Origin of the sequence: Pseudoduganella aquatica (assembly GCF_020865585.1) — a bacterium.
Lineage (GTDB): Bacteria > Pseudomonadota > Gammaproteobacteria > Burkholderiales > Burkholderiaceae_D > Rugamonas > Rugamonas aquatica_A.
Genome location: NZ_CP086370.1, coordinates 5642819 through 5699202, shown reverse-complemented (window position 1 = coordinate 5699202; position 56384 = coordinate 5642819). Strand labels below are relative to the sequence as shown.

The following is a 56384-nucleotide window of genomic DNA, read 5'->3' as shown; positions in this document are numbered from 1 at the left end:
CAACGCAACAAACCCGATTTTACGGCTTTAATTTTTTAAGTCAAGCGATTTTTGTGCGTTGCACAAAGGAACTCACTCCGCGCCGTTTGCCCTATACCTTAGGGCGGAAACTCCGTTTTGATCTAGAGCAACTTTGCTGCACTTGCGGCGGCGCCGGACCCGAAAATCCGCTCCGTGCTAGACTCTATATCTTCCGTGCAACATCCACTGTCTGGTTGGGCGCGTCCGATACTTTTGGTAGCCACCATGCCCAAAACCGCTTCTTTTTTGTCACCCATCCCGCTGTTCTTCGTATTCCTGTGGAGCACCGGCTTTATCGTGGCCAAGTTCGGCCTGCCGTATGCGCCGCCGCTGAGCTTCCTGCTGCTGCGCTTCCTGGGCGTGCTGGCCATTTTGCTGCCGCTGGTGCTGCTGATGCGCGCTCCCTGGCCGACAGGCAAGATCAAACAAGTGGCGCTGGCCGGGCTGCTGATGCAGGCGGGCTACCTGGCCGGCGTGTGGTGCGCCATCAAGCTGGGCATGCCGGCCGGGCTGACCGCGCTGATGGTGGGCATGCAGCCCATCCTGACGGCAATGGCGGCGCCGCTGATCGGCGAGAAGGTGCGCCCGCGCCAGTGGCTGGGGCTGCTGTTCGGCCTGGGCGGGGTGGCGCTGGTGGTGTACGCCAAGATCACGCTGGTGGGCCTGTCGTGGCAGGCCATTGCGCTGTGCCTGTTCGCGCTGCTGTCCATTACGGCCGGCACCATGTACCAGCGCCGCTACTGCCCGCAGTTCGATTTGCGCACCGGCACCGTGATCCAGTTCGCGGCGTCGTTTGTGGTGATTTTGCCATTTGCGCTGTATTTTGAAAGCTTTACTGACATACAATGGACTGTGCGCTTTGTCGGCGCGCTGGCCTGGTCTGTGCTGGCGCTGTCGATCGGCGCGATTTTCCTGCTGTTCGCGCTGATACGCCGCAGCGACGCCACCCAGGTGACCAGCTTGCTGTACCTGACGCCGCCCACCACTGCCATCATGGCCTGGCTGATGTTCGGCGAAGCGTTCAGCCTGCTGGGCGCGGCCGGGATGGCGCTGGCGGTGCTGGGCGTGGTGTTCGTAGTGAAGCAACCCCGGTGAAGCAACCCAGGTGAATGATGATCAATACTCCAGACCAGCAGGCGGTGGACGCCGCCATCACGTCGCGCCGCTCCATCCGCGCCTTCCTGCCCACGCCGCTGGCGCGCGAGGATATCGAACAGCTGCTGCAGGTGGCGGCGCGCGCGCCGTCCGGCACCAATACTCAGCCGTGGAAGGTGTACGTGCTCACCGGCGAGAAAAAACAGCGCTTGTCTGAGCGTATTCTGGCCGCACATAATAATCCTGAGGAAGCCAGCCGGCACACCGAGGAATATCCGTATTACCCGCGCGAGTGGGTGTCGCCCTATGTGGACCGGCGCCGCAAGGTGGGCTGGGATTTGTACAAGCTGCTGGGCCTGACGCGCGACAACAAGGCCGGCATGGCCGCTCAGCATGGCCGCAACTATGCTTTCTTCGGCGCCCCCGTGGGGCTGATGTTCACCATAGACCGGGTGATGGAGCAGGGTTCCTGGCTGGACTACGGCATGTTCCTGCAAAACATCATGGTGGCGGCGCGCGGGCGCGGGCTGGACACTTGCCCGCAGGCAGCCTTCACGCAGTACCACAAGATTATCCGCGCCGAGCTGGAATTGCCGGATAATGAAATGGTGGTGTGCGGGATGTCGCTGGGCTATGCGGACCCTGGCCGGATCGAGAACACCTTGATCACGGAGCGCGAGCCGGCTGCTCACTTTGTTAAATTTGTAGAGTGAGCAAGCTGTGGTTTTACGGTGCGCTGCGGGATGGATACTGCTTGCGCCACCGCGAGGTTTTGCTACACTGCAACAAGAATAGTCTCACTGCATTGGGGAACGAAAATGGTTAAATTGACCTTGGGCGCGATACTCGCCTTGCTGTGCGTCTCGCTGCCCGCCTCGGCGGCCCATGCGGGGGAGAGCGCGCGCAAGCCCACTGTAAAGAAAAGCAAGGCCACGCCGCGCCGCCAGTCCATGGTGCTGCAGCCGATGGCGTCCGCCGCGCCGCGCGAGCGCACCGTGCGCCGCGTGATGGTGGTGAACGGCAAGCGCAAGGTGGTGTACCAGAAGGTGAGCAATGTGTCCGAGGGCCTGGCCCGTCCGACCATGGGCGACCTGGCCGGCCTGCATCTGACGCGCGATCCGCTGGACCTGAAATCGAATGTGGCTTTCGTGCTGGACCAGGCCAATTCGGAAATCCTGTTTGAAAAGAATGCCGGCGTGGCGCTGCCCATCGCCTCCATCACCAAGATGATGACCGGCCTGGTGGTGGTGGAAGCCGGCCAGGACATGGACGAAGTGCTGACCGTGACCGAGGAAGACGTCGACCACGAGAAATTCAGCAGCTCGCGCCTGCGCGTGGGCTCGCAGCTGACGCGCGCCAATATGCTGCATATCGCGCTGATGAGTTCGGAAAACCGTGCCGCGTCCGCGCTGGGCCGCCACTATCCGGGCGGCCTGCCGGCCTTCGTGGACGCCATGAACGCCAAGGCGCAGTCGCTGGGCATGACGGACACCCGCTATGTCGATTCCAGCGGCCTGTCGAAAATGAATGTGGCCAGCGCGCGCGATCTGGCCAAGCTGGCCATGGCGGCCTACCAGCACCCGGTGCTGCGCGAATATTCCACCGACGCGAAAGCCGTGGTGGAAGCGAATGGCCGTCCGATGCAGTTCGGCACCACCAACCGCCTGATCGCCACGCCGGGCTGGGAAATCGGCCTGCAGAAAACCGGCTTTATCAATGAGGCTGGCCGCTGCATGCTGATGCAGGCGGTGATACAGGGCCGCGCCGTCATCATGGTGCTGCTCGACGCCAAGGGTTCGGCTGCGCGCGCCGCGGACGCGGGCCGCATGCGCAAGTGGCTGGAAGCGCTGAAGCCGGCCGGCATGTCGACCGGCATATCAACTGGCATATCAGCCGGCGCGCTGGGCGGCGGACTGACCGGCGCCGCCGGCACCGTCTCGCCCGCTTACTCCACCGGCATGTAGCCGAGCGTGGCCGAGATCTGGTTGGCGGTGCTGACCAGGTCTTCCAGCCACTCATCCTGCAGGCGGTCGGCCGGCGCCGAGATGGACAGGCCGGCGATCAGCTTGCCGCTGTCGTCCCGTATGCCTGCCGCCATGCAGCGCACGCCCAGTTCCAGTTCCTCGTTGTCGCGCGCATAGCCGCGCGCCCGCACCAGGCTCAGTTCGCGCTCCAGCTTGGCCAGATCCGTGATCGAATTCTTGTTGTGCCCGGCCAGGCCGGTGCGCGTGGCGTAGGCGCGGATGGCTTTCGGCTCGTCCACCGACAGGAAGAGCTTGCCGGTCGAAGTCAGGTGCAGCGGGCCGCGTCCGCCGATGGCGCGCACCACCTGCATGCCGGAGCGCTCGGAGAAGGCGCGGTCGATATACACGATTTCGTCGCCCTGGCGCACCGACAGGTTGATGGTCTGCTGGGTTTTCTTGTGCAGCGAGCGCATGAAGTCCAGCGCCGCTTCGCGCACCGACAGGCGGCTTTTCACCACATTGCCCAGTTCCAGCAGGCGCATGCCGAGGCGGTAGGTGCCCGGTTCAATGCGGTCCACAAAACGCGTCAGCACCATGTCGTTCAGAATGCGGTGCGCCGTGGACGGGTGCAGGCCGGACACCTTGGACAGTTCCTTCAGGCTCACCGGGTCCGGATACCTGGCCAGCGCGTCGAGCAGCGCAACCATGCGTTCTATCACCTGGATGGTGGTTTTTTGCTCAGGGACGGTTTCAATTTTCATGATGTGGTTGGTGCAGTGCGGTATTTGTCCTCTACTTTATACCATGATGTGAAAAAAAGGGGAATTCCGGCGCGCGCTTCTCCTATGGCGGAGGCATAATGACGCACCGTATCAATACTGGACAGCCATATGGAACAACCTGTTAGCGAATTTAAAAGCAAGAGCGGCCTCAAGCGCATCTATTCGGCGCTGTTGTATTCCTTCGACGGTCTGAAGGCCGCCTGGCGCCACGAGCACGCTTTCCGCCAGGAATTGATGCTGTTTGCCGTAGGCGCCGTGACGGCGCTGCTGCTGCCGGTGTCGGCCTTCCAGAAGCTGGTGCTGATCGCGCCTCTGGTGCTGATGCTGATCGTGGAGTTGATCAATTCGGCCATCGAGGCGGTGGTGGACCGCATTTCGCTGGAGCGCCATCCGCTGTCCAAAAACGCCAAGGACTTCGGCAGCGCCGCCGTGCTGCTGTGCGGCTTGCTGGCCGCGCTGACGTGGACGGTGGTGCTGGTGCAGCGCTTCTACTAAGAAGACATATGCATTCGCGGTATATGGAATCTCTAAATACTTCGTTCTCAAATATATAGGCCGGCGATAAGCTACAGTTTCTGAGGTCCTAACTACAACGGGGTATTCTGATGCTGTCCAAAAAAATTATCGCTGCAACCGTCTTCGCTGCAACCGCCATCGCGCCTGCGCTGGCCGCCGAGTTCAGCCTGCTGAACGTTTCCTATGACCCAACCCGCGAGCTGTACGCGGACGTCAACACCGCCTTCGCCAAGGACTACAAGGCCAAGACCGGCGACACCGTCAAGATCAAGCAGTCGCACGGCGGCTCGGGCAAGCAGGGCCGCGCCGTGATCGACGGCCTGGAGGCGGACGTGGTGACGCTGGCGCTGGCCTACGACATCGACGCCATCGCCGAGCGCAGCCTGCTGAACAAGGACTGGCAGAAACGCCTGGGCCACAACAGCACTCCGTACAGCTCGACCATCGTGTTCCTGGTGCGCAAGGGTAATCCTAAAGGCATCAAGGACTGGAGCGACCTGGTGAAACCGGGCGTGGCCGTCATCACGCCGAATCCGAAAACCTCGGGCGGCGCGCGCTGGAACCACCTGGCCGCCTACGGCTACGCACTGCGCCAGCAAGGCGGCAGCGACGCCAGCGCCAAGGACTTCCTGAAGAAGCTGTACAAAAACGTGCCGGTGCTGGACTCCGGCGCGCGCGGCGCCACCACCACCTTCGTCGAACGCGGCATCGGCGACGTGCTGATCGCCTGGGAAAACGAAGCGCTGCTGGCCATCAAGGAACTGGGGCCGAACAAGGTTGAAATCGTGGCGCCGTCGGTCAGCATCCTGGCCGAGCCGCCGGTGGCCGTGGTCGACAAAGTGGTGGACAAGCGCGGCACCCGCAAAGTGGCGGAGGCCTACCTGAACTTCCTGTACACGGACGAGGCGCAGGAACTGATCGCCAAGAACTACTACCGTCCTACCGTGGAGAAGGAAGCCAAGAAATACGCAGCCCAGTTCCCCAACGTGAAACTGTTCACGCTGGCGCAAGTGGCGGGCGACTGGACCACGGCGCAGAAGGTGCACTTCGCCGACGGCGGCGTGTTTGACCAGATCTACACCCCGGGCAAATAAGCCCCGGCGGCTTCCGCCGCCTCCGACTTTGCTTGCAAAGCAGGGGGCGGCGGGTGCACAATGATTAGATCGTCAATATTTTCGAGGAGTTATTATGACCTTACGCCTGGGCGACGTCGCCCCCGATTTCGAGCAGCAATCTTCCATCGGCCCTATCAAGTTCCACGAGTGGGCTGGCAACTCCTGGGTGGTGCTGTTCTCGCACCCAGCCGACTTCACCCCGGTGTGCACCACCGAACTGGGCCTGACCGCCAAGCTGAAGCCGGAATTCGACAAGCGCAATGTGAAAGCCATCGCGCTGTCGGTGGACCCGGTTGAGTCGCACGCCGCCTGGATCAAGGACATCGAGGAAACGCAGAAAACCGTGGTGGGCTTCCCCATCATCGCCGACGCGGACAAGAAGGTCGCCAACCTGTACGACATGATCCACCCGGAGCAATCCGCCACGGCCACCGTGCGCACGCTGTTCGTGATCGATCCGAACAAGAAAATCCGCCTGTCCATCACCTATCCGATGAGCACCGGCCGCAACTTCGACGAAGTGCTGCGCGTCATCGACGCCCTGCAGCTGACCGACGGCTACACCGTGGCCACGCCGGGCAACTGGAAAGATGGCGACGATGTCATTATTCCGCTGACCGTGCAGGACCCGGAAGTGCTGAAGCAGAAGTATCCGAAAGGCTTCAAAGCCGAGCGGCCTTACCTGCGCGTGACCCCTCAGCCGAACAAGTAAACATCCGGGGTCAGTCCCGCCGGGACTGACCCCAGCAGTGAACTCGGCCGCTGTACGCATAAGCAAATAGGATTTCCGTTGTTTGGATTTCCCGCAACTCTGGTTACCCTTGCGGCTCTTATTGGAGAGTTCGCATGGATTTGTCGTTTATTGCATCAGGTTTCGGCGTAGGCCTGCTGGTCGGCATGACTGGCGTGGGCGGCGGTTCGCTGATGACACCTATCCTGACGCTGCTGTTCGGCGTCTCTCCTTCGGTTGCCGTGGGCACCGACCTGGCCTTCGCGGCCGTCACCAAATCCGCTGGTACTTTCACGCACCGCCTGCGCGGCACCGTGCGCTGGGATATCGTGCGCCTGCTGTGCCTGGGCGCAGTCCCGGCCGCCATCGTGGCCGCCATCGGCCTCAAGCAGTTCGGCGCGCTGGACAAGGAAATCGGCCAGCTGATACGCTATTCCATCGCCGGCTCCGTCCTGCTGACGGTGGTCGCCATCCTGTTCCGCAGCAAGATGCTGGCCTGGATCAACGCCCATCCCGAACGCCAGCTGCAGGGCCGCGCGCTGAGCACCGCCACCGTGGTGTCCGGCGCCGTGCTGGGCACGCTGGTCACCATTTCCTCCATCGGCGCCGGCGCCATCGGCGCCACCCTGCTGGTGATGCTGTATCCGCGCCTGAGCGCCGCCGAAGTGGCGGGCACCGATATCGCCTATGCGGTGCCGCTGACGGCCGTGGCGGCCGTCGGCCACTGGTGGCTGGGTTCCATCGACTGGATGCTGCTGCTGACCCTGCTGGTGGGCTCCGTGCCCGGCATCACCATCGGTTCCTGGTTTGCGCGCGCCGTGCCCGAGCGCGTGCTGCGCGGCCTGCTGGCCGCAACGCTGACGGCGGTGGCGGCCAAGCTGCTGGCATAAGGCGCTGACAACACTGGCAAATTCATATCTAAGCAAATGACAATTGCGTCGTTTGCTTCATAACTCCTCTATGCGATTATCCGGGCCTAAACTCGGAATTGTAATAAGAGGAGTGTTCATGTCTGCAGTCGCCATCCCGGCCGCCCCGCCGGTGACATACCAACCCAGGAGCGCCCCATTCAGGGTGATGCCGGGCTTTAAGCTGTCGCTGGGCTTCACGATCTTCTATCTGTCGCTGATCGTGCTGATCCCCTTGTCGGCGGTGTTCCTGAAAACGTTCACCATGACCTGGGAGCAGTTCTGGACCGCCGTCACGTCCGAACGCGTGATGGCGTCCTACCGCCTGACCTTTGGCGCTTCGCTGATCGGCGCCTTCATCAACGCCATCTTCGGCTTCATCGTGGCCTGGGTGCTGGTGCGCTACCAGTTCCCCGGCAAGCGCATCGTGGACGCGCTGGTGGACCTGCCGTTCGCGCTGCCCACCGCCGTGGCCGGCATCACGCTGACGGCGCTGTATTCCTCCAACGGCTGGTTCGGTTCCTTCCTGGAAGGCACGCTGGGCCTGAAGGTGGCGTTCACGCCGCTGGGCGTGGTGGTGGCGCTGACCTTTATCGGCCTGCCTTTCGTGGTGCGCACCGTGCAGCCCGTGCTGGAGGACGCCGAGCGCGAACTGGAAGAGGCCGCCGCCAGCCTGGGCGCCAGCGCCTTCCAGACCTTTGTGCGCGTGGTCTTCCCCACCGTGCTGCCTTCGCTGATGACCGGCTTCGCGCTGGCCTTCGCGCGCGCCACCGGCGAATACGGCTCGGTGATTTTCATCGCCGGCAATATGCCCATGGTGTCCGAGATTACGCCGCTGTTCATCATCACCAAGCTGGAGCAGTACGACTACGCGGGCGCCACGGCGATCGCCGTGGTGATGCTGCTGATCTCCTTCGTGCTGCTGCTGTCCATCAATCTGCTGCAAGCCTGGGCTCGCGGAAAGTCGGGTAAATAATGAGCGCTCCAACTCCTGTCGTGCCACGCCGCGGCGAACTGGCGTCCGCGCCGAATATCCTGGAGCCGCTGTGGGTGCGCGGCATGCTGATCGCTGTCGCTTTGGCCTTTTTGACGCTGTTCCTGTTCGTGCCGTTGGTGGCCGTGTTTGCCGAGGCGCTGAAAAAAGGCTGGGACGTGTACGCCTCCGCCATCGTCGAGGACGACGCCATCTCCGCCATCAAGCTCACGCTGATCACGGCCGCCATCGCCGTGCCGCTGAACCTGGTGTTCGGCGTGGCCGCTTCCTGGTGCATCGCCAAGTTCGAGTTTCGCGGCAAGAGCTTTTTGCTGACGCTGATCGACCTGCCGTTCTCGGTGTCGCCGGTGATCTCCGGCCTGATCTACGTGCTGCTGTTCGGCGCGCAGGGCTGGTTCGGCCCGTGGCTGTCCGCGCACGACATCAAGATCCTGTTCGCGGTGCCGGGCATCGTGCTGGCCACCATCTTCGTGACCTTCCCCTTCGTGGCGCGCGAACTGATCCCGCTGATGCAGGCGCAGGGCAGCGAGGAAGAAGAGGCGGCCCTGGTGCTGGGCGCGTCCGGCTGGCAGACCTTCTTCCGCGTGACGCTGCCGAACATCAAATGGGGCCTGCTGTACGGCGTCATCCTGTGCAACGCCCGCGCCATGGGCGAGTTCGGTGCGGTGTCGGTGGTGTCCGGCCATATCCGTGGCGAGACCAACACGGTGCCGCTGCAGGTGGAAATCCTCTACAACGAATACAACTTCGCGGCCGCTTTCGCCGTGGCCTCGCTGCTGGCACTGCTGGCGCTGGTCACGCTGGCCTTGAAATCCTTTATCGCCTGGCGTCTGCATGAAGACTACGCCGGTCAAACTTCGGAGCACTGAGCCATGACGATCGCAGTCAAAAACATCAACAAGCGTTTCGGCGAATTTACCGCCCTGAACAATGTGTCGCTGGACTTTCCCACGGGCGAACTGACCGCGCTGCTGGGACCGTCCGGCTGCGGCAAGACCACGCTGCTGCGCTGCATCGCCGGCCTGGAGCATCCGGACTCGGGCCAGGTCCTGCTGGACGGCAAGGACGCCTCCGACCGCCATGTGCGCGAGCGCCAGGTGGGCTTTGTGTTCCAGCATTACGCGCTGTTCAAGCACATGACCGTGTTCGAGAACGTGGCCTTCGGCCTGCGCGTGAAATCGCGCGCCGAGCGTCCGTCCGAGTCGCAGATCAAGAAGAAGGTCATGGACCTGCTGGGCCTGGTGCAGCTGGACTGGCTGGCCGACCGCTATCCGCCGCAGCTGTCCGGCGGACAGCGCCAGCGCATCGCCCTGGCGCGTGCGCTGGCGGTGGAGCCGCGCGTGCTGCTGCTGGACGAACCGTTCGGCGCGCTGGACGCCAAGGTGCGCAAGGAGCTGCGCCGCTGGCTGCGCCGCCTGCACGACGAGCTGCACGTGACCAGCATCTTCGTCACGCACGACCAGGAGGAAGCGCTGGAAGTGGCAGACCAGGTGGTGCTGATGAACAAGGGCAATGTCGAACAGATAGGCGCGCCGGACCAGGTGTACAACCATCCCGCGTCGCCCTTCGTGTACGGCTTCCTGGGCAATGTGAACATGTTCCACGGCCGCGTGCATGAAGGCGTGATCACCACCGGCGGCGTGGCGCTGGACCTGGCCTCGCACGGCGAGACGCAGGACAGCAAGGGCATCGCCTATGTGCGTCCGCACGACCTGGACGTGGACCGCTACACGCAGGGCGCCGAGGGCATCGTGGTCAAGCTGCGCCGCGCGCACGCCATCGGCCCGCTGGCCCAGCTGGACCTGGAGCGCGCCGACAACGCCGAGATCATCGAAGCGGTGATACCGAACGAGCGCTACAGCCATCTGGGCCTGAAGGAAGGCGAGACCCTGGTGGTGCGTCCGAAACGCCTGCATGTGTTTGTTGATGAAGGAAGCGCGATATGAATTTCCAGCAACTGCGTTCCATACGCGAAGCGGCCCGCCGCAACTTCAACCTGACCGAAGTGGCCAATGCGCTGTTCACGTCGCAGCCCGGCGTGAGCCGCCAGATCCGCGAGCTGGAAGACGAGCTGGGCGTGGTCATCTTCGAGCGCAACGGCAAGCGCCTGACCGGTTTGACCGACCCCGGCAAGGGCATCCTGAAGATTATCGACCGCTTGCTGGTGGAGGCCGAGAATCTGCAGCAGGCCAGCCAGGAATACACCGGCCAGAACAGCGGCACCCTGACCATCGCCGCCACCCACACGCAGGCGCGCTACGCGCTGCCGAAAGTGGTGCAGAGCTTCCGCGCCGCCTTCCCCGACGTGCGCATCGCCCTGCAGCAAAGCTCGCCCGAGCATATTGCGGAATGGGTGCTGTCGGGCAAGGCGGACATCGGCATCGCCACCGAGGGCCTGAGCCAGTTCCCGGACCTGGTATCCTTCCCGTGCTATCGCTGGAGCCACTTGATCGTGGTGCCGGACGGCCATCCGCTGCTGGGCCGCACCAATATCCGCCTGGAGGACCTGGCCGAGTTCCCGCTGATTACCTACGACGTGGGCTTTACCGGGCGCGGCCACCTGGACGACGCGTTCGCGCGCGCCGGCGTGCGTCCGGACATCGTGCTGACGGCCATGGATTCGGACGTCATCAAGCAGTATGTGTCGCTGGGCTTGGGCGTGGGCATCGTGGCCTCGATGGCCTTCGACCACGGGCGCGACAAGGGCCTGCGCGCGGTGGAAGCGTCGCACCTGTTCGCGGCGAACACCACGCGCCTGGCGGTGCGGCGCGGCGCCTACCTGCGCACCTATGCGCAGGAGTTCATCCTGCAGTTCGCGCCCGAGCTGCGCCGCAGCGATATCGAAGTAGCCCTTGCCGGGCCTGAGGCCGCGTAAAGCGCATGGGGTGTTGCGGTGGGAAAACAGACTATCTATTTTCCTGCCAGCCATTGTCATAAAGCCATATACTGATTTCAGTTCTAAGCCGCACAGCACCCCATTTTTGAAACATTGTTTTAAAGTTCAGGGAGCGTCATATGGGCATCGGTAACTGGAAAATAGGGACGCGCCTCGCCGGCGGGCTGGGATTGTCGCTGGTCTTCATGGTGGGCATGTCGGTGGTCGGCATCGGCAATCTCGGCAAGCTGAACAGCGGTACCGACGACCTGGCCGCCGACAAGGTGCCCAAGGTGATCGAGGCCTATGAAGCGGTGGGCGGCGTCAACGACATTGCCCGCGCCATGCGCAACGCCATGCTGTCCACCGACCCGGAAACCGTGCGCAAGGAACTCAAGCGGGTGGATGACAGGAAGGTGGAAATCGCCGCCCGCCTGGACAAGCTCACTGCCCTGATTTCCGACGACGAAGATGCGGAAAGCAAGGCCAAGCTCAAGGCCGTGATGGAGGCGCGCCAGCGCTACGAGGTGGTGCAGAGCGCCTTCGTGGGCAAGTCCGCCGACGTGGGCAAGCGCGACGAGAACGTGGTCTACCTGCTGACCACGGTGCGCAAGGAGCAGACCGCTTATCTCAACTCCCTGACCGACCTGGTCAAATATCAAACCGAAGCCGTCAACAAAGCCGCCACGGACGCGCACGCGGCCTATCTGGGCGCGCGCACCATGATGATAGCGCTGACGGTGATCGCATCCGTGCTGGCGGCCGTGGTGGTGTACTGGATTACGCGCAGCATCACCAGTCCGCTGAACCGTGCCGTGGGCGTGGCCGAGGCGGTGGCCGGCGGCGACCTGACCCAGCATATAGAATGCGACAGCGCCGACGAAACCGGCCAGCTGCTGCGCGCGCTGAAGAATATGAACGAGAGCCTGGCGCGCACCGTGGGCAGGGTGCGGTCCGGATCGGACACCATTTCCACCGCCTCCAGCGAGATCGCCAGCGGCAACCTGGACTTGTCCTCGCGCACCGAGCAGCAGGCTTCCAGCCTGGAGGAAACCGCTTCCTCGATGGAGGAGCTGACCTCGACCGTCACGCAGAATGCGGAGAACGCGCGGCAGGCCACGTCGCTGGTGGTGTCGGCCTCCGAGTTCGCCACCAAGGGCGGCAAAGTGGTGGGCGAGGTGGTGAGCACCATGGGCGCCATCAAGGAAAGCTCGAACAAGATCGTGGACATTATCGGCGTGATTGACGGCATCGCTTTCCAGACCAATATCCTGGCCCTGAACGCGGCGGTGGAAGCGGCGCGCGCGGGCGAGCAGGGCAGGGGCTTTGCCGTGGTGGCGAGCGAGGTGCGCAACCTGGCTCAGCGTTCGGCGGCGGCGGCGAAGGAGATCAAGGCGCTGATAGGCCAGTCGGTGGAAACCGTGGACACCGGCGCGCGCCTGGTGGACGAAGCTGGCGCGACGATGGAAGGCATCGTCAAGGCGGTGCGGCAGGTGGCCGACATCATGACCGAGATCAGCGCGGCCAGCCAGGAGCAGAGTTCCGGCATCGCGCAGGTGAACCAGGCCATTGTGTCGATAGACGATGTGACGCAGCAGAATGCGGCATTGGTGGAAGAAGCGGCCGCCGCCGCGCAGTCGATGCGCGACCAGGCCGAGCTGCTGGCGGAAGCGGTGAGCGTGTTCCGGCTGGCGGAGCAGCAGTACCAGGCGCAACCGGCACGGCGCGCGTTGCCGGGGCCGGCGCAGCGTGCCGCCAGGGAGGGCGTTTGGGTTGAGTCTTAGCGCGCTGTGGCGGGTTACGATGCTGCGCATCTAACCCGCCCTACGGTCGCTCACAGTTCATCGTAGGGCGGGTTAGGCGCAGCGCGCCGTAACCCGCCATCCCTGCTTACCAGCTATAGCCAGCCTTGGCGTAGTAGTAGCGCCCGTTGAACCCATTCGGCGCAAAGCCGCTATACGGGTTGATGCCGTTGTTATTAAGATTGTTCAACGACGTCACCTGGTCCGGATACTTGTCGGTCAGGTTATCCACGCCCGCGCTCAGCTTCCAGTTCTTGCCCAGCTTCACACTGCCGGACACGTCCAGCACCCACTGCGGGCTGTACACCTGGTCCTGCGCCGCCACGTTCTGCGGCACGGTAAAGCTGCCGTAGCGCGTGACCAGGCCGCGCGCCGTCCAGATGCCCGCCGTGTAGTCGGCCGCCAGGCTGAACTTGTCCTTGGGCGAACCCACCGTGGCGCGGTTAACCGTCTGGCGGTCGATCAGCAGCAGCTTGTTCGCGGTCAGCACAGCCGGGTTGTCGGCGATGCGCACGATCTCGTTCTTGTTGCGGTTGTAGGCCAGCGTGAAGTCCAGCCTGTCCTTGTTGGCCAGGTCCACGCGGTAGGTGCTCACCAGGTCGACGCCCTTGGTGCGCGTGTCCACCGCGTTGGTGAAGTAGCGCGCCGCGCCCACCAGCGCGCCTTGCGCGGCCAGCGTGGCTTTCAGCGCGTCCGGCAGGATCAGGTTGGCCGAGAACAGGATGCGGTCGTCGATGTCGATGCGGTAGGCGTCCACTGTGGTGCTGAAGTTGCGGAAGGGCTGCAGCTGCAGGCCCAGGCTCAAATTCTTGGCCTTCTCCGGTTTCAGCGGCTGCGCGCCCAGCGCCAGCGCGGCGGTGCTGTTGACGGCGAAGGTGCCGGTCTCGATCGGCGTGTTGACGCCGTTGATGATGGAGAAGTTGGTGGTGGTGATGGTGTAGAACTGCTGCGCCAGCGACGGCGCGCGGAAGCCGCTGGAGGCGGTGCCGCGCAGCGAGACCGCGTCGCTGAAGGCGTAGCGCGCCGAAGCCTTGGCCGAGGTGGTGGTGCCGAAGTCGCTGTAGTCTTCGTGGCGGGCCGCCAGCGCGCCGGAGAACTGCCTGGTGAACGGCGCTTCCAGGTTCAGGTAGATGGACTTGTTGTTGCGGCTGTTCTTGCCCGCGTTGACCGGACGGAAGCCGCTGAAGCCCTGCGAGCCGCTGCCGCTGTAGGAGGCCGCGTCGCCCGCTTCGATTTCATAGCTCTCGCGGCGCGCTTCCACGCCGGCGGCGGCGGTCAGCGGTCCGCTCAGGCCGGGCACGGCGAACTCGCGCGCCAGGTCGAAGTTGAACACGGACTGGGTGTTGGTCAGTTTGCCCAGGTGGAAGCTGGTGGGGCTCTTTTCCTTCAGGTCCTGGTTGACGGTGTTATGGATGTTCAGGTCGAAGCGGTTGCTGCCGTAGTCCAGGCTGGCGTCCCAGCGCCAGGCGCCGGCCGCGCCGCGCAGGCCGGCGGTCAGCGATTCGTCGATGGAGGTGCTGTCCTGCAGCGGCAGGAAGCCTTCCGGGAACAGCGGCGTGCGCTGGGCGGTGCCGTTCAGCGCGGTGCGCCAGGTGGCGGCGGCCTCGGTCTTGCGCTGGCCGAAATTGCCGAAGGCGTAGAAGTCGATGTCGTCGTTCACGCGCAGCTGGCTGTTGAAGAACAGGTTGCGCGGCTTGGTGTCCGGGTCGCCGAAGCGCTGGTTGACTTTGCCGTAACGCGGCTCGGCCGGATTGCGCAGGTCGGGGCCGGCGCGGTTGGTGGGGTTGCGGTCGGCCGCTTCCGCCGCCAGGCGCAGCCAGCCGCCGTTGCCCAGGTCGAAGCCGCCGGTGGCGCGCAGCGTGACGCTCTCGCCGTCGCCTTCCTTGTACTGGCCGTAGCCGATTTCCGCTTCGCCGCCCTTGGCGCCTTTTTTCAGGATGATGTTGATCACGCCGGCGATGGCGTCCGAGCCGTACTGGGCGGCCGCGCCGTCGCGCAGCACTTCAATGTGGTCGATGGCGGCGATGGGAATGGCGTTCAGGTCCACCGGCGCGGAGCCGCGTCCCAGCGTGCCGTTCACGTTCACCACGGCGGAGGCATGGCGGCGCTTGCCGTTCACCAGCACCAGCACCTGGTCCGGCGACAGGCCGCGCAGCTGCGCGGGGCGCACGGCGTCGCTGGCGTCGGCGCCGGAGGGGCGCGGGAAGTTCACCGAGGGCAGCACGCGGCCCAGCACCGTGGCCAGCTCGCTGGAACCGGAGGCCTGCAGCTCGCGCGCGCCGATGATGTCGACCGGGGATTCGGAGTCGCTGGTGCGGCGGTTCTTGGCGTAGGTGCCGGTGACGAGCACGGTCTGCACGTCGCCGGACGGCAGCTCCTGGGCTGCGGCAGGCAGGCCGAGCGAGGCGACCAGGCTGAAGGCCAGCAGTGCGCGGCCGGGATGTGCTTGGGTATGGCGGAAACTCATGGCTGACTCTCTTGCTTGTGTAAAGCCGGGAGCTTACCGATGCGTTGTCAAAGAGGGAACGAATGCTTATTGCTAAGCTTATGTCCCCTCGATATATGCAGCCTTGAGTTACTGGCCGGGGTCGGGCAGGCTGGCGTGGATGGCGTCGATCCGGGCCACCAGTTCCGGGGACAGCACGGTGCCCAGCGCGTCGATATCTTCCTTCAGCTGCGCCAGCGTGGTGGCGCCGATGATGGTGGAGGCGACGAACCAGCGCGTGTAGCACCAGGCCAGCGCCATCTGCGCCGGCGTCATGCCGTTGGCGCGCGCCAGGGCCGCGTACTGCGCCACCGCCGACAGCACGGATGGACGCAGGTAGCGCGGGCTCCAGCTGGCCGGGAAGATGGTCAGGCGGCCGTGCGCTTTCGGGTTGTCCAGGTACTTGGCCGTGAGCTGGCCGAACGCCAGCGGGCTGTAGGCCAGCAGGCTGACTTGCTCGCGGTAGCAGGTCTCGTTCAGCAGGCTGGTTTCGTAGTGGCGCGCGGTGAGGTTGTACAGGTTCTGGATGGTGGCGATGCGCGGCAGGCCTTTCATCTCGGCCTGCTTGATGAATTCATTCACGCCCCAGCACGATTCGTTGGACACGCCGATGTGGTGGATCTTGCCTTCCCGCTGCAGCTGGCCCAGCACGGCCAGCGTGTCCTCGATCGCCACGCACTCGCGCTCCTTGGACGGATCGAACACGGAGGCGCCGAAGATGGGCACGTTGCGGCTCGGCCAGTGCAATTGGTATAAATCGATATAGTCCGTTTGCAGGCGCTGCAGGCTGGTGTCCACTGCGGAGCGGATATTGGCGGCGTCCAGGTTGTTTTGGCCCTTGCGCACCCAGTGCATATTCGGGTTCGGGCCGGCCACCTTGGTGGCCAGTACCACGTCCGCGCGCTTGCCGCTTTTCTTCAGCCAGGAGCCGATGTAGCGCTCGGTGGAGCCTTGCGTTTCGGCGCGCGGCATGACCGGGTACATTTCGGCGGTGTCGATGAAGTTGATGCCGCGTTCCAGTGCGTAATCGAGCTGGCTGTGCGCGTCCGCTTCGGTGTTCTGCTCGCCGAAGGTCATGCTGCCCAGGCAGATCTTGCTGACTTTCAGGCCGCTGGCGCCGAGGGTGGTGTATTCCATGGTGTCTCCTTGATTAACGGCGGACCGCGTCGGCGCAGTCGCGTATCAGCGCGGGACCGGCGTAGATCAAGCCGCTGTACAGCTGGACCAGCTGCGCGCCGGCGTCCATTTTCACCTTGGCGTCCGCGCCGCGCATGATGCCGCCCACGCCGATGATGGGCAGGGCGTCGCCCAGTTCGGCCTTGAGCAGGCGGATCACCTGGTTGGACAGTTCGAACACCGGCGCGCCGGACAGGCCGCCCGCTTCGGCGCCGTGCTGCATGCCTTCCACGGCGGTGCGGCTCAGCGTGGTGTTGGTGGCGATCACACCGTCGATCTTGTGGCGCAGCAGGGCGTCCGCGATGTTCTTCACCTGGTCGCCGTCCATGTCCGGCGCGATCTTCAGGGCCAGCGGCACGTAGCGCTTGTGCTGGTCGGCCAGGCGCTGCTGCGCGTCCTTGAGCTGGGCCAGCAGGCCGTCCAGCTCGGAGCCGCCTTGCAGCTGGCGCAGGTTCTTGGTGTTGGGCGAGGAGATGTTCACCGTGACATAGCTGGCGTAAGGGTAGACCTTCTGCAGGCAGTGCAGGTAGTCGTCGGCGGCGCGCTCGATCGGCGTGTCGGCGTTCTTGCCGATGTTCAGGCCCAGCACGCCTTCCTTGTTCTGGTAGAAGCGCGAGGACTGCACATTGGCCACGAAGGCGTCCACGCCGCCGTTGTTGAAGCCCATGCGGTTGATGATGCCGTGCGCGGCCGGCAGGCGGAACATGCGCGGCTTGGGATTGCCCGGCTGCGCGCGCGGCGTGACGGTGCCCACTTCGATGGAGCCGAAGCCCAGGTCGGCCAGCGCGTCGATGTAGGCGCCGTCCTTGTCCAGGCCTGCCGCCAGGCCGACGGGATTCTTGAACAGGATGCCCATCACGGTGCGCGGGTCCGGCTTGGGCGCGCGCGCGAAGGCGCGGGTCACGCCCAGTTTGGAGGCTTTCTTGAGCGCGGGCAGCGTGAAGTGGTGGGCGGCTTCCGCGTCCATGGAGAACAGCATGGGGCGGGCGAGGGAGTACAGGAATTTGTCGGACATGGCGGGGGCTGGCTAAAAAGTAGCCCGTATTCTACCGCGCCATGACGCTCCATTGGCCCTTGATGCGCGCTTCCAGCGGCTGGAAATTGATCTTGTAGGACATCTTCGGACTGTCCGCGATCCAGTAGCCGAGGTAGACGTAGGGCAGGCCCAGCTCATGCGCCTGGGTGATCTGCCAGACAATGTTGTAGGTGCCGTAGGAGGCGCCTTCCACTTCGGGGTCGAAGAAGGTGTAGACCGAGGACAGGCCGTCCGACAGCACGTCGATGATGCTGACCATGCGCAGCGTGCCGTCCGGTTCGCGGAACTCCACCAGGCGGGTGTTGACGCGGCTCTGCAGCAGGAACTGCGCGTACTGGTCGCGGCTGTCCTGGTCCATGCCGCCGCCGGCGTGGCGCGTGCTCTGGTAGCGCAGGTAGAGGTCGTAGTGCTCGTCCGAGAAGGACAGCGTGGCCACGCCCGCGGTCAGGTTGCCGTGCCGGGTCCAGGCGCGGCGCTGGCCGCGCGTGGGGCGGAAGCCGGCCGCCGCCACCCGCACCGGCACGCAGGCCTGGCAGCCGTCGCAATACGGGCGGTAGGTGAAGATGCCGCTACGGCGGAAGCCGTTGCGCACCAGCTCGGAATACACGTCGGCGTTGATCAGGTGCGAAGGGGTGGCCACTTGCGAGCGCGCCTGGCGCTCGTCCAGGTAGCTGCAAGGATAGGGCGCTGTCGTGTAGAACTGCAGCGTTGCGAAGGGCAGGTCGTTCAGGTGCGTCATGCGCGTCCCGGGGCAGAAATGGTGTCCGTGTGCATATCATAGCGCAGAAAGCGGCGAACTCTGCACGCTAATCGGCGGCGCTGGGGTATGGCTGCAACGGTGCCCAGCCGCTGATGGCGGGCAGGCCGATATTGGCGCCCAGGTGCCGCAGGAACTCGGCGCGCGGGATGGGGGCGGCGCCCAGCGAGGCCAGGTGGCCGGTCTCCTGCTGGCAGTCGATCATGGCCACGCCCTGGGATTTGAGGAAATGCACCAGGTAGGCCAGCGCGATCTTGGAGCCGTCCGTCACGCGCGCGAACATGGATTCGCCGTAGAACATGCGGCCTATGCACACGCCGTAGGCGCCGCCCACCAGTTCGCCGTCCAGCCACAGCTCGGACGAGTGGGCGTAGCCCAGCTGGTGCAGGCCGGTGTAGCCGGCGATGATGTCGTCGGAGATCCAGGTGCCGGGGCCGTCGCGGCGCGGCGCGGCGCAGGCGCGCATCACGTCTTCGAAGGCGGAGTCGAAGCGCACCTGCCAGCGGCCGCCGCTTTCTGCGCTGCGCTGCACTTTCTTGATGGCTTTTTTCAGGCTGTCGGAGACGCGGAAGCGCTCCGTCATCAGCACCATGCGCGGGTCGGTGCTCCACCACAGGATGGGCTGGCCTTCGGAGAACCAGGGGAAGATGCCGCGCTGGTAGGCGGCCAGCAGGCGGGCGGGCGACAGGTCGGCGCCGGCGGCCAGCAGGCCGGGCGCGTCGGTGGTGAGCGCCTGGGATACGTCGGGGAAGGGCGAGTGCGCGTCCAGCCAGGGGATCATACGTCGCTGCGCATGGGTTTCGTGATGTCCTGGGTGTGGAAGCCGTGGCTGCCGCCGCTGGCGCGCATGCGGGCGCGGTCGGCGAAGAACAGTTCCAGCGTGGTGCGGATGGTGGGGAAGGCCAGGTCGTCCCAGGGGATCTCGTCTTCGGTGAACATCTGCACTTCCAGGCTTTCCTCGCCGGGGGCGAAGTCCAGGTCGCGCAGCGTGGCCAGGTAGAACATATGCACCTGGTGCACGCGCGCCACGTTCATCAGCGTGAACAGCGGGCCGAGTTCGATATTGGCGCCGGCTTCCTCCACGGTTTCGCGCACCGCCGCCTCGGCCGTGGTTTCATTGTTCTCCATGAAGCCGGCGGGCAGGGTCCAGTAGCCGTAGCGCGGCTCGATGGCGCGCTTGCACAGCAGCACCTGCAGCTTGCCGTCTCGCTCCCACACGGGGACGGAGCCGAGCACCATCTTGGGATTCTGATAATGGATCGCGGTGCAATGGGGGCAGACGTAGCGCGGGCGGTTGTCGCCGGCGGGTATGGTCAGCTCGACCGGGTGGGCGCATTCGGAACAGAATTTCATGGGAGGCGGTTGGGGTCAGCGGTGTTTTTTGGCGTAGTGCTTACTTTACACCGATTGCGGGCTGTGCGCGTAGCGCGAGCGCTGGCTATGCGGCGGCGTGGCTGGATAAATTGGCGCTATCATCGATGATCTCGAGATTGATATTGCCTAAAGTCTCCAGTTGCCCTATAATACGTTCATACAGACGCGGGGTGGAGCAGTCTGGCAGCTCGTCGGGCTCATAACCCGAAGGTCACAGGTTCAAATCCTGTCCCCGCAACCAGATACTGAAAGCCGTTGAATTCGAAAGAGTTCAACGGCTTTTCCGTTTGGGCGCTTATTTGTTCAGGAAGACTATTGCGTACAGCATAATGAGATTGAAGGCGATACCGCCCACAATCATGAAGATTCCTAGCCGTATGGTCAGCTTGCGGCGGTTTTCCGCGCTGTCCATGTAGTCGGCAAACCGCTTGATCATATCTCCCTCCTGCATCAGTTGGCAGCTAGCCAGCCAAGTAGTGCGTCAAAGAATAGCTGACTGCCGTTATCACGGAGACTGCAATCGATATTAGCACCACCGGCGAGAGTGTGTTTTCATGTTGCTCTGGGCGAGCCAGTGTTGCATCTGTTGTGCTAACTGTAACGAGAACGGATGAGGCAACAATGAGAAGGACGTGCCAGCCGATGGCGAACCAAGCCAGAACTGGACTGCGGGCGTCTGCTTTGTTTGCAAAGACGCTTGCAGCTTCGTAACAAGCTGCCGCGCACATTGCAATGACTGGCCAATACAGCTGTCCATCACGAATTGCCCACTTGATCAAGAGCTTGACTTGACCGCGATGTTGGCGGCCAGCACCTAGCAAGGGAAGCAGGATGATAGGGGCGAGCAGAGGCGCACATACATTCAGCATGAACCAGCCCAGGAAGTTAATGAGTTCCATATTTGCACCTCGGCGAGGGATGACGCGAGCATAGCCGACAGGAACGTTGCTGGTCTTGGCCGGGATCAAGCGGCGGGCAAGGCGGCGAGGGCGGTGCGCAGGTAGGTGAGGAGGGCGGGCGTCATCCAGGTGCCGGAGAGTAGGGTGGGGTGGGCTTCGTGGGCGCGGCGGATTTTTTCGCGGGTGGCGGGATCGGCGCCGGCGTGGCGCTGGAATAGGGCGAGCCATCGCCGTGCAAGTTCTTGCGTGCGGCTGTCGTGCGGCGCGGCGCCTGCCGCCATCTGGGCTTGCACGGCGCTGATCAGCGCGAGCCACTCGCCGGTTTGCGTGCCGCTTTGCGCGCGCATGCGGGCCAGTTCTTCCGCGTCGAGATAGTTGGCGTACAGCGAGAGCTTGAAGGCGCTGAAGGCTTGCGTGACGTACTGCTTCATCTCCGGCGTGATACCGCTGTGCTGGCGCGCGGCGGGACGCTCGGCCATCATGGCGTTCAGGCGGCGCGCGAAGTCGGGATTGGCGGCGGTGTCGCGCTCCAGCATGGACATCCATTGCTTTGCCAGCGTTTGCGCGGGCTCGCTGTCTGCCGCCCCGCCTTGTTCCATCAGCCTGCGCACCGACGCCACCAGCGCGGCCCACTCGCGCTGCGCTGTGGCGCCGGCCAGCGGCAGCGCCGCCAGCTCCTCCTTGTTGAAGTATTGTTCATACGCCGCCATGCGCTCCAGCGCCGACAGCCAGTCACCCAGCCCGGGTTCTTCGCCGCTGTGCAGTTGCTGCTGAAGCTGCGCGAGTTGCGCGCGCAGGGTGGCGGCTTGCGCTATCTGACGGTCCAGCGCGGCGATCTGCTGGCCGACGAGGTCCGCCAGCGGCGCATCCGGCTGCGCAAGGAAGCCGGCGATTTCGGCCAGCGGCATGCCGAAGCGGCGCAGTGCCTGGATCTGGTGCAGGCGCGCCACGTCTGCTGCGCTGTACAGGCGGTAGCCCGATTCGGCGCGCGCGGACGGCTTGAGCAGGCCCAGGCTGTCGTAGTGGTGCAGCGCGCGCACCGTCAGCCCTGCGCGCCTGGCCAGTTCGCCGACCCGTATCATGGCGCCGCTGCTTTGTTTGCGCGGACCGCCGCGCCATCGTCCGCCTGCGTTGGCTCTGCTGCGGCATCGGCGCCCAGCGTGGCGCGGATGATGCCGGTGCTGCCGCCGAGGCGCAGATTGTCACTGCGGCCGCGCAGATGGCGCTGCGTCAGTTCCTCCCGTCCGTAGTGCTCGATACGGCTGTAGCCCATGCTTCGCAGCAGCGCCTCCAGTTCGGCGGGTGCGAAATTGCTCTTCCAAGGCTCGCCACCTGTGGCCAGGCTGGCTGATATCGCTTCCATGGCGGCGCGCTCCCTCGGCTCCAGCAGCGCGGGCGAGATGACGAAATCGAACACCACGCTGCTGCCCTGCGCGCAGGAGGCGATATAGCGCAGTGTGTGCGCCACGTCCTCCGGCGCCAGGTAGAGCGTTACGCCCAGCCAGGTGAAGCAGGCCGGCGCGCTGTGGTCGAAGCCCGCTTGCGCCAAGCCGTCCGCCAGCGTGGTGGTGCCGAAGTCGACGGCCGCGTAGCGCACGGTGTCCGGCGCCGCGATGCCGGCGGCGGCCAGGCGCTCGCGCTTCCACTGCTGCGTGGCGGGCAGGTCCACTTCGAACACGCGCACCCCCGCAGGGAGCTTGCCGCGATAGGCCGAGGTGTCCAGTCCCGCGCCAAGGATCACGTGCTGCATTACGCCGCGCTGCTGCGCCTCGCGCCAGGTGTCTTCCGCCAGCCGGCTGCGGATCACGATGGTGGTGCGCAGTGCCGTTGCGAGCGGGTCGTGGAAGCGCTCCGGGTTGGCGCGCACTTCGGCTTCCCGTTCCGCGCCCAGGATGGGCAGGGCCAGCGGGTCGTCCAGTATCAGCGGCGCGTCCAGCAACTGGTGCGCGCCGCGCAGGACGGCGACCATCATGGCGCTGGGCTTGGGGCTATCGTGCTGCATGCTGTTCCTTTCGTGGTGAGGGAAAGGATAGCCTAAAGCCTGACGCTGCGTGAGGGTCAAGCGCCGGCTGTACGCATGCGGTGGCGGCTTTCCATTATGATGCTGGCTATGCAACGCCTACTCATCTTCCTGCTCGCATGCCTGGCCTGCTCGGCGCTGCGTGCGGACGGCCATGCCGGACGCCCGGCGCACCCGGCCCTGGCGCAGCTTCCTGCGCGCATGCTGTGGGCGTGGGAGCGGCCGGAGGATTTGCGCTGGCTGCCTGCCGACACCGGCGTGGCCTATGTGGCGTCCACCATGCTGCTGCGCGGCGAGGAGGCGCTGGTCCATCCGCGCACCGCGCCGCTGCTGCTGCGCGAAGGCGCTGCGCTGGTGCCTGTGCTGCATGTGGACGCCTCCTGGCGCGTGCCGCCGGCGCTGAGCGCGCAGCAGTCTGCGCGCATCGTGCAGGAACTGCTGCGCGTGGCGCAGCGCGGCAACCGCAGCGTGGTGCAGCTCGATTTTGAAGTGCGCCGCTCGCAGCGGCCTTTCCTGGCGCAGACCATGGCCGAGATCCGCCGCCAGCTGGATCCGCGCATCGCGCTGTCGGTGACGGCGCTGGCCTCGTGGTGCATGGACGACGCGTGGCTGCCGGCCGGCGTGGCCGACGAGGTGGTGCCGATGGCTTTCCGCATGGGGCCGGGCCAGGACGCCTTGCGCCAGCGCCTGCACCGCCAGGGCTTTACCCAGCCGGTGTGCCGCGCCGCCGCAGGCTACGCGAGCGACGAGCCCCCGCTGCGCAGCGTGGCCGCGCGCGGCTATTATTTTTCTCCCCGTCCGTGGACCGCTGCAAGCTGGCGGGCCATGCAATCCGAACCCTACTCGTCCATCCCATGAAACGACACCGCATCCTTTCTTCCATCGCCGCAGCCGCGCTGTTCGCGGCGCTGCCCCAGCCTGCGCTGTCCAGCGGCGGCGACGGTTTCAGCGCCAACCGCTTCGCATCCGAATACCAGGTTGCGCCCGGCGTGCTGGCCCAGTTCGCGGGCGGCAACCTGGGCGTGCTGCCAGGGACGTACTGGCGCGTCTACCACTACCTGGCTTACCAGGCCGCGAAGGGCCGCGCGCTCACGCCGCAGCAGCTCGCCGCGCTGGAACTGGATCGCTGGCATGTGGGCAAAACCAGCGGCTGGGACTACAGTTACGAAGCGGAGAAGAACGGCTCCGGCGCCTGGCTGAAGGAGCGCGCAGTCTACGCCAAGCAATGGGGCCTGGCGGATGTGAAGCTGGACGTGATGGGGGACGTGGAACACGCCAGCTACGTCAACTGCCATGAGGATGCGTTCAAGCAGGCGGCGCTGACGATGAAGGCGCGTGCGCAGCTCGGCGCTGGCGGCAAGGCGGACCAGTGGCACAAGGCCTGGCTGCAAGGACAGGACGCGGTGTTCGCCAACTGCGAGGAGCCGCCCTACCAGTATGGCTCGCCGCAGCCGAAGCGGGTGGTGCAGCTGCCTTCCGCCGTGCCCGCGAACGCGCCGGACTGGCTCAAGGCCGACCAGGCATACCAGACCGCCGCCGCGCATTTTTACGCCCGCAATTTCGAGCTGGCGCGCAAGCAGTTCTTGGCCGTCGCGCAGGATGCCAAGTCGCCCTGGCGCACGCTGGGCAGCTACCTGGCGGCGCGCAGCCTGATACGCAGCGCCACGCTGGAGCAGGGCGGCAAGGCGCCGGACCGCGCGGCCAAGCTGGCGCTGGCGCGCAAGGAGCTGGATGCACTGGCGCCGTCGTATGCGCCTGCAAAACAAATGATCTCGCTGGTGGACGCGCGCCTGGACCCGGTGGCGCGCATCGCCGTGCTGGCGCGCCGCCTGGAGCAGGAGCCCTTCAGCGCCGAGACGCCAAGGCTGCTGAGCGACTATCTGGTGCTGCTGGACCAGCAGCCGCGCAGCGCGATGATCGCGGCGCAGGAACCGCTGACGGCCTGGATAGGCAGCATGCAGGCCGAGGCGCCGCTGGACGTATTTGAAAGCGCAAACAGCAAGGAGGTGCAGCAGGCGCGGGCGCAGGCCTTGCAGGATCTGCGCGCGCGCTGGCTGAAGCAAAAGGACGACGGCGCGCTGTGGCTGGCGCCGCTGCTGACGCTGGCCCACGCCGGCGAGCTGACGGAGGCCGAGAAGAAAGCCGCCGCCGCAGTGCCAGCCAGGCATCCGCTGTATCTCACGCTGCAGTACAACCTGGCGCGGCTCGCCATCGCCGAGAAGCAGGCGGCGCAGGCCGACAAGGACATAGACCGCCTGATGGCCAGCCACGGCAAGGCCATGTCGGTCGCCACCACCAACCGCTACCTGGCCTTGAAGCTGTTTTCCGCCGGGACGCTGGATGACTTCCTGAAGGCCGCGCCGCGCAAACCAGACCCTGTGGAAGCAGGCGAGGCGATCGATGCCGCGCCGGCCGAAGGCGAGACCGACGAGGACTTCGGCCGCAGCGTGTACCGTTACTTCCCAACCGCCGAGCTGCGCGCGCTGCTGGCGCATCCGCGCCTGCCCAAGCAGTGGCGCAAGCCGCTGGAGGAAACCATGCTGGCGCGCGCGCTGATCTTCAACGACGAGGCAACGGCGCTGGCGCTGCTGGACAAGGTGGCGCAAGGCCGCAAGACCACCGAGCATCTCTACGCGCGCTACCGCAAGGCGGCCAGCGGCGCGGAACGGCAGCTGGCCGGTGCGCTGATACTGGTGAACACGCCGGAACTGAATCCGTCCGTGATCGATGCGCAGGGCCTCAGCCGCAACTGGGGCTGCCGCTCGGGCGGAATGGAGGAATCCCAGGCCATGCCCCAGCAGCCGCCGCGCCACCTGGGTCCGGAGCAGCTGGCGGATGCTGGCAAGGAGCAGCAGGTGCTGCTGAAGCTTCCGCTGCGCACGGAGTTCATCGCGCCGGCCTTGCTGGCGTGGGCCAAGCTGAAGCCGAACGACGACGAGGCGCCGAAGGCCTTGCATTTCCTGGTGGCGTCCACGCGCATGGAGTGCCCGTATGGGACGGACAAGGAAGAGAAGGACCAGCTGCGCGCGCAGTATTCGAAGGAGGCCTTCAACCTGCTGAAGAAGAACTACCCGAACAGCAAGTGGGCGCAGCAGACCAAGTACTTCTTCTAGTCGGCGGCGCGCGGATGCAGGCTGGCCCACAAATGGGCCGCCGCCATGGTGCGGTGGGGCGCGTAGCGCTTGAGTATTTCTTCGGTGCGGGCCATGTCCGGCTTGCTGTCCTCGCCCAGCAGCGCTTGCAGCGCGGCGCGGATGGCGACGTCGCCGTGCAGTGAGCAGTCGGGATAGCCGTAGCCGCGCAGCAGGCCGTAGTTGACGGTCCACGGGCCTATGCCTTTCACCGCCAGCAACGCCTTGCCGATGTCGTCGATGCTGTTGCCGGGACCGGGCACGAGATCGAGTTCGCCGCTGGCCACCAGCGCGGCAAAGCGCAGCAGGGTTTCCGCCTTGGCGCGCGAGAATTTGCGGCTGGTGAGGTCGTCCACCTGCAGGCGCGAGGCGCCGGCGGCGTCCGGGTAGCACCACAGGCCGCTGCTGTGCTCAACGCCGGCCTGCAGGATGAAGGTGCGGCGCAGCGAGATGGCGAAGGGCAGATTGATCTGCTGGCCGATGATGGCCCAGGTCAGCGCCTCGAACACGGTGGCCGACTGCACGATGCGCAGGCCGGGCTGGCGGCGCGACAGTTCGCCCAGCAGTGAATCGTTTGCCGCGAAGTCCAGGAAGGGCTGCGGGTCGATGCGCAGGCCCAGCACATTCAGCACGGCGTTGTGCGCCTGTTCGGCCAGCGCGGGTGGCAGCGCCACGCCGGCGTGCACCGCGTATTCGGCTTGCGCTGCGTCTGCGCCGCCCAGCGCGATATCGATCACCATCGGCACGCCGTCCATCACCACGCCTTTGCGCAGCCGTTCGGGGCTGATCCGCTCCGCCACGCTTTCCGCGTCCCGGCTGTGGAAGGCGAGCACGTCGTGCAGGCGGTAGCCCTGCGGCAGCGCGATACTGTGCTTCATGCGGAGGCCGATTTGCGCAGCCAGCCGAAGCCGGGCTTGAAGCCGGTGACCAGCGCGGTGCCGACGATGACGATGGCCGAACCCAGTATGGTGTACCAGCCCACCACTTCGTTCAGGAACAGGGTGCCGAGCAGGATGCCGAACAGGGGGCTGAGGAAGGTGACGGTCAGCGCCGACGTCGGTCCCACGTCGCGTATCAGGCGGTAGTACAGCAAGTAGGCCACGCCGCTGCACAGCACGCCCAGCGCGAGCGCGGCGCCCATGATGCCCACGGTGGGCTGGCCCGGCTGCGGGAAGAAGGCCAGCGAGGGCAGCACCAGCAGCGTGGCGGCCCACATGCTGCCGTGCGCATTGGCGAAGGGCTCGACCGCTTTGGCGGACTTGGCGTAGGTGCTGGCGATGCCGTAGTTGAAGGCGGCGAACAGCGCGGCGGCGATGGCCAGGCCGGCGCCTTCGCGCGAGCTGGCGTGGTCGAAGCCGACCAGCAGCGCCACGCCGCCGGTGCCCATGACGAGGCCCAGCATCACGCGCGCGGACACCATCTGGCGGTGCCATACGGCACCGATGACGGCGCCCCAGATCGGCGCGGTGGCGTTCAGCACCGCCATCACGGAGGCGGACAGCGTGCGCGCGGCGTAGGCGTAGAGCAGGAAGGGCAGGGCGGAGTTGAAGAAGCCCAGGACCAGGTAGTGCTTCCAGTTCTGGCGCAGGTCCAGCGGCTTTTTCATCAGCAGCGCCACGGCCAGCAGGAACAGCGAGGCGAACACCACGCGGTATTCAATCAGCACCGCGGGGCCGAGCACCGGCGCGGCGATGCGCATGAACAGGAAGGAGCCGCCCCAGATGGCGGCAAGCAGGAAAAGGCGCAGCAGGTTGGCAGTGCTCATGGTCGGACTCGGTGAGGTGGGCGGCGCTATTGTGCGACAGGCGCGCCGCACGCGCCAGCCGGTTCTTGCTTTTGAATTCGCTCAGGTCACCACGCAGGCGTTCGGCGCATCCGGCGTGGACGGCGCTTCCGGCGAGGCGGCGTGCTTGACCTGCAACGCGGCCGGCACGCCGTTCTTCACCGCCGTCATTTCGGCCAGGATGGAAATGGCGATTTCGGCCGGCGTCTTGCTGCCGATGTAGAGGCCGATGGGACCATGCAGCTTGTCCAGCTGCGCTTCCGTCACGTCGAACAGCTGCAGGCGTTCGCGCCGCTTGGCGTTGTTGAGGCGCGAGCCGATGGCGCCCACGTAGAAGGCGTCCGACCGGAGCGCTTCCATCAGCGCCAGGTCGTCCAGCTTGGGATCGTGCGTGAGCGCGACGACGGCGCTGCGGTGGTCCAGGCGCATTTCCAGCACCAGGTCGTCCGGCATGGCGTGCACCAGCTGAACGCCGTCCACCTGCCAGCCGGCGCGGTATTCCTCGCGCGGATCGCACACGGTGACGTGGTAGTCCATGGCGGTGGCGATCTGCGCCAGGAAGCGCGACAGCTGGCCTGCGCCGATGATGAGCAGGCGCCAGCGCGGGCCGTGCTGCGTGACCAGTTCGCGCCCTTCGCGCAGCTCCAGCACATTGCCCACGCCGGTGTGGGACAGCGCCACGGCGCCGCTGCGCAGGTCCAGGCGGCGCTCCACCAGCTGGCGCTGCTCCAGCATGTCCAGCAGCTCGGCGATGCGGCTGTGCGCGCCCAGCGGTTCGATTGCCAGTTCTATGGTGCCGCCGCAGGGCAGGCCGAAGCGGTGCGCCTCGTCGGCCGTGATGCCATAGCTGACCACTTCCGGCGCGCTGCGCGTGATGCCCTGTTCGCGCACGCGGGCGATCAGGTCGTCTTCTATGCAGCCGCCGGAGACCGAGCCGACCACGCGGCCGTCGTCGCAAATGGCGAGCGTGGCGCCTATCGGGCGCGGGCTGGAGCCCCAGGTCTTGATGACGGTGACGAGCTCGGCGCGGTGGCCTGCTGCGACCCAGGCGGCGCTGGTTTTGAGTACTTCGAGGTCGATGCTATCCATGGGCTTAACTATACTACGGCGCCGCCGATTCGTTTTTTGTCGGAATTCTTTACACTGGCGAGCGGCAAAAAGTTGCCCAAAATCCTAAGTTATTGATTTATAGTAAAAAATATTGTTTTCAAGAAAATGGCATGATTGTTGCTTGTATGGCTCCCATTGATTAAAAATATCCAATAGGAAAGAACAATGAGCAAGCGTTTCATGTCCCGCACCGCCGTCGCCGCTGCCGCCCTGCTGCTGGCCGGTTCCGCCGCCGCCACCACGCTGACCAGCAAGCTGAGCGTCGATAACGGCTTCATCGCCTACATCTCGACCAGCGATACCGTCACGGGTACCGAGTTCAGCCGCGGCGCGGATTGGGGCACCACCATCACGGGCACGGCCAATCTGGTGAATGGCGTTACCTACTACCTGCACATCTACGCTTACGATGACAACGCCAGCCCCACCGACGCGGCCGGCCTGCTGGGCCAGTTCAACCTGGGCGATGACAAGCACCTGTTTTCCAATGCCAGCACCGTGCTGACGACCAATACCGTCAACTGGAAGGGCAACAACACGGGTTTCAATATGCCGTACACCAGCCTGACCAACCTCGGCGCCGATGGCATGCAGCCCTGGGGAAATCGTCCTGAGATCGCCGATACCGCCCGCTGGATCTGGGCCGGCAATTCGGTGAGCCAGAACGTTGCCTACTTCAGCACCAAGATCACCGCCGTGCCTGAACCTGGCAGCATAGCCCTGTTCGGCCTGGGCCTGGCGGGCCTGGCTGCACTGCGCCGCAAACAACGCGCATAAAGCGGCGCGCATAAAAACGAACCGGCCGCGAGGCCGGTTTTTTTTAGCGCAGCTTGCGGCGGCACACGTAGCGGTAGGCCGTGTCGGTATGGCTGCCCGCTGCGGGCTGTTCCGCGTCGTATTGCTCGTACTTGAAGTTGCCGACCGCTTCGCCGCGCGCCAGCGTGGCCGGGTAGAAGGTTTGCGCCAGCAGGGTCACGCTGTGCTCCTTGCAGGAATACAGGTATTGCGCCTTGAGCGAGCGGTAGGTCTTGCCGTCGGCGGAGGTTTGCGGCTTGCTGTAGGAGACCAGGGTCCAGGCCTTGCGCGCGCCCTCGGCGCCGTCGTCCACCTTGGCCACGCTGGCCTTGTCCACGTAGAGGGTGGCGGCGCCGTTGCCGGACAGCTTGCTCCAGTTGGCGCCCTGCGCCTTGCTTGCCGCCTGTGCGGTGCAGGACAGCGTGAGCAGCGCCGCCAGCAGCGGCAGGGCGGCGCGGTTCATCAGGGCACCAGCGGCTTCTTGGTGGCCAGCTTGGTCTTGATCTCGGCCACGGTCTTGTCGATGGCGGCAAAGCGGACCGTGGTGGCCGGGTGCAGGGCGGTGTAGCCGTTCATGACCGAGGCCGGATATTGCGTCGCCAGGCGCTGCCAGAAGGGCTTGGCGCGCTCGATGCTGTAGCCGGCGCGCGCCAGCATGTACAGCGCCAGGCTGTCGGCCGCCGTGTCCATTTCCTGCGGCACCGGCTTCAGGCCGCCGCTGCCGATCAGCAGGGACAGGTCGGGCTTGGTGCGCACCAGGTTGTCTATCATGCTGCCCACGGCGGCGGTGTTGCGCATGGCGCCGGCGTGGCCCAGCACATTGTGGGCGATGTCCTTGGCCAGCACGTAGGCGATGGCCTCGTCGCTCTGGGCGAAGTTCATCATGCCGCGCGTGATCAGCACGCGCTGGCCGTCGGCGTAGGAATTGATGTTGTCGGCGTTGCCCAGGTGGACGCGGATGGCGCAGGCGCGCGTGACCGGCACGTTCAGCGTCTGGTTGCCGCCGTTGCGGGCGATGGTCATGTTCAGCGCGGCCTGCTTGCCCACCAGCGGGCCGAGTACCTCGGCCGCCTGCGATTCGGCGTCCGGGCCGCCGGGCAGGGCCTTGCCTTCGACGGACACCAGGCCGTCGCCCTTGCGCAGGCCGGCGCGCGCGGCGCCGCTGCCGGCCAGCACCGAACTGACCTGCAGGCGTTCGCCGTAGCCCAGCACGGCGTTGGCCGCGTCGGAGTATTCACCCGGGTAGGAGTAGCGGTTCTGCGCGGTGAAGCCGAGCAGGTTGCGCGCCATGTTCTTGCACAGGTCGGCGTTGTTGATGAGCAGCGGGGCGGACACGCGCGACAGGCGGTCCTGCAGGCTGACCATGGTTCTCAACGCGTCCTGCGCGGCGGCCGTCTTGGCGCTCACCACCGGCTGCTGGTTTTCCGCGGGCGCATGCGGGACAGGGGCGGTCTGCGGCGCGCTGGCCTGCGGCGCCAGCGTGGAGCAGGCCGACAGCAGCGCCGCCGACAGCGCCGCTGCTGCTGCGGCCAATTTGCCGCCCGCCTGGTTGCCGTTTTTGTCCGCTGCCGCCATCAGTTTCTGCGCCTTGCCTGCCATGGAGTTTCCTTAATGTTTGCCGGTGCTGCCGAAGCCGCCTTCGCCGCGTTCGCTGCCGCCGAATTCTTCCACCACGTTGAAGCCCACTTGCAGCACCGGCACGATAATCAGTTGCGCCAGGCGTTCCATGGGATTCAGCGTGAACGTGCTGTGGCCCCGGTTCCAGGTCGATACCATCAGCTGGCCCTGGTAATCGGAGTCGATCAAGCCTACCAGATTCCCCAGCACGATGCCGTTCTTGTGTCCCATGCCGCTGCGCGGCAGGATCATGGCGGCGTAGCCCGGATCGCCGATGTGGATGGCCAGGCCGGTAGGCACCAGCACGGTCTGGCCGGGCTCGATGACGATGGGCGCATCGATGCAGGCGCGCAGGTCCAGGCCGGCGCTGCCGGGGGTTGCGTAGGCCGGCATCTGGTCTTTCATGCGCGGGTCGAGGATTTTGACGTCGATGTTTTTCATTGGAACAGGGAATGCTTTGCTATGCGTTTGGAAATTTCGGAAATCAGCTGCCGCGCCAGCGTGAGCTTGTCGGCGCGCGGCAGGATGGTGTGGCCGTTTTCATCGAACAGGATGATGGTGTTGTCGTCCTGGCCGAAGGTCTGCGGGCCGATATTGCCGACCAGCAGAGGGATGCCTTTCTTCTCGCGCTTGGCCGCGCCGTATTCGAGCAGGTTCTCGGATTCGGCGGCGAAGCCCACGCAGTAAGGGTAGCCGGCCAGGTTGGTGCGGGTGGCGACGCTGGCCAGGATGTCCGGGTTCTGCTCGAACTTCAGGTCCGGCACGGTGCCGTCGTTTTTCTTCTTCATCTTCTGCGTGCTGGCGTTGACGACGCGCCAGTCGGCCACGGCGGCCACGGAGATGAAGACGTGCTGGCCGTGCACGGCCGACTGCACTTCGTCGTGCATCTGCAAGGCGCTTTGCACGTTGATGCGCTGCACGCCGAAGGGCGTGGGCAGGGCGGTGGGGCCGGAGATCAGCACCACTTCGGCGCCGGCTTCGCGCGCGGCGCGCGCCACGGCGTAGCCCATCTTGCCCGAGGACAGATTGGTGATGCCGCGCACCGGGTCGATGGCCTCGAAGGTCGGACCGGCGGTGATGAGGATGCGCTTGCCGGCCAGGACTTTCGGCTGGAAGGCGGCGATCAGTTCGGCCAGCAGCTGCTCGGCTTCGAGCATGCGGCCCAGGCCCACTTCGCCGCAAGCCTGTTCGCCAGCGGCCGGGCCGAAGATCTGCACGCCGTCGTCCTTGATCTGCTGGACATTGCGCTGGGTGGCGGGGTTCTGCCACATTTCCACGTTCATGGCCGGGGCCACCAGCAGCGGCACCGTGCGCGGGCGCGCCAAACACATGGTCGACAGCAGGTCGTCGCACACGCCGTGCGCCAGCTTGTAGATGAAGTCCGCCGAGCAGGGCGCGATCAGGATGGCGTCCGCATTGCGGGTGACGTCGATGTGGGCCATGTTGTTGTCCACGCGCGGGTCCCACTGGCTGGTGTAGACCGGCTTGCCGGACAGCGCCTGCATGGTCACGGCGGTGATGAAGTGGGTGGCCGCGTCGGTCATCACCACTTGCACGGAAGCGCCTTCGCGCGTGAGCGCGCGGCACAGTTCCGCAGCCTTGTAGCAGGCCACGCCGCCGGACAGGCCGAGGACGATTCTTTTGCCGCTCAGTTCCATAATGTCAGTTCCATAAATGCGCCTACTTGTTCACCCTGCGCAGCTCGTCGAGCACGAACAGCGCGGCGCCGACGCAGATGGCCGAATCGGCGAGGTTAAAGGCCGGGAAGTGGCCTATGCCCTTCCAGTGGAAGTCGAGGAAGTCCACCACGTGGCCGTAGAGGATGCGGTCGATCACGTTGCCGATGGCGCCGCCCAGTATCAGCGCCAAGGCCCAGCAGAACATGCGCTGGCCGGCGTGCTTTTTCAAGAGGTAGACAATGAACAGCGCGGCGGCGATGCCGATGCCGGTGAAGAAATAACGCTGCCAGCCGCTCTCGTTGGACAGGAAGCTGAATGCCGCGCCCTTGTTATAGGCCAGCACCAGGTTGAAGAAAGGCGTGACCACCATTTCCTCGCCCCAGCGGAAGGTCTTGTTGATGGTGATCTTGGTGATCTGGTCCAGCAGCAGCACGATGAAGGCAATGCCCAGCCACGGCGTCAGGCCGCCGGAGGAGGACTTGGAGGAGAAGCTTTTTGGTTTGGATGCCATGTGTGGTCTTGTCGGTTGGCTTTGGCGGGTTACGCGCTACGCGCTAACCCGCCCTACGGTGTTACGGCATTACGGTGTTGCGGTGTTGCGGTGGCGTAGGGCGGGTTGGCGCGCGAGCGCGTAACCCGCCGCACCGGAGTTTAAGCGAACTTGCGCTTCTCGCCCGCACCGAACAGATTGCTGTGGCAGCGGCCGCACAGCGTCGGGTGGTCGGCATGCGCGCCCACGTCGGCGCGGTAGTGCCAGCAGCGCTCGCACTTGGCGGCGGCCGAGGCGGCGACCGCCACCGCTTCATCCGCTTCGGCAGCCACTTGCACGGCCTTGGCCTGCGAGGTGATGAAGACGAACTTCAGGTCGTCATCCAGGCTGGCCAGCAGCTGGTACTTCTCGCCCGAGGCCTTGATCTCCAGCTCGGCCTGCAGCGAGGAGCCGATGGCGCCCGAAGTGCGCAGGTCTTCCAGCTGCTTGGTCACGCCGGTGCGCACGTCGCGCAGCGCGGTGTACTTGGCCAGCAGGGCTTCCGAGTCCGCCACCGCAGGCAGTTCCCACCAGGTCTGCGTGAAGATGGTTTCGTCGCTGGCCTTGTACGCTTCGGCGCCGGCGAACACCGCCCACGCTTCCTCTGCGGTGAAGGACAGCATGGGCGACATCAGGCGCAGCAGGCTTTGCGTGATGTGCCACAGCGCCGTCTGCGCCGAGCGGCGCTGCTGAGAGTCCACGGCGGAGGTGTACAGGCGGTCCTTCAGGATGTCCAGGTAGAAGCCGCCCAGGTCTTCCGAGCAGTAGTTCTGCAGCTTGGACACCACCGGGTGGAACTCGTAGCTCTCGTAGTGCTTGGCGATGTCGGCCTGCAGGCGCGCCATGTCGGCCAGCGCGTAGCGGTCGATCTCCAGCATCTCTGCCACCGGCACGGCGTTGGCCTTGGCGTCGAAGTCCGAGGTGTTGGCCAGCAGGAAGCGCAGCGTGTTGCGGATGCGGCGGTAGGATTCGGTCACGCGCTTGAGGATCTCGTCCGAGATCGACAGCTCGCCGGTGTAGTCGGTGGCGGCCACCCAGAGGCGCAGGATGTCGGCGCCCAGCTTGTTCGACACGTCCTGCGGCGACACGGTGTTGCCGATGGACTTGGACATCTTCTTGCCTTCGCCGTCGACCACGAAGCCGTGCGTCAGCAGCGCCTTGTAGGGCGCGGCGCCGTTCAGCATGGAGGAGGTCAGCAGCGAGGAGTGGAACCAGCCGCGGTGCTGGTCCGAACCTTCCAGGTACAGATCGGCCGGGAAGGCGCTCTGCTCTTTGTGCGAGCCGCGCAGCACGGTCTGGTGCGTGGTGCCGGAGTCGAACCACACGTCCAGCGTGTCCTTGTTCTTCTCGTAGTGGGCCGCGTCCTCGCCCAGCAGCGTGGCCGGGTCCAGCGACAGCCAGGCATCGATGCCGTTCTTCTCGATCAGCTGCGCCACCTGTTCCAGCAGCTCCGGGGTGCGCGGGTGCAGGTCGCCGGTTTCCTTGTGGATGAAGAAGGCCATCGGCACGCCCCACTGGCGCTGGCGCGACAGGGTCCAGTCCGGACGGTTGGCGATCATGCCGTGCAGGCGCGCCTGGCCCCAGTCCGGGAAGAACTTGGTTTCGTCGATGGCTTTGAGCGCGGTCTGGCGCAGGGTAGGGCCGCCGTCTTTCGGATGCGCGTCCATGCCGGCGAACCACTGCGAGGTGGCGCGGTAGACGATGGGGGTCTTGTGGCGCCAGCAGTGCATATAGCTGTGGTCGAACATCTTCAGTTCGAACAGGGCGCCGGCTTCGCGCAAGGCGTCGCAGATAGGCTTGGAGGCGTCCCAGATGCTCATGCCGCCGAACAGCGGCAGGGTGGACACGTATTTGCCGTCGCCCATGACCGGTTTCAGGATCTCGTCGTCCTTCAGGCCGTGCGCTTTGCAGGAGATAAAGTCGTCCTGGCCGTAGGCGGGCGCGGAGTGGACCACGCCGGTGCCGCTCTCGGTGGTCACGTAGTCGGCCAGGTAGACCGGCGACAGGCGGTCGTAGAAGGCGTCGCGCGCGTGCAGCGGGTGCTTGAAGCTGATGCCGGCCAGGTCCTGGCCCATGCAGGTGCCGATGGTCGTGCCTTCGAGCTTGTAGCGCGCCAGGCAGGACTCCACCAGGTCTTGCGCCAGGATCAGCAGCAGCGGCTGGCCGTCGCGTTCGGCCTGCACCAGCGCGTACTTCACTTCCGCGTGCACGTTCAGCGCCTGGTTGGACGGGATGGTCCACGGGGTGGTGGTCCAGATGACGATGAAGCCGTTTTGCGTCGGCAGGGCAGGCAGGTCGAAGGCCTTGGCCAGCTTGTCGAATTCATGGAAGGCGAAGCCGACGTCGATGGCCGGGTCGCGCTTGTTCTGGTATTCCACTTCCGCTTCGGCCAGCGCCGAGCCGCAGTCGAAGCACCAGTTCACCGGCTTCAGGCCGCGGTAGACATAGCCCTTCTCCAGCAGCTGGCCGAGGGCGCGCAGCTCGTCGGCTTCGTTGGAGTAGTTCATGGTCAGGTAAGGGTTTTCCCACTCGCCCAGCACGCCCAGGCGGATGAAGTCCTTCTTCTGGCGCTCAACCTGCTCATGCGCGTAGGCGCGGGCCTTGGTCAGCACGTCGGCGGTCGGCAGGTTTTTGCCGTGCAGTTTTTCGATCTGGATCTCGATCGGCATGCCGTGGCAGTCCCAGCCCGGCACGTAGGGCGCGTCGTAGCCGGCCAGGGTGCGGGCCTTGACCACCATGTCCTTGAGCACCTTGTTGACGGCGTGGCCGATGTGGATGTCGCCGTTGGCGTAAGGCGGACCGTCGTGCAGCACGAATTTCGGGCGGCCGGCCGCTGCCTTGCGGATGCGGTGGTAGATCTTCTTCTCTTGCCAGTCTTTGACCCAGTTCGGCTCGCGCTTGGCGAGGTCGCCGCGCATGGGGAACGGGGTTTCGGTCATATTGACCGGGTATTTGCTCTCGGCCTTCTTTGGTTTGTTGTCGGACATAGCGATCTTTAAGTTTGGGTATTTGTATGCTTGGTGGGACTGCTGCGGGTGCTGCCGGGCAGAGTCAAATTCGGTCGGTAGCGTTGACGGCGCCGCTGCTGGTGCGCCGGGCGAACCACGCGCGCGCCAGTTCGGCGTCGCGGTCGATGGCGGCGGTCAGGGTGGGCAGGTCGATGAATTTCTCCTCGTCCCGTATCTTCTCCAGGAACTCCACGCGCACGTTCTTGCCGTAGCAGGACTGGGCGTAGTCGAAGATGTGCACCTCCAGCAGCGTGCGGCCGGCGTCCTCCACGGTGGGGCGCACGCCCAGGCTGGCCACGGCCGGCAAAGGCGCATCGGCCAGGCCGTGCACCTGCACGATGAAGATGCCACCCAGGGCGGGGCGGTGCGGCACGCGCAGGTTGAGCGTGGGGTAGCCTATGGTGCGGCCCAGCTTGGCGCCGTGGATCACGTGGCCGGAAATCGAGTACGGGTGGCCCAGCAGCTGTTCGGCGTGGGCGAAGTCGCCCTCGGACAGCGCGGCGCGCACGGCCGAGGAGGAGATGCGGGTGGAGCCCTTCATCACCGTGGGCAGGGTATGCACCTCGAAGCCGTACTGCTTGCCGGCCTCGATCAGCATGGCCACATTGCCGGCGCGGCGCGCGCCATAGCAGAAGTCGTCGCCCACCATCAGCCATTTCACGTGCAGGCCTTCGACCAGCACGTTCTCGGTGAATTCCTGCGGCGTGAGGGCGGCGAAGGGTGTGCTGAAATGCTCGACGATGACGCGGTCGATGCCGTTATTCTCCAGTGACTGCAGCTTGTCGCGCAGATTGGCGATGCGGGCCGGGGCTTTCGACAGGTCGCCGGCCTTGCGCGCGAAGAACTCGCGCGGATGCGGCTCGAAGGTCATCACGGCCGCCTCCAGGCCCAGCTGCTTGGCCGCCGCGCGCACCTGCGCCAGCAGCGCCTGGTGGCCGAGGTGGACGCCGTCGAAGTTGCCTATCGTCAGCGCGCAGGGCGCGCGCGCCGCTGCATTGGGAAGTCCGCGAAATACCTTCATGGGAATCTGGAGCGAAAACTGGGCTAAATGGGGGATTATACGGACTGTTGGCCGGATTCACATGGGGAAACACTGCGGCGCACCATGAAAAGCAAAAAAGCGCTGCGGGCGGGAGCCGGCAGCGCTTCGTGTTCCCGGACGGGAATTACATCGGGTGGTTGATCTGCATGATGTTGTAGCGGGCCAGTTCGGCTTCGCCTGCCGTGCCTTTCACGCCTTTGAGCGTGGTGATGGCGGCGGCTTTCTTGCCGGCGATGGCTTGCGCCTGGCCGTAGTGCAGTTTCATCTCTTCAGGACGGCGGGCGGTGCCGAACTTGATCGCCTGGTCCATCAGTTTCAGGCCGGCGTCGCCTTTGCCTTCGCTGACCAGGGCGTAACCCATATTGGCCAGGCCGTCGGCGTCCTTGTTCTTGATCAGCTCGGCTTCGGAGGCGTCGCGCGCTTTTTTCAGGTCGGCGTCGGTCTTCACGGCCAGGTCTTTCAGGCGCTGGTGGCGGCCGGCGTCGGCGCCGGTGCCCAGCACGCCTTTTTTGTAGCCCTGCTCGATCACTTTCAGCGCTTCGGCCGGATTGGCCACTTGCAGCGCCAGCTGGCCCATTTCCATGTAGTCGTTCGGCTTGGCCAGCAGACCCAGTTGCAGTTTCAGGCGCAGCAGGTCCAGGTTCAGCGTGCTCGAGAAGCCAGGCTTGCCGACCACGCGGTTCAGCAGGTCAGCCCAGTAGCTGGTCTTCGGATAGCTGCCGGCCAGTTTTTCCAGGGTGGCGACGTAGCCGGCCTTGTCGTTCTGTTTCAGCTGGATATTGGCCAGCATCTGCAGATTGCCTTCGGACTGCTTGCCGCTCGCCTGCAGTTCCTTGGCCGCTTCGGCGAATTTGCCGCTGATGTAGTAGGTCTGGACCAGCAGGTCGTGCATTTGTGCATCGCCCGGGCTGTCTTTCAGCGCGCGCTGGATCCAGGTGATGGCTTTCGGGTAGTCCTTGGCGCGGTAGTAGATGCCGGCCAGGGCCTGGGTGAACTTCGGCGATTCGCCGGCGGACAGGCGGCCGGAGTTGACCACGGCTTCAAACGCGCGGGCAGCGGTGTCGTTGTCGCCGGCGGCTGCGGCCGCCGAGGCGCGCACGCGCTCAATCTGGTATTTCTCGAATTCGGTTTTGCCACCGACTGCGTCGGCTTCCTTCAGTTTGGCCAGCGCTTCCTTGTGCTTGCCGGAGCTCGTCAGCTTCTGTGCTTCCTGCAGCGGTTTGCCGACCGCGGCGCTGACGGCGTCAGCAGCGTAGGCAACCGAGGTCAAGCCGGTCAGCGGGGCGGCAGCGGTAAAACCGATGGCGGCCATCACCAGGCCGAGATGAGCGAGACGAAACTTGGTCATGAGGAAGTATTCTTTCTGTAGAAACGCAATAGGCAGGAAACCCTGCCTATTGCGATAAATAGTACGGATTACTGGAACTGTTCGTTGCCGACCAGACCAATCTTGGTCACACCCAGGCGCTGGGCCGAAGCCATCACGCCTGCCACCGATTTGTACGACACCAGCTTGTTGGGGCGCAGATGCACCTCAGGCTGGTCAGCTTGCGCTGCCACGGCGGTCAGTTTCGATTCCAGGGTGGCGCGGTCGGGAACGACTGCGTTATCCCACAGGATCGTACCGTCGAAGTCGACGTCAATCGTAATCACAACCGGGTCCTTGGTAGGCGGCGGCGGGGTGCCGACCGGCATGTTCAAGTTCACCGAGTGATTGGCTTTTGGAATGGTGATGATCAGCATGATGATCAGTACCAGCATGACGTCGATCAGCGGCGTCATGTTCATTTCCATCATTGGTTCCGGGTCCGCGCCTGCGGCCGGGGAACCGACATTCATACTCATGGTGTTTCCTTTGTAGAAGGTGACTGGACCTGCCCCGGCCATGACGGCCGGCCGGGGCATCGAGGGTCTTGGGCCGAGGCCTTAACCCTTGTCAGGCGGTTCGGTGATGAAGCCGACCTTCTGGATACCAGCACGCTGAGTCGTGAAGATCACCTTGCCGATTGCTTCGTACTTGGTTTCTTGGTCACCACGTACGTGCACTTCCGGCTGCGGCAGTTTCACGGCCTCTTTTTTCAGAAAATCGAACAACTCATTCGTGTCCGCCATTTTCTTTTGATTCCAGTAGATGTCGCCATCCTTGTTAACAACGATGTTGACGTCTTCCGGTTTGGTCTGAATTACCTGGTTGGTCTCTTCCGGCAGCTTGATCTTCTGCAGTTTGAGAACGACCGGGCTCGTAATCAGAAAGATAATCAGCAGAACCAACATGATGTCCACGAGGGGCGTCGTGTTGATTTCTGACATTACCTGATCTTCTCCGCTATCGGAGCCTACGGACATCGACATGGTTATTATCCAATCTTTTTAGCGCCGCCGGCACGGATGGCCGAGTCAGCGGTCGACATGGCGCCGGAGATCAGCACGGAGTGCACGTCAGCCGAGAAGGCACGCACGTCTTCCATTGCGGACTTGTTACGACGCACCAGCCAGTTGTAGCCCAGAACGGCTGGAACTGCCACGAACAGACCGAAGGCGGTCATGATCAGTGCTTCACCCACAGGGCCTGCCACTTTGTCGATCGACGCGTTACCGGTCATGCCGATGTTGATCAGTGCATTGTAAATACCCCAAACGGTACCGAACAGACCGATGAACGGTGCGGTCGAACCCACGGTTGCCAGGAAGGACAGGCCGTCTTGCAGACGCGACTGAACTTTGTCCACAGCGCGCTGGATGGACATGGTTACCCAGGTCGACAGGTCGATTTGTTCCAGCAGGGCGCCGTCGTGGTGCGCGGTGGCCTTGGTGCCGGTTTCAGCGATGAAGCGGAATGGGGAACCGTCGGTCAGGGTGGCGGCGCCAGCTGCGATCGACGATGCCTTCCAGAACTTGGCAGCGGATTCTTTCGACTGCTTGAAGATCTTCATCTGGTCCAGCAGTTTGGTGACGATGATGTACCACGAACCCATCGACATGATGGTCAGGATGATCAGGGTGCCACGGGAAACGAAACCACCGTTCCAGACGGCTTCGAAGCCGAATGGGTTTTCTACTTCTTCATGGGTGCCGGCTGCTGCGGGTGCCGATGCTGCTGGAGCTGCTGCGTCTGCTGCTGGAGCTGCCGCTGCATCCGCTGGAGCCGCTGCAGGTGCCGAAGCGGCTGCCGAGGCAGGCGCGTCAGCCATGGCTGGGGCGCTGACCAGAGCGGATGCTGCGGTCACCGAGAACAGCACAGCGGCCAGTACAGCGGACAAACGGGTATTCTTAAACATGCTTCCTCCAAATTGATAAAATAATCAGTTCGCTGAAATGTCAACGAAGTACTAAGTGGGACGTAACTGCTGCCCCGGTTTTTATTCCAGCGTCCAGACGTATTGCATTTGCATCCACGCTTGCTCCGGCTTGCCGTCGGTCATGCCAGGCTTGAAACGGCACTTGGAAATACCCGCGATTGCGGCTTTGTCCAAATCCCTGAAGCCACTGGATTTCACTAATTTGGATTCGACGACATGGCCGTCTACACCAATCAGGAACGATAACGTTACCGTACCGGTTTCTTCATTGCGCAGGGAGGATTTAGGCCACTCTGGTTTTGCGCAAGTGTTGAAGTCGGCTACTGCAGGCACGTGTACCGATTTTGCAGGCGGCGCTGGCGGTGCTGGCGGTGCAGCTGGCGGCGCTTTCTGCAACTCGTTCGTCGCAGGTTTCACGTTGGTCGCGTTAGCGATAACGTTCTGCTGCGGCGGCGGCTGCTGCACGTTCACCTCAACCGGAGGAATGAAGGGCGGTGGTGGTGCCTTCATCTCTGGTGGTGGTGGCGGTGGCGGCAGTTCTTTTGGAGGAGGTGGTGCCACTTCCTCGATGATCTTGGTTTCTACGGGTTCGACCATTTTGGCGACCAGGCGTTTGCCCAGACCCGACACGATCCCGTACGCAACCAGGATGTGCAACAAGACCACGACGGTTATGCCAGTCAGATTCTTCTTGGCGTCCTTCTCGTTATGCGTGAAATTCATGCCTGCTTTCTCCAATACCAACTCTTTTGTACTACCTCGAACCCCGTTATGGCGACAAAAAGCTCCAGCCGCATCCGGGACGTCGGCGAATTATACATACGAATCCTTCAATTTACATAGAATTTTGATCCCTAAAACCGGTTAAATTTCATGTGCTTAGCGCCGTTTTTCGCCTTGCTGCTGCACCGTTCTGGCACAAAAAGCAAGACTTCCCGGCACGTTTTTGGGGAGTAATTTTCGACCCCTTCACGATGTTTATTTTTCCGCCGAAAAACGGAATTAAATGTCGGAATTGGTCAGGCCAGCCGTGCAAAAGTTGGTGCGTGCCGTTGCTGATGTGCAACTCAAGCGCGTTCGCCATATGAATAGTATAGAAGAATTTCACAGACTAGCGCCCGTTAAGGCAGTCTTAAATATTGTTCTATCTATATGCGTTCCGCGGCGGCGGCGCGGAACGCGGGCAGGGGACGGGGCGCGGCGCCCCGGAGGCGTTCAGCCGCCGCGGTTGCGCTTCTCACGCTTGACTTCCAGCGTGTTAATAACATGGCCATGCGGGTCCACTGTTTCCAGGTGGACATCGAAGCCCCACAGCCGCGCCACGTGCTTGAGCACCTCGTTGGCCTGCTGGTTCAGCGGGCGGCGGTTGAACTGGGTGTGGCGCAAGGTCAGGGCGCGGTCGTCGCGGGTGTTGACCGACCAGACCTGGATATTCGGCTCGCGGTTGCCCAGGTTGTACTGTTCGGCCAGCTGCTGGCGCACGTAGCGGTAGCCCAGCTCGTCGTGGATGGCCGAGACGTTGAGCTTTTCGTTCTTGTCGTCGTCCAGCACGGCGAAGAAGTGGAACTCGCGTATCAGGCGCGGCGACAGGTACTGGGCGATAAAGCTTTCGTCCTTGAAATTGCGCATGGCGAAGTCCAGCGTCTTGCGCCAGTCGCTGCCGGCGATGTCGGGGAACCATTCGCGGTCCTCGTCCGTCGGGTGCTCGCAGATGCGGCGGATGTCGGTCATCATCGCGAAACCGAGCGCATAAGGGTTGATCCCGCTGTAATAGGGGCTGTGCACCGGCGGCTGGAACACCACGTTGGTATGGCTCTTGAGGAACTCCATCATGAAGCCCTCGGCCACCACGCCCTCGTCGTACAACTGGTTCAGGATGGTGTAGTGCCAGAACGTGGCCCAGCCCTCGTTCATCACCTGGGTCTGGCGCTGCGGGTAGAAGTACTGGCTGATCTTGCGCACGATGCGCACCATCTCGCGCTGCCAGGGTTCCAGCAGCGGCGCGTACTTCTCTATAAAGTACAGCAGGTTCTCTTCCGGCTCGGGCGGGAAGCGCGGCATGGGCTTGTCGATCTCCTCCTCGTCGCGCCGCGGCAGGGTGCGCCACAGCTCGTTGATCTGCGACTGCAGGTAGGCTTCGCGCTCCTTCTGCTTCTGCTGCTCCTGGAACAGCGACAGCTTGGCCGGGCGCTTGTAGCGGTCCACGCCGTAGTTCTGGATGGCGTGGCAGGAGTCCAGCAGCAGCTCGACCGCGTCGATGCCGTGGCGCTGCTCGCATTCGGCGATGTAGTTCTTGGCGAACACCATGTAGTCGACGATGGCCTCGGCGTCGGTCCAGGTGCGGAACAGGTAGTTGCCTTTGAAGAAAGAATTGTGGCCGTAGGCCGCGTGCGCGATCACCAGCGCCTGCATGGTCAGGCTGTTCTCCTCCATTAAATAGGCGATGCAGGGATCGGAGTTGATGACGATTTCGTAGGCCAGCCCCATCTGGCCGCGCTTGTAGCCTTTTTCGGTGGACAGGAAGTGCTTGCCGAAGGACCAGTGGTTGTAGGACACCGGCATGCCGACCGAGGTGTAGGCGTCCATCATCTGCTCGGCGGTGATGATCTCGAGCTGGTTGGGGTAGGTGTCCAGGCCGAAGTTGTGCGCCACGCGCCGGATTTCCTCGTGCGCCTGCTCGATCAGTTCAAACGTCCATTCGGACTGCTCGGGCAGGGCGCGCGGATGCGGTGGCCGTTTAGTCATCTGGTTCATACGTGTGCCTTAATGCGCCCGCTTATTTGGGCTGCTTTTTGAACAGTTCGCGGAACACCGGATAGATGTCGGCCGGCGTGACGATTTTCTGCATGGCGAAGTGGGGGTGCAGGTCCGGCACCTGGGCGTACTGCTCCCACAGGTTCTGCGGCGGCCCGTCCGTGATCTCGACATAGGTGTAGTACTGCACCTTGGGCATGATGGTGTTGACCAGCAGCTGCTTGCACAGCAGCGAGTCGTTGTCCCAGTTGTCGCCGTCCGAGGCCTGGGCCACGTAGCTGTTCCACTGGCCGGCGCCGTAGCGTTCGTCGAGCACCTTGTTGAGCAGGTGCAGCGCCGAGGACACCACCGTGCCGCCCGATTCGCGCGAGTGGAAGAATTCGTCCTCGCTGACCTCGGCCGCCGCCGTGTGGTGGCGGATGAAGACCACGTCGATCTTGTCGTACACGCGCTTGAGGAAAAGGTAGAGCAGGATGAAGAAGCGCTTGGCGGTGTCCTTGCGGCTCTCGTCCATGGAGCCGGACACGTCCATGATGCAGAACATCACCGCCTGCGTCATCGGCTTGGGCACCTTGATGCGGTTGCTGTAGCGCAGGTCGAAGGGGTCGATATAGGGGATGGCCAGCAGCCGCGTGTGCAGGTGGTGGATCAGCTTGCGCAGCTCGACCACGTTGGGGTCTTCCATGGGCGCGCCCGCCTCGAGCAGGGCCTGCAGTTCCAGCTCCGCCTCGTGCAGGCGCTTGCGCGAGCTGCCGCCGACGGCGATGCGCCGGCCCAGCGCGCCGCGCAGCGAGCGCAGCACGTGGATATTGGACGGCGTGCCGGACACGGTGTAGCCGGCGCGCTGGTTCTTGAACTCGGTGGTGGCGGTGAGCTGGGTCTTGACCAGGTTGGGCAGTTCCAGGTCCTCGAAGAAGTAGTTCATGAATTCTTCGCGCGACAGCTCGAAGATGAAGTCGTCTTCCGAAGTCTGGTCGCTATTGCCGGCCTTGCCGCGCCCGGAGCCGCCGCCGCCCTTGGGCCGCGCGATCTGGTCGCCCTTCAGGTATTCCTGGTTGCCCGGGTTGATCACTTCCCACACGCCGCCGTGGGCATGGCCGAACGAGGGCTCGTTCACGTCCTTGACGGGAATCGACACTTTTTCGCCATTTTCAACATCGGTGATGGAGCGGCCCTTGATGGCCCGTCCCACCGCGTCCTTGATCTGGCCTTTGTAACGGCGCAAGAAGCGTTCGCGGTTCACTGCGGACTTGTTCTTGCCTTGCAAACGACGGTCAATGAGGTAAGTCAAAGTGCCTCCTGCTGCTACATAATTTCCGGCGTCGGGGCAGGGCGGCTGTTGGGCCGTCCCTTCCTCGTATTATCGCACCGCCGGCTTAGGATGACTTCCTCACGCGCAGATACCACTCGCACAGCAAGCGCACCTGCTTCGCGGTGTAGCCCTTCTCCACCATGCGCGCCACGAAGTCGGCGTGCTTGTTGGCGTCCTCGGCGCTGGCCTTGGCGTTGAAGGAAATCACCGGCAGCAGTTCCTCGGTGTTGGAGAACATCTTCTTCTCGATCACGGTGCGGAACTTCTCGTAGCTGGTCCAGGCCGGATTCTTGCCGCCGTTGTTGGCGCGCGCGCGCAGCCCGAAGTTGACGATCTCGTTGCGGAAGTCTTTCGGGTTGGAGATCCCGGCCGGCTTCTCGATCTTCTCCAGCTCGTTGTTCAGCGATTCGCGGTCGAAGCTTTCGCCGGTGTCCGGGTCGCGGTATTCCTGGTCCTGTATCCAGAAGTCGGCAAAGGTCACGTAGCGGTCGAAGATGTTCTGGCCGTACTCGGAATAGCTTTCCAGGTAGGCGGTCTGGATCTCCTTGCCGATGAACTCCACATAGCGCTGCGCCAGGTGCTCTTTTATATAGGAGAAGTATTTCTGCTCGGTCTCGGGGGGGAACTGCTCGCGCTCGACCTGCTGCTCCAGCACATATAAGAGGTGCACCGGGTTGGCGGCCACTTCCGTGGTGTCGAAGTTGAACACCTTGGACAGGATCTTGAAGGCGAAGCGCGTCGACAGCCCGCTCATGCCCTCGTCCACGCCGGCGTAGTCCACGTATTCATGGATGGACTTGGCTTTGGGATCGGTGTCCTTCAGGTTTTCGCCGTCGTACACCAGCATCTTGCTGAAGACGGAGGAGTTTTCCGGATCCTTCAGGCGCGACAGGATGGCGAACTGCGCCATCATCTTCAGCGTGCCGGGCGCGCACGGCGCTTTCTCCAGCGAGGAGTTGACCAGCAGCTTGTCGTAGATCTTGATCTCGTCGGTCACGCGCAGGCAGTACGGCACCTTGACGATATAGATACGGTCAAGGAATGCCTCGTTGTTGCGGTTGTTCTTGAAGGCCTTCCACTCGGACTCGTTGGAGTGGGCCAGGATGATGCCGTCGAAGGGGATGGCGCCGAAGCCTTCCGTGCCCTTGTAGTTGCCTTCCTGGGTGGCGGTCAGCAGCGGGTGCAGCACCTTGATGGGCGCCTTGAACATCTCGACGAATTCCATCAGGCCCTGGTTGGCCAGGCACAGGCCGCCGGAGTAGCTGTAGGCGTCCGGATCGTCCTGGGCGTAGTCTTCCAGCTTGCGGATGTCGACCTTGCCCACCAGCGAGGAAATGTCCTGGTTGTTCTCGTCGCCCGGCTCGGTTTTCGAAATGGCGATCTGCTTCAGGATGGACGGGTAGCGCTTGACCACGCGGAACTGGTTGATGTCGCCGTTGAATTCATGCAGGCGCTTCACCGCCCAGGGGCTGGGAATGTTGCGCAGGTAGCGGCGCGGGATGCCGTAGTCTTCCTCCAGTATGGTGCCGTCCTCGGCCTCGTTGAACAGGCCCAGCGGCGACTCGTTCACGGGCGAGCCTTTCAGGCAGTAGAAGGGCACCTGTTCCATCAGCGACTTGAGCTTCTCGGCGATGGAGGACTTGCCGCCGCCTACCGGGCCGAGCAGGTAGAGGATCTGCTTGCGCTCCTCCAGCCCCTGCGCGGCGTGGCGGAAGAAGGACACCACTTGCTCGATCACTTCCTCGGTGCCGTAGAACTCGCGGAACGCCGGATAAATCTTGATGACCTTGTTGGCGAAAATGCGGGACAGGCGCGTATCGTTGCGCGTGTCGACCAGCGTGGGTTCGCCGATGGCGGCCAGCATGCGCTCGGGCGCGGTGGCGTAAGTAAGCCGGTCCTTTTTGCAAAGCGCCAGATACTCCGTCATTGACATTTCTTCTTCCTTGGTGCGCTCGTACCGTGCTGCGTAGTTGTCAAAAATGGTCATTTGAATGTCCTTTGATGTAAACCTGCTAGTCACTTGGTCGGCAGTCAACACGGCTGCTGGCCCTTGCCTTGTGCGATACCTACTCCTTGTTTTGTTTTTCTATCGTTGCCAGCTGCCTGCGCTGGTACGGATTGCCCGTACCTCGGAGCTGTGCTTTGTGGCCGTGCGGTGGGCTTTGCCGGCATATTTGTGTGTACGTCGTAACGCATCTTACGTCTATGAAATTTATTATTGCTCTATTGGTTCAGGAAGTCAAAAGGTATGTCGTAATTAACTTAATTAGTTTCTATAACCACCTGATTTTAAACAGGAAAATCTTGGAAATAGTTAAATTTCCAGTGGTTTTTCCCGCGTTTTTCCGGTGCTTTTGTGCCACATTAGCACGGCTGAAGCAGTCATGCTGACCGGCACGCAAACCGTGCGCGTGTGTCCGCCTTTGCGTTAAGATGGCCCCATCCTATGATGCCCCTTATTTACCAGACAACGGAAGAAACAAGATGAACAACCAGCTGCGCACGGTGGTGCAGGCCATGCCGAAAGCCGAACTGCATATCCATATCGAAGGCTCGCTGGAACCCGAGCTGATTTTTGCGCTGGCCGCGCGCAACGGCGTGGCCCTGCCATACGCCTCGGTGGAGGCGCTGCGCGCCGCGTATGCCTTTACCGACCTGCAATCCTTCCTCGATATCTACTATGCCGGCGCCAGCGTGCTGCTGCAGGAGCAGGACTTCTACGACATGACGGCGGCCTACCTGAAAAAAGCCGAGGCCGACAATGTGCGCCACACGGAAATCTTCTTCGACCCGCAAACGCACACCGCGCGCGGCGTGGCCATGGAGACCGTGTTCAACGGCATCCACCGCGCCTGCCAGGACAGCCCGGTCAGCGCCACGCTGATCATGTGCTTCCTGCGCCATCTGTCGGAAGAGGACGCGCTGTCCACGCTGGAGGCGGCCACGCCTTACCTGGACAAGATTATCGGCGTGGGCCTGGACTCGTCCGAAGTGGGCCACCCGCCGGAGAAATTCGCGCGCGTGTTTGCGCGCTGCCGCGAGCTGGGCCTGCACCTGGTGGCGCACGCGGGCGAAGAAGGCCCGCCGGCGTATATTGAGTCGGCGCTGGACGTGCTGCACGTGGAGCGCATCGACCACGGCGTGCGCGTGCTGGAGGACGCGGCGCTGACGGCGCGGGTGGCGCGCGAGCGCATCGCGCTGACGGTCTGCCCGCTGTCGAACACCAAGCTGCGCGTGTTCGACCAGATGAAGGACCACAACCTGGTGCAGCTGCTGGACGCAGGCCTGGTGGCCACGGTGAATTCGGACGACCCGGCCTACTTCGGCGGCTATATGAACGACAACTTCATCGCCACCTTCGAGGCCTTGCCGCTCACGCTGGCGCACGCCCGCACGCTGGCGCGCAACAGCTTCGAAGCGTCCTTCCTGCCGGCGGAGCAGAAGCAGCGCTTCCTCGCCGAAGTGGATGCCTATTTCGCCGCCGTCCCGGCCTAAAGCCTAGTCCATGTTCAAACTTGCCCTCCGTATGACCCTGCGCGACTGGCGCGCGGGGCAGTTGCGCTTCCTGCTGGTGGCGCTGATCGTGGCGGTGTCCGCCCTGTCGGCGTCCGGCTTCTTTATCGACCGCTTGCGCGCGGCGCTGGAGCGCGACGCGCACCAGCTGCTGGGTGCGGACCTGGTGCTCAACGCGGACCAGCCGGTGGACCCGGCCTGGCGCGCGGAGGCGCAGCGGCGCGGCCTGTTGATGGCGGACACGGTGGTGTTCCCCAGCATGGCGCAGGCGGGCGAGGGCGACGCGGTGCAGTCGCAGCTGGTGTCGCTGAAGGCGGTGAGCAGCGGCTATCCGCTGCGCGGCCGCGTGAAGACCAGCACCGACGCCGTGCAGGCCAACGACGGCATCGGCGTGGCCGCCGGCGACGTGCCGCAGCCCGGCACGGCCTGGGTGGACGCCGGGCTGCTGACGGCGCTGAAGGTGGCGGTGGGCGGCGAGATCAAGCTGGGCGACAGGACCTTCAAGGTGGCCAGCCTGATCGCGGCCGAGCCGGACCGGGGCGCCTCCTTTATGAACTTTGCGCCGCGCGTGATGCTGCCGCTGCCGGACCTGGCCGCCACCGGCCTGGTGCAGCCGGGCGCGCGCGTGACCTACCGCCTGCTGCTGGCGGCGCCGCCGCAGCGCGGCGAGGCCATCGCCGACTATGAAGCCTGGCTGCGCGCAAAAATCGAGGCGGACGGCGTCAAGGGCGTGCGCGTCGATTCGCTGGAAGCGGGCCGTCCCGAGATGCGCTCCACCCTGGAGCGCGCCGACCGCTTCCTGTCGCTGGTGGGCCTGCTCTCGGCCATGCTGGCGGCGGTGGCCGTGGCGATGGCCGCGCGCCGCTTCATGACGCGCCACCTGGACGCCTGCGCCATGCTGCGCTGCCTGGGCCTGACGCAGAACCAGGCCACGGCCATGTATCTGATCGAGTTCCTGCTGGTGGGCCTGGCGGGCAGCGTGATCGGCGTGGCGATCGGTTTCGGCAGCCACTTCGTGCTGCTCGAAGCGCTGGGAAAACTGGTGGCCAACGACTTGCCGCCGGCTAGCATCCGCCCCGCGCTGCAAGGCGTGGCCACCGGCATGCTGCTGCTGGCCGGCTTTGCGCTGCCGCCCATACTCCAGCTGCGCAACGTGCCGCACAATCGCGTGATCCGGCGCGAAGCGGCCGCGCCGCAGCCGATGGCGCTGGCCACCTACGGCCTGGGCCTGGGCAGCTTTGTGCTGCTGTTGCTGTGGCAGGCAGGCGACGCCAAGCTGGCGCTGATGACGGCGCTTGGCTTCCTGGGCGCCTTCGCCGTGTTCGCGCTGGTGGGATGGCTGGGCCTGAAGTCGCTCAAGACGCTGCGCGGCGCCTTCCGCCACCAGGCCTGGCGCTTCGCTGTGACCTCGCTGCAGCGCCGCCCCGGCGCCACCGTGGTGCAGATCGTGTCGCTGGCGCTGGGCCTGATGGCCTTGCTGCTGCTGACCGTGGTGCGCGGCGATTTGATGACGGCCTGGCGCAACGCCACCCCGGCCGATGCGCCCAACCGCTTCATCATCAATATCCAGCCGGAGCAGAAGGACGAGATCGCCAAGCGGCTGGCCAGCGCGGGCGTGGTGAATGCGCCGCTGTATCCCATGATACGGGGCCGATTGATCGCCGTGAATGGCGCGGCCATCACCGCCGCCACCTACACCGACGAGCGCGCGCGCGGCCTGGCGGACCGCGAGTTCAACCTGTCCACCATGAACGCCATGCAGGAAGGGAACCGCATCGCGGCGGGGCAGTGGTTCAATGACGCGGCCTTGCCGGCCGGCGCGGCGGAAGCGTCGGTGGAGGAGGGCATTGCCAAGACCTTGCGCCTGAAGTTGGGCGACACCATGCGCTTCGATATCGCAGGCTCGCCGGTGGAGGCGAAGATCACCAGCCTGCGCAAGCTGGAATGGGGTTCGATGCGGGTGAACTTCTTCGTCATCATCAATCCCAAGGCGATGGCGGACGCGCCGCAAAGCTGGATCACGGCCTTCCATTTGCCCAAGGAGCAGGCCGCGCTGGGCAATGCACTCACGCGCGACTATCCCAACCTGACCATTGTCGACGTGGGCAGCGTGCTGCGCCAGGTGCAGGCGGTGCTGGACCAGGTGATCATGGCGGTGGAGTTTTTGTTTGCCTTTACTTTGCTGTCCGGCGTGCTGGTGCTGTACGCGGCGCTGATGGGATCGCAGGACGAGCGCACCCGGGAGGCGGGCTTGCTGCGCGCGCTGGGCGCCACCCGCAAGCAGCTGTCGCAGGCGCAGCTGATCGAGTTCACGCTGGTGGGCGCGCTGGCGGGCCTGCTGGCGGCCAGCGGCGCGGCGGCCATGGGCTGGGGCCTGGCGACCTACCAGTTCAAGTTTGAATGGGCTTTCAATCCGGGCGTGTGGCTGGCCGGGCTGGCCGTGGGCGCGCTGTGCGCCATCGCGGGCGGCTGGCTGGGGCTGCGCGGCGTGCTGTCCAAGCCGCCGCTGCAAACGCTGCGCGAAGCGTGATGGCGGGTTACGGCGCAAGCGCCTAACCCGCCCTACGGTCGTTGCGTAGTTGCGTAGGGCGGGTTAGCGCGGCGCCGCCGCGCGTAACCCGCCGTTACGCGGCTTCGCTCAGATACTGGGCGTGGGTGTAGGGCTGCTCGCTCAGATAGCTGGGCGGCAGCTCGAACAGCGCCCAGTAGTAGGTCTGCTCGCCCCGGCAGACCTGCGGCTCCTGGCAGTAGCGCTGCCATGCGCCGCCGATGGACCTGTCGTACATGCCATCGCGCCCCTCGTGGTCGAAGAAGGGCAGCACCCGGCGCTGCTCCAGCGCCTGCAGCAGCGGGCGCGGCGCGCCGCTGTCGCGCGCGATTTCGTATTGCGCCCGCATGCCCGCTTCCGTTTCCACCACCATCAGCTGCGCCTCGCCCGCCTCGTCTATCAGCAGGATGCCGTTCGGCTGGGGGAATATGTAGTGCTCCACGAAACCGTGGTTGTGGTACAGCTGGCGCACCACCTCGGCCACCTGGCGGCATTGCAGGAAGCTGTATTCGTGCATGGCCAGCAGGTCGCCGGCCACGCGTTCCTGGTCCAGGAACCAGGCTTGCTGCATGCGCGCGATCTCGCGTTCCAGCTGCGCCGGCGCGTCCCCGTCCTGCTTGCGCACGTAGCGGTCGATCAGGCCACTGTTCATGGCCTCCATGGCGATGCGCTCCTCGCCCGGCCCGGCCAGCAGGATTTTCTTGCACGGCAGGTATTGCAGCGCGCGGCAGAAGTCCAGGCCGTTCATATGCGGCATGTAAAAATCCACCACCACCACCGAGGGCACGGCAAAGCGCCCGCGCTGGCCGCTGACGCGGAAGATGCTGTCCACGTCCACCGTCACGCTGCAGGCCGGCAGGTCGTGGTTGACCCGCAGCGGCACGCGTTCGTGCTGGGGGCTCTGCATCAGCCAGGCCAGCGCTTCGTCCGCCTGGTGGAAAACCTTGCGTCCATGGGGCCGGGGCGGAAGACTTTGCAGCAAAGAACTGCTGTCGTCCACCAGAACGGTGAGCATGGGGTGGGCGTAGATGGGCAGTTTCATTCGCTTAATTACTTTTGATCAGAGTAGAAGTTTCTCGCGGAATAGTGCTTTGACGTTTGATCAATATCAAGCTTTTGCTGTGTAGGCTATGATGGAGCTTATGAATGAGCCACAATCCCTGTATGACACCATAGGCGGCGAGGGCAAGCTGCGTGAAATGGTGGACCGTTTTTACGACCTGATGGAGCTGGAGCCGGAATTTGCCGTGCTGCGCGCCCTGCATCCGCCCAGCACGGACGGCTCGCGCGACAAGCTGTTCTGGTTCCTGTCCGGCTGGATGGGCGGGCCGGACGCCTATATCGAGCGTTTCGGCCATCCGCGCCTGCGCATGCGCCACATGCCGTTCGCCATCGGCACCACCGAGCGCGACCAGTGGCTGCGCGCCATGGCCTGGGCCATGGAGGACGTGGGCATCGCCGAGCCGCTGCGCGTGCGGCTGATGGAATCCTTCTACCAGACGGCGGACTGGATGCGGAATCATCCGCATTGAACTGACTTCATGACCCATATCGAATTCCTCGTATTGCTGGCGCTGGGCGCCGTTTTGCTGGTCCTGCAAATCCTGATGCTGCTGCGCGGGCGAGGCGGCGGCGAGACGGCCGGCCTGGCCGCCCATATCGAGCGGGTGGAGCGCGAAGTGCGCATGCAGCTGCAGGCCACGGCGCAGGCCTCGCGCCAGGAAATGGGGCAGACGCTGGCGCAGTCGCACGCGGCCACGGTGCAGCAGCTGGACGGCATGCGGCGCCAGATCGAGGTGCTGACCGAGTCGAACGCGCGCCGCCTGCTGGAAGTGCGCGCCACGCTGGAAGTGAAAATGCGCGAGCTGCAGACCGACAACGGCGCGCGCCTGGAGGAAATGCGCAAGACCGTGGACGAAAAGCTGCACGCCACGCTGGAGGCGCGTTTGAGCGCGTCGTTCCAGCAGGTGTCGGAGCGGCTGGAGCGGGTGCACCAGGGGCTGGGCGAGATGCAGCTGCTGGCGCAGGGCGTGGGCGACCTGAAGCGCGTGCTGACCAATGTGAAAACGCGCGGCACCTGGGGCGAGGTGCAGCTGGAAATGCTGCTCGAGCAGGTGCTGACGCCGGACCAGTACGCGAAGAATGTGGAGACCGTGGCGGGCAGCAATGCGCGCGTGGAGTTCGCGCTCAAGCTGCCGGGCCAGGTGGCGGGCGGCGCGCCGGTGTGGATGCCGATCGACGCCAAGTTCCCGAAAGAGCAGTACGAGCGCCTGCTGGACGCTGCCGAGCGGGCCGATGCGGAAGGCGTGGCCACCGCCGGGCGCGAGCTGGAGCGCACCGTGCGCGGCGAGGCCAAGACCATCGCCGACAAATACCTGGCGCCGCCGCAGACCACGGATTTCGCCATCCTGTTCCTGCCCACGGAGGGGCTGTACGCGGAAGTGATGCGCAGGCCGGGGCTGGCGGACGAGCTGCAGCGCGTGAACCGCGTCAGCATCGCCGGGCCGTCCACGCTGATGGCCTTGCTGAACAGCTTGCAGATGGGCTTCCGCACGCTGGCGCTGGAAAAGCGTTCGTCCGAGGTGTGGCAGGTGCTGGGCGCGGTGAAAACCGAGTTCGGCAAGTTCGGCGACGTGCTGGCCGCCACCAAGCTCACGCTGGAGAAGGCGGCGCGCAATATCGAAACGGCCGAAGTGCGCAGCCGCCAGATGGCGCGCAAGCTGAAAACCGTGGAAGCGCTGCCCAGCGAAGCGGCCCAGCTGATGCTGGGGCCTGACACTGATCAGGATGCGCTGGACAGTTGAGGCGCGGGTCCGCAGGCATGGCGGGTTACGCGGAGTTCCCCGCTAACCCGCCCTACGCCTCGATACGATGCCGCTCAATGCTGTGCATCGTAGGGCGGGTTAGCGGGCGCGCCCGCGTAACCCGCCAGCGGCCTAAACCAGGCCGTCGAACAGCACCACATCCACCATATCGCCGGGCGCGGTGTCGCCCTGGCTTGCGTGCAGGACCACCATGCAGTTGGCCTCGGACATGGAGCGCAAGATACCCGAGCCCTGCGCGCCGGTAATACGCACTTCCTGCCCGCCCTGGCCATCGGCTGCGAGAATGCCGCGCTGGTATTCGGTGCGTCCCGGTTTCTTGCGTATGGCTGCCGCGCTGCGCGCGCGCATGAGCGGCAGCGCCTGGCGTTCCGCATCCACTCCCATCATCTGCAGCAGCGCGCCGCGCGCGAAGAAATAGAACGCCACCATGGCCGCGACCGGATTGCCCGGCAAGCCGAACAGCAGCGCGCTGTGCCCGCCGGACTGGATGCGGCCGAAGGCCATCGGCCGGCCGGGCCGCATTTCCATTTTCCAGAACGCCACGTCGCCCAGTTCCGCCATGATCTGGCGGATATAGTCGGCCGCGCCGGTCGACACGCCGCCGGTGGTCAGCACCACGTCCGCGTGTTCGCAGGCCTGGCGCAGCGTGGCGCGCAGCGTGTCCGGGTCGTCCTTCACGCTGCCCAGGTCGATGGCTTCGCAGCCTAGCCGCTCCAGCATGCCGAACAGGGTGTAGCGGTTGCTGTCGTAGATGCTGCCGGCGTCCAGCGTTTCGCCGATGGAGCGCAGCTCGTCGCCGGTGGAGAAGTAGGCTACGCGCAGGCGCGCCTGCACCGCCACTTCGGCGATGCCGAGCGAGGCGATCAGGCCGAGGTCGGCCGGGCTCACGCGCTTGCCCTTGCGCAGCGCGGGCGCGCCCGCCGCCAGGTCTTCGCCACGGAAGCGCCGGTTGGCGCCTGGCGCGATGCTGCCGGGCGCCACGGTGACGCGGCCGTCGCCCACGGCGGCGGCCAGTTCCTGCGGCAGCACGGTGTCCAGCCCTGGCGGCATGACGGCGCCCGTCATGATGCGCACGCATTCGCCCGGTCCAGCCGGCACGGCGGCGGGCCGGCCGGCGTAGGCGGTGGCCACGACCTTGAAGGTGGTGGGCGCATCGGGCAGCAGGTCGGCGCCGCGGAAGGCGTAGCCGTCCATGGCGGAGTTGTCGTGCGCGGGCACATCGATGGGGGATACGATGTTGGCCGCCAGCACGCGGTCCAGCGCGCTGCGCAGGCCCACCCGCTGCGCCAGCGGGGCAGGGGCGTGCCGCTGCACCAGGCTGCGGATCAGGGCTTGCGCCTGCTCCACCGGCATGGCGTCCGGCGTGTAGCCGGCGCCGCCTGGCTGGTGCTGCGCTGGCTGTGCTGCGCGCGCGGCCAGCGCCTCCATGTCCTTCAAATCGCCCAGCGTATTGATGTTGCGGAAGGCGGCATTGTCGTCGAACAGCACTTCGGCCACCCGCACCGATTTGTACCAGCCGTCCATGCGGCGCGCGCCGCTGTCGAGATAGGCGCTCAGCTGCGGCAGCACAGAGGCTTTCATCAGGCTGAAGACGGGATGGACGCGCCGGTAGCGCTCGCCGCTCTCGTCCGTTTCCATGGTGACGGCCACGGCCAGGTCGGCGTCCTGCGCCAGCAGGGCGGCGTGCAGGCGTTCGGCGAGGTCGGCGGGGAGAAAGGGGGAGTCGCAAGGGGCGGTCAGCAGCAGGTCGGTGCGGCAGCGGCGCAGCGCGGTTTGCAGGCCGGCCAGCGGGCCTTCGAAGCCGGCCAGCTCGTCCGGCCAGACCGGCACGCCCATCGCTTCATACGCGGCCTGGTTGCGGTTGGCGCTGATGGCCACACTGGCCACCTGCGGCGCCAGGCGCTGCATTACATGCGCGGCCAGCGTGCTGCTTTGGAAATGCTGCAAGCCTTTGTCGACGCGGCCCATGCGGGTGCCGCGTCCGCCTGCCAGTATCAGACCCGTAATATTGATGACGCTCAAAACTATCCCCCGATATAAGACATTTCGACTTTCTGGCGCTCGCCCAGGCCCGCCGTCTGGCTGCTGCGCAGCTCGGAATAGCGGTCGCCGCGCGCCTGCCACAGATGGCTGACTGCGCCGGCGATCTGGGCGTCGCTGCTGCCGTTGCGCAGCAGGGCGCGCAGGTCGTGGCCGCGCGTAGCAAACAGGCAAGTGTACAGCTTACCCTCGGTGGACAGGCGGGCACGGGTACAGTTTTGGCAAAATGCCTGGGTTACACTGGAAATCAGGCCGATCTCGCCGCCGCCGTCGAGGTAGCGCCAGCGTTCGGCGGTCTCGCCGCTGTAGTTGGCGGCGATGGGCTCCAGCGGCAGCTCGGCGCCGATGCGGCGCGCCACTTCGGCCGAGGGCAGCACCTCATCCAGCTTCCAGCCGTTGGAAGCGCCCACGTCCATGTATTCGATAAAGCGCAGGATGGTGGGCGTGCCCTTGAAGTAGCGCGCCATGGGCAGGATTTCCTGGTCGTTCATGCCGCCCTTGACCACCATGTTGACCTTGACCGGTCCCAGGCCCACGCTGTGCGCCACGTCCACGCCGTGCAGCACGTCGGCCACGGCGAAGTCGACGTCGTTCATGCGTTTGAAGACGGCGTCGTCGAGCGCGTCCAGCGACACGGTGACGCGCTGCAGGCCGGCGTCCTTCAGCGACTGGGCTTTCCTGGCGAGCAGGGAGCCGTTGGTGGTGAGCGTGAGGTCGAGCGGCTTGCCGTGCACGGTTTTCAGCTCGGCCAGCATGCCGACCAGCTTTTCGATGTTTTTGCGCAGCAGCGGCTCGCCGCCGGTCAGGCGGATTTTTTCCACGCCGTGGGCGATGAAGATCTTCGCGATGC

Annotated in this window: 51 protein-coding genes and 1 tRNA gene (1 of these 52 cut by a window edge); 20 read left to right on the top strand and 32 right to left on the bottom strand. The window is 64.6% G+C overall.

Annotated elements, in window-relative coordinates:
* Positions 1-246: 246 nt before the first annotated feature.
* The 3 genes from KT882_RS25430 to KT882_RS25420 all read left to right on the top strand — a co-directional run bounded on the left by KT882_RS25430 (position 247) and on the right by KT882_RS25420 (position 3080).
* The gene (locus KT882_RS25430) at positions 247-1116 is read left to right on the top strand and encodes a DMT family transporter (RefSeq protein WP_161073731.1); all 870 of its coding nucleotides are present in this window, start codon (positions 247-249) and stop codon (positions 1114-1116) included.
* A gap of 17 nt (positions 1117-1133) precedes the next feature.
* Positions 1134-1829 carry a nitroreductase gene (locus KT882_RS25425; RefSeq protein ID WP_161073785.1) on the top strand — a complete coding sequence of 232 codons (696 nt, stop codon included), beginning with the start codon at positions 1134-1136 and terminating at the stop codon, positions 1827-1829.
* Between the two features lie 105 nt (positions 1830-1934).
* A complete protein-coding gene (locus KT882_RS25420; protein ID WP_161073732.1) occupies positions 1935-3080 on the top strand; it encodes a serine hydrolase in 1146 nt (381 codons plus the stop codon).
* Here KT882_RS25420 and KT882_RS25415 read toward each other — a convergent pair.
* Positions 3062-3841 (bottom strand): IclR family transcriptional regulator, encoded by a 780-nt coding sequence (locus KT882_RS25415; protein ID WP_161073733.1) that lies wholly within the window; start codon positions 3839-3841, stop codon positions 3062-3064. The two genes, KT882_RS25420 and KT882_RS25415, sit on opposite strands and share 19 nt — an antisense overlap.
* A 129-nt stretch (positions 3842-3970) precedes the next feature.
* Between KT882_RS25415 and KT882_RS25410 the strand changes: the two genes are divergently transcribed.
* From KT882_RS25410 to KT882_RS25370, 9 genes are all read left to right on the top strand, one after another.
* Positions 3971-4357, top strand: a complete 387-nt coding sequence (locus KT882_RS25410) for a diacylglycerol kinase (protein ID WP_161073734.1) — start codon at positions 3971-3973, stop codon at positions 4355-4357.
* A gap of 110 nt (positions 4358-4467) precedes the next feature.
* Positions 4468-5472 carry a sulfate ABC transporter substrate-binding protein gene (locus tag KT882_RS25405; protein WP_161073735.1) on the top strand — a complete coding sequence of 335 codons (1005 nt, stop codon included), beginning with the start codon at positions 4468-4470 and terminating at the stop codon, positions 5470-5472.
* Positions 5473-5566: 94 nt separating this feature from the next.
* A complete protein-coding gene (locus tag KT882_RS25400; protein ID WP_161073736.1) occupies positions 5567-6205 on the top strand; it encodes a peroxiredoxin in 639 nt (212 codons plus the stop codon).
* A gap of 134 nt (positions 6206-6339) precedes the next feature.
* Positions 6340-7113 (top strand): sulfite exporter TauE/SafE family protein, encoded by a 774-nt coding sequence (locus tag KT882_RS25395; RefSeq protein ID WP_228893602.1) that lies wholly within the window; start codon positions 6340-6342, stop codon positions 7111-7113.
* 187 nt (positions 7114-7300) lie between these two features.
* Positions 7301-8107 carry a sulfate ABC transporter permease subunit CysT gene (cysT, locus tag KT882_RS25390; RefSeq protein WP_161073786.1) on the top strand — a complete coding sequence of 269 codons (807 nt, stop codon included), beginning with the start codon at positions 7301-7303 and terminating at the stop codon, positions 8105-8107.
* Positions 8107-8994 (top strand): sulfate ABC transporter permease subunit CysW, encoded by an 888-nt coding sequence (cysW, locus tag KT882_RS25385; RefSeq protein ID WP_228893601.1) that lies wholly within the window; start codon positions 8107-8109, stop codon positions 8992-8994. The genes cysT and cysW overlap by 1 nt, the downstream gene beginning before the upstream one ends.
* A gap of 3 nt (positions 8995-8997) precedes the next feature.
* The gene (locus KT882_RS25380) at positions 8998-10071 is read left to right on the top strand and encodes a sulfate/molybdate ABC transporter ATP-binding protein (protein ID WP_161073739.1); all 1074 of its coding nucleotides are present in this window, start codon (positions 8998-9000) and stop codon (positions 10069-10071) included.
* Positions 10068-11000, top strand: coding sequence for a CysB family HTH-type transcriptional regulator (locus KT882_RS25375; RefSeq protein ID WP_228893600.1), 933 nt, complete (start codon positions 10068-10070; stop codon positions 10998-11000). The genes KT882_RS25380 and KT882_RS25375 overlap by 4 nt, the downstream gene beginning before the upstream one ends.
* Before the next feature lie 140 nt (positions 11001-11140).
* Positions 11141-12784, top strand: a complete 1644-nt coding sequence (locus KT882_RS25370; RefSeq protein WP_228893599.1) for a methyl-accepting chemotaxis protein — start codon at positions 11141-11143, stop codon at positions 12782-12784.
* Positions 12785-12890: 106 nt separating this feature from the next.
* Here the strand turns inward: KT882_RS25370 and KT882_RS25365 are convergent, their stop codons facing one another.
* The 6 genes from KT882_RS25365 to KT882_RS25340 form a co-directional block, all read right to left on the bottom strand.
* Positions 12891-15269, bottom strand: coding sequence for a TonB-dependent receptor (locus KT882_RS25365; RefSeq protein WP_228893598.1), 2379 nt, complete (start codon positions 15267-15269; stop codon positions 12891-12893).
* A 108-nt stretch (positions 15270-15377) separates the two neighbouring features.
* The gene (locus KT882_RS25360) at positions 15378-16424 is read right to left on the bottom strand and encodes an aldo/keto reductase (protein ID WP_228893597.1); all 1047 of its coding nucleotides are present in this window, start codon (positions 16422-16424) and stop codon (positions 15378-15380) included.
* A 13-nt stretch (positions 16425-16437) separates the two neighbouring features.
* Complete coding sequence (locus KT882_RS25355) at positions 16438-17478, bottom strand: quinone-dependent dihydroorotate dehydrogenase (RefSeq protein WP_228893596.1); 1041 nt, start codon at positions 17476-17478, stop codon at positions 16438-16440.
* 31 nt (positions 17479-17509) lie between these two features.
* The gene (locus tag KT882_RS25350; protein ID WP_228893595.1) at positions 17510-18238 is read right to left on the bottom strand and encodes an arginyltransferase; all 729 of its coding nucleotides are present in this window, start codon (positions 18236-18238) and stop codon (positions 17510-17512) included.
* Between the two features lie 67 nt (positions 18239-18305).
* The gene (gene aat / locus KT882_RS25345; RefSeq protein ID WP_161073746.1) at positions 18306-19037 is read right to left on the bottom strand and encodes a leucyl/phenylalanyl-tRNA--protein transferase; all 732 of its coding nucleotides are present in this window, start codon (positions 19035-19037) and stop codon (positions 18306-18308) included.
* Positions 19034-19609 carry an NUDIX hydrolase gene (locus KT882_RS25340; RefSeq protein ID WP_161073747.1) on the bottom strand — a complete coding sequence of 192 codons (576 nt, stop codon included), beginning with the start codon at positions 19607-19609 and terminating at the stop codon, positions 19034-19036. The genes aat and KT882_RS25340 overlap by 4 nt, the downstream gene beginning before the upstream one ends.
* A gap of 185 nt (positions 19610-19794) precedes the next feature.
* On the opposite strand from KT882_RS25340, the gene KT882_RS25335 reads away from it, so the two are divergent.
* Positions 19795-19871, top strand: a tRNA-Met gene (locus tag KT882_RS25335).
* A gap of 54 nt (positions 19872-19925) precedes the next feature.
* Here KT882_RS25335 and KT882_RS25330 read toward each other — a convergent pair.
* The 4 genes from KT882_RS25330 to KT882_RS25315 form a co-directional block, all read right to left on the bottom strand.
* Positions 19926-20066, bottom strand: coding sequence for a hypothetical protein (locus KT882_RS25330; protein WP_161073748.1), 141 nt, complete (start codon positions 20064-20066; stop codon positions 19926-19928).
* 25 nt (positions 20067-20091) lie between these two features.
* A complete protein-coding gene (locus tag KT882_RS25325) occupies positions 20092-20529 on the bottom strand; it encodes a hypothetical protein (protein WP_228893594.1) in 438 nt (145 codons plus the stop codon).
* A gap of 65 nt (positions 20530-20594) precedes the next feature.
* The gene (locus tag KT882_RS25320; RefSeq protein WP_161073750.1) at positions 20595-21611 is read right to left on the bottom strand and encodes a MerR family transcriptional regulator; all 1017 of its coding nucleotides are present in this window, start codon (positions 21609-21611) and stop codon (positions 20595-20597) included.
* On the bottom strand, positions 21608-22531 hold the full coding sequence (locus KT882_RS25315; RefSeq protein WP_161073751.1) for a class I SAM-dependent methyltransferase: 924 nt from the start codon (positions 22529-22531) through the stop codon (positions 21608-21610). The genes KT882_RS25320 and KT882_RS25315 overlap by 4 nt, the downstream gene beginning before the upstream one ends.
* Before the next feature lie 108 nt (positions 22532-22639).
* Between KT882_RS25315 and KT882_RS25310 the strand changes: the two genes are divergently transcribed.
* Together KT882_RS25310 and KT882_RS25305 are read left to right on the top strand one after the other, a co-directional pair.
* A complete protein-coding gene (locus KT882_RS25310; protein WP_161073752.1) occupies positions 22640-23407 on the top strand; it encodes a hypothetical protein in 768 nt (255 codons plus the stop codon).
* Positions 23404-25662, top strand: a complete 2259-nt coding sequence (locus tag KT882_RS25305; protein WP_228893593.1) for a hypothetical protein — start codon at positions 23404-23406, stop codon at positions 25660-25662. The genes KT882_RS25310 and KT882_RS25305 overlap by 4 nt, the downstream gene beginning before the upstream one ends.
* Here the strand turns inward: KT882_RS25305 and KT882_RS25300 are convergent.
* From KT882_RS25300 to KT882_RS25290, 3 genes are all read right to left on the bottom strand, one after another.
* Positions 25659-26558 (bottom strand): DNA-3-methyladenine glycosylase 2, encoded by a 900-nt coding sequence (locus KT882_RS25300; RefSeq protein ID WP_228893592.1) that lies wholly within the window; start codon positions 26556-26558, stop codon positions 25659-25661. The two genes, KT882_RS25305 and KT882_RS25300, sit on opposite strands and share 4 nt — an antisense overlap.
* A complete protein-coding gene (locus KT882_RS25295) occupies positions 26555-27445 on the bottom strand; it encodes a DMT family transporter (protein ID WP_161073755.1) in 891 nt (296 codons plus the stop codon). The genes KT882_RS25300 and KT882_RS25295 overlap by 4 nt, the downstream gene beginning before the upstream one ends.
* Positions 27446-27526: 81 nt before the next feature.
* Entirely contained in the window at positions 27527-28552 is a 1026-nt protein-coding gene (locus tag KT882_RS25290) for an XdhC family protein (protein WP_161073756.1), read from the bottom strand.
* 186 nt (positions 28553-28738) lie between these two features.
* On the opposite strand from KT882_RS25290, the gene KT882_RS25285 reads away from it, so the two are divergent.
* Positions 28739-29350 (top strand): PEP-CTERM sorting domain-containing protein, encoded by a 612-nt coding sequence (locus KT882_RS25285; protein WP_161073757.1) that lies wholly within the window; start codon positions 28739-28741, stop codon positions 29348-29350.
* A 43-nt stretch (positions 29351-29393) separates the two neighbouring features.
* Here the strand turns inward: KT882_RS25285 and KT882_RS25280 are convergent, their stop codons facing one another.
* The 15 genes from KT882_RS25280 to KT882_RS25210 all read right to left on the bottom strand — a co-directional run bounded on the left by KT882_RS25280 (position 29394) and on the right by KT882_RS25210 (position 46595).
* Positions 29394-29831: a surface-adhesin E family protein gene (locus tag KT882_RS25280; RefSeq protein WP_161073758.1), complete on the bottom strand. Its 438-nt coding sequence runs from the start codon at positions 29829-29831 to the stop codon at positions 29394-29396.
* Positions 29831-30967 carry a M48 family metalloprotease gene (locus KT882_RS25275; RefSeq protein ID WP_228893591.1) on the bottom strand — a complete coding sequence of 379 codons (1137 nt, stop codon included), beginning with the start codon at positions 30965-30967 and terminating at the stop codon, positions 29831-29833. Before KT882_RS25275 ends, KT882_RS25280 begins: the two co-directional genes overlap by 1 nt.
* Before the next feature lie 9 nt (positions 30968-30976).
* Positions 30977-31426 (bottom strand): dUTP diphosphatase, encoded by a 450-nt coding sequence (gene dut, locus KT882_RS25270; RefSeq protein ID WP_161073759.1) that lies wholly within the window; start codon positions 31424-31426, stop codon positions 30977-30979.
* Positions 31423-32643: a bifunctional phosphopantothenoylcysteine decarboxylase/phosphopantothenate--cysteine ligase CoaBC gene (coaBC, locus tag KT882_RS25265; protein ID WP_187358772.1), complete on the bottom strand. Its 1221-nt coding sequence runs from the start codon at positions 32641-32643 to the stop codon at positions 31423-31425. The genes dut and coaBC overlap by 4 nt, the downstream gene beginning before the upstream one ends.
* 22 nt (positions 32644-32665) lie before the next feature.
* The gene (gene lspA, locus KT882_RS25260; RefSeq protein WP_228893590.1) at positions 32666-33175 is read right to left on the bottom strand and encodes a signal peptidase II; all 510 of its coding nucleotides are present in this window, start codon (positions 33173-33175) and stop codon (positions 32666-32668) included.
* Between the two features lie 140 nt (positions 33176-33315).
* On the bottom strand, positions 33316-36180 hold the full coding sequence (gene ileS / locus KT882_RS25255) for an isoleucine--tRNA ligase (protein ID WP_161073761.1): 2865 nt from the start codon (positions 36178-36180) through the stop codon (positions 33316-33318).
* Positions 36181-36244: 64 nt separating this feature from the next.
* On the bottom strand, positions 36245-37222 hold the full coding sequence (locus tag KT882_RS25250; RefSeq protein ID WP_161073762.1) for a bifunctional riboflavin kinase/FAD synthetase: 978 nt from the start codon (positions 37220-37222) through the stop codon (positions 36245-36247).
* Between the two features lie 145 nt (positions 37223-37367).
* Positions 37368-38591, bottom strand: coding sequence for a tetratricopeptide repeat protein (locus tag KT882_RS25245; protein WP_228893589.1), 1224 nt, complete (start codon positions 38589-38591; stop codon positions 37368-37370).
* Between the two features lie 68 nt (positions 38592-38659).
* The gene (locus KT882_RS25240) at positions 38660-39088 is read right to left on the bottom strand and encodes an ExbD/TolR family protein (RefSeq protein ID WP_187358773.1); all 429 of its coding nucleotides are present in this window, start codon (positions 39086-39088) and stop codon (positions 38660-38662) included.
* 81 nt (positions 39089-39169) lie between these two features.
* The gene (locus tag KT882_RS25235) at positions 39170-39595 is read right to left on the bottom strand and encodes an ExbD/TolR family protein (protein ID WP_025595585.1); all 426 of its coding nucleotides are present in this window, start codon (positions 39593-39595) and stop codon (positions 39170-39172) included.
* Positions 39596-39600: 5 nt separating this feature from the next.
* On the bottom strand, positions 39601-40521 hold the full coding sequence (locus tag KT882_RS25230) for a MotA/TolQ/ExbB proton channel family protein (RefSeq protein WP_228893588.1): 921 nt from the start codon (positions 40519-40521) through the stop codon (positions 39601-39603).
* A gap of 81 nt (positions 40522-40602) precedes the next feature.
* Positions 40603-41265, bottom strand: coding sequence for an energy transducer TonB (locus KT882_RS25225; protein WP_161073763.1), 663 nt, complete (start codon positions 41263-41265; stop codon positions 40603-40605).
* 492 nt (positions 41266-41757) lie between these two features.
* Complete coding sequence (locus KT882_RS25220; RefSeq protein WP_371869374.1) at positions 41758-43296, bottom strand: SpoVR family protein; 1539 nt, start codon at positions 43294-43296, stop codon at positions 41758-41760.
* Between the two features lie 22 nt (positions 43297-43318).
* Complete coding sequence (locus KT882_RS25215) at positions 43319-44587, bottom strand: YeaH/YhbH family protein (protein WP_161073765.1); 1269 nt, start codon at positions 44585-44587, stop codon at positions 43319-43321.
* A gap of 85 nt (positions 44588-44672) precedes the next feature.
* Positions 44673-46595 carry a PrkA family serine protein kinase gene (locus KT882_RS25210; RefSeq protein WP_161073766.1) on the bottom strand — a complete coding sequence of 641 codons (1923 nt, stop codon included), beginning with the start codon at positions 46593-46595 and terminating at the stop codon, positions 44673-44675.
* A 497-nt stretch (positions 46596-47092) separates the two neighbouring features.
* On the opposite strand from KT882_RS25210, the gene KT882_RS25205 reads away from it, so the two are divergent.
* Complete coding sequence (locus tag KT882_RS25205) at positions 47093-48103, top strand: adenosine deaminase (RefSeq protein ID WP_161073767.1); 1011 nt, start codon at positions 47093-47095, stop codon at positions 48101-48103.
* 10 nt (positions 48104-48113) lie between these two features.
* Complete coding sequence (locus tag KT882_RS25200) at positions 48114-50651, top strand: ABC transporter permease (protein ID WP_228893587.1); 2538 nt, start codon at positions 48114-48116, stop codon at positions 50649-50651.
* Positions 50652-50745: 94 nt separating this feature from the next.
* Here the strand turns inward: KT882_RS25200 and KT882_RS25195 are convergent, their stop codons facing one another.
* Complete coding sequence (locus KT882_RS25195; RefSeq protein ID WP_161073769.1) at positions 50746-51711, bottom strand: hypothetical protein; 966 nt, start codon at positions 51709-51711, stop codon at positions 50746-50748.
* A 91-nt stretch (positions 51712-51802) separates the two neighbouring features.
* Here KT882_RS25195 and KT882_RS25190 point away from each other — a divergent pair, with 91 nt between their 5' ends.
* Positions 51803-52201 carry a group II truncated hemoglobin gene (locus KT882_RS25190; protein ID WP_371869376.1) on the top strand — a complete coding sequence of 133 codons (399 nt, stop codon included), beginning with the start codon at positions 51803-51805 and terminating at the stop codon, positions 52199-52201.
* A 9-nt stretch (positions 52202-52210) separates the two neighbouring features.
* Entirely contained in the window at positions 52211-53473 is a 1263-nt protein-coding gene (locus KT882_RS25185; RefSeq protein WP_228893586.1) for a DNA recombination protein RmuC, read from the top strand.
* A 132-nt stretch (positions 53474-53605) separates the two neighbouring features.
* Here KT882_RS25185 and moeA read toward each other — a convergent pair whose 3' ends face one another.
* Complete coding sequence (gene moeA / locus KT882_RS25180) at positions 53606-55516, bottom strand: molybdopterin molybdotransferase MoeA (RefSeq protein ID WP_267478623.1); 1911 nt, start codon at positions 55514-55516, stop codon at positions 53606-53608.
* 2 nt (positions 55517-55518) lie between these two features.
* Positions 55519-56384 carry the 3' portion of a GTP 3',8-cyclase MoaA gene (gene moaA / locus KT882_RS25175; protein ID WP_228893585.1) on the bottom strand. The gene runs 241 nt beyond the window's last position, so 866 of the gene's 1107 nt are visible here — the last part of the coding sequence; the start codon falls outside the window, past its right edge — the gene reads right to left on this strand; the stop codon is at positions 55519-55521.

Bases quoted from the DNA above. Each gene is read 5' to 3' on its own strand.
- KT882_RS25430 (WP_161073731.1), top strand. From the start codon at position 247: ATGCCCAAAACCGCTTCTTTTTTGTCACCCATCCCGCTGTTCTTCGTA.
- KT882_RS25425 (WP_161073785.1), top strand. From the start codon at position 1,134: ATGATCAATACTCCAGACCAGCAGGCGGTGGACGCCGCCATCACGTCG.
- KT882_RS25420 (WP_161073732.1), top strand. From the start codon at position 1,935: ATGGTTAAATTGACCTTGGGCGCGATACTCGCCTTGCTGTGCGTCTCG.
- KT882_RS25415 (WP_161073733.1), bottom strand. From the start codon at position 3,841: ATGAAAATTGAAACCGTCCCTGAGCAAAAAACCACCATCCAGGTGATA.
- KT882_RS25410 (WP_161073734.1), top strand. From the start codon at position 3,971: ATGGAACAACCTGTTAGCGAATTTAAAAGCAAGAGCGGCCTCAAGCGC.
- KT882_RS25405 (WP_161073735.1), top strand. From the start codon at position 4,468: ATGCTGTCCAAAAAAATTATCGCTGCAACCGTCTTCGCTGCAACCGCC.
- KT882_RS25400 (WP_161073736.1), top strand. From the start codon at position 5,567: ATGACCTTACGCCTGGGCGACGTCGCCCCCGATTTCGAGCAGCAATCT.
- KT882_RS25395 (WP_228893602.1), top strand. From the start codon at position 6,340: ATGGATTTGTCGTTTATTGCATCAGGTTTCGGCGTAGGCCTGCTGGTC.
- cysT (WP_161073786.1), top strand. From the start codon at position 7,301: ATGCCGGGCTTTAAGCTGTCGCTGGGCTTCACGATCTTCTATCTGTCG.
- cysW (WP_228893601.1), top strand. From the start codon at position 8,107: ATGAGCGCTCCAACTCCTGTCGTGCCACGCCGCGGCGAACTGGCGTCC.
- KT882_RS25380 (WP_161073739.1), top strand. From the start codon at position 8,998: ATGACGATCGCAGTCAAAAACATCAACAAGCGTTTCGGCGAATTTACC.
- KT882_RS25375 (WP_228893600.1), top strand. From the start codon at position 10,068: ATGAATTTCCAGCAACTGCGTTCCATACGCGAAGCGGCCCGCCGCAAC.
- KT882_RS25370 (WP_228893599.1), top strand. From the start codon at position 11,141: ATGGGCATCGGTAACTGGAAAATAGGGACGCGCCTCGCCGGCGGGCTG.
- KT882_RS25365 (WP_228893598.1), bottom strand. From the start codon at position 15,269: ATGAGTTTCCGCCATACCCAAGCACATCCCGGCCGCGCACTGCTGGCC.
- KT882_RS25360 (WP_228893597.1), bottom strand. From the start codon at position 16,424: ATGGAATACACCACCCTCGGCGCCAGCGGCCTGAAAGTCAGCAAGATC.
- KT882_RS25355 (WP_228893596.1), bottom strand. From the start codon at position 17,478: ATGTCCGACAAATTCCTGTACTCCCTCGCCCGCCCCATGCTGTTCTCC.
- KT882_RS25350 (WP_228893595.1), bottom strand. From the start codon at position 18,238: ATGACGCACCTGAACGACCTGCCCTTCGCAACGCTGCAGTTCTACACG.
- aat (WP_161073746.1), bottom strand. From the start codon at position 19,037: ATGATCCCCTGGCTGGACGCGCACTCGCCCTTCCCCGACGTATCCCAG.
- KT882_RS25340 (WP_161073747.1), bottom strand. From the start codon at position 19,609: ATGAAATTCTGTTCCGAATGCGCCCACCCGGTCGAGCTGACCATACCC.
- KT882_RS25330 (WP_161073748.1), bottom strand. From the start codon at position 20,066: ATGATCAAGCGGTTTGCCGACTACATGGACAGCGCGGAAAACCGCCGC.
- KT882_RS25325 (WP_228893594.1), bottom strand. From the start codon at position 20,529: ATGGAACTCATTAACTTCCTGGGCTGGTTCATGCTGAATGTATGTGCG.
- KT882_RS25320 (WP_161073750.1), bottom strand. From the start codon at position 21,611: ATGATACGGGTCGGCGAACTGGCCAGGCGCGCAGGGCTGACGGTGCGC.
- KT882_RS25315 (WP_161073751.1), bottom strand. From the start codon at position 22,531: ATGCAGCACGATAGCCCCAAGCCCAGCGCCATGATGGTCGCCGTCCTG.
- KT882_RS25310 (WP_161073752.1), top strand. From the start codon at position 22,640: ATGCAACGCCTACTCATCTTCCTGCTCGCATGCCTGGCCTGCTCGGCG.
- KT882_RS25305 (WP_228893593.1), top strand. From the start codon at position 23,404: ATGAAACGACACCGCATCCTTTCTTCCATCGCCGCAGCCGCGCTGTTC.
- KT882_RS25300 (WP_228893592.1), bottom strand. From the start codon at position 26,558: ATGAAGCACAGTATCGCGCTGCCGCAGGGCTACCGCCTGCACGACGTG.
- KT882_RS25295 (WP_161073755.1), bottom strand. From the start codon at position 27,445: ATGAGCACTGCCAACCTGCTGCGCCTTTTCCTGCTTGCCGCCATCTGG.
- KT882_RS25290 (WP_161073756.1), bottom strand. From the start codon at position 28,552: ATGGATAGCATCGACCTCGAAGTACTCAAAACCAGCGCCGCCTGGGTC.
- KT882_RS25285 (WP_161073757.1), top strand. From the start codon at position 28,739: ATGAGCAAGCGTTTCATGTCCCGCACCGCCGTCGCCGCTGCCGCCCTG.
- KT882_RS25280 (WP_161073758.1), bottom strand. From the start codon at position 29,831: ATGAACCGCGCCGCCCTGCCGCTGCTGGCGGCGCTGCTCACGCTGTCC.
- KT882_RS25275 (WP_228893591.1), bottom strand. From the start codon at position 30,967: ATGGCAGGCAAGGCGCAGAAACTGATGGCGGCAGCGGACAAAAACGGC.
- dut (WP_161073759.1), bottom strand. From the start codon at position 31,426: ATGAAAAACATCGACGTCAAAATCCTCGACCCGCGCATGAAAGACCAG.
- coaBC (WP_187358772.1), bottom strand. From the start codon at position 32,643: ATGGAACTGAGCGGCAAAAGAATCGTCCTCGGCCTGTCCGGCGGCGTG.
- lspA (WP_228893590.1), bottom strand. From the start codon at position 33,175: ATGGCATCCAAACCAAAAAGCTTCTCCTCCAAGTCCTCCTCCGGCGGC.
- ileS (WP_161073761.1), bottom strand. From the start codon at position 36,180: ATGTCCGACAACAAACCAAAGAAGGCCGAGAGCAAATACCCGGTCAAT.
- KT882_RS25250 (WP_161073762.1), bottom strand. From the start codon at position 37,222: ATGAAGGTATTTCGCGGACTTCCCAATGCAGCGGCGCGCGCGCCCTGC.
- KT882_RS25245 (WP_228893589.1), bottom strand. From the start codon at position 38,591: ATGACCAAGTTTCGTCTCGCTCATCTCGGCCTGGTGATGGCCGCCATC.
- KT882_RS25240 (WP_187358773.1), bottom strand. From the start codon at position 39,088: ATGAGTATGAATGTCGGTTCCCCGGCCGCAGGCGCGGACCCGGAACCA.
- KT882_RS25235 (WP_025595585.1), bottom strand. From the start codon at position 39,595: ATGTCGATGTCCGTAGGCTCCGATAGCGGAGAAGATCAGGTAATGTCA.
- KT882_RS25230 (WP_228893588.1), bottom strand. From the start codon at position 40,521: ATGTTTAAGAATACCCGTTTGTCCGCTGTACTGGCCGCTGTGCTGTTC.
- KT882_RS25225 (WP_161073763.1), bottom strand. From the start codon at position 41,265: ATGAATTTCACGCATAACGAGAAGGACGCCAAGAAGAATCTGACTGGC.
- KT882_RS25220 (WP_371869374.1), bottom strand. From the start codon at position 43,296: ATGAACCAGATGACTAAACGGCCACCGCATCCGCGCGCCCTGCCCGAG.
- KT882_RS25210 (WP_161073766.1), bottom strand. From the start codon at position 46,595: ATGACCATTTTTGACAACTACGCAGCACGGTACGAGCGCACCAAGGAA.
- KT882_RS25205 (WP_161073767.1), top strand. From the start codon at position 47,093: ATGAACAACCAGCTGCGCACGGTGGTGCAGGCCATGCCGAAAGCCGAA.
- KT882_RS25200 (WP_228893587.1), top strand. From the start codon at position 48,114: ATGTTCAAACTTGCCCTCCGTATGACCCTGCGCGACTGGCGCGCGGGG.
- KT882_RS25195 (WP_161073769.1), bottom strand. From the start codon at position 51,711: ATGAAACTGCCCATCTACGCCCACCCCATGCTCACCGTTCTGGTGGAC.
- KT882_RS25190 (WP_371869376.1), top strand. From the start codon at position 51,803: ATGGAGCTTATGAATGAGCCACAATCCCTGTATGACACCATAGGCGGC.
- KT882_RS25185 (WP_228893586.1), top strand. From the start codon at position 52,211: ATGACCCATATCGAATTCCTCGTATTGCTGGCGCTGGGCGCCGTTTTG.